Here is a 40987-nt window from a genome sequence, read left to right as displayed (position 1 = left end):
AGTGTATTATCCACATCGCTGTCATTTGCAAGGACATTGCCTGTTGCGTTGTTGTCCTCAGCTACTGTGTTGCTATCAGACGCTGTTACTGTTGCATCATCTACAGGCGTTACTGTGATATCGAGTGTATCGCTCGCACCTGTGTTTGTTGTGTAAGTAGCCGTTGGAACAGCTCCATTCCAGTTTGCATCTGGTGTAAATGTATAGCTTCCGTCTGAGTTGATGACAAGGGATCCAACACCTGCAATTGTTGCCGTCGTACCTGCTGTGTAAGTTGTTGTGTCACCGCTTACTGTGAAGCTTGCAACTGAGAGTGTATTATCCACATCGCTGTCATTTGCAAGGACATTGCCTGTTGCGTTGTTGTCCTCAGCTACTGTGTTGCTATCAGACGCTGTTACTGTTGCATCATCTACAGGCGTTACTGTGATATTTACAGTTGCCGTATCTGTACCGCCGTTGCCATCACTAATAGAGTAAATGATTGTATCGCTGCCATTGAAGTCTTGATTTGGTGTGTATGTGATTGTTCCATCATTATTGATCGTCACAGTACCGTTTGCAGCAGTTGCACTTGTCACAATAAGGCTATCACCATCGACATCAGTATCGTTTCCAAGGACACTAATAGTTACGGCAGTATCTTCATCAGTTGTTGCTGTGTCATCTGCCGCTACCGGGTTGTTATTATTTGGATTATCTATCGGGGTCTCAGTATCTTCTTCTGTATTTGTTAATAGAACAGGAGTTCCATCTATATCCACCCCATTATCAGGAGAATTAAACTGTGCATCTCTTAAACTACTTTGCACATCAACAAAACCATTATCACGTGCTAGGAAGCTATCTTCTTGGAGGTGCCCTACTACTGCTTCGCTTCCTGCAGCAGTTTCATCATCGATGCTTCCTTCTTTTTCTTTATCTGTTGCATCATCTTCAGCATATACACCTGTTTTTTCAATTGCTTTGTCTATATTATTTGGAGAGATAAATTCATCTAGATTGTTGTCTTCGATAAGAGAGAGGTCAAAGATCTGTTTTTCAATCCCTGTCAGTTCAAGAGCCTGTTCAAGATTCATCATGCCTATTTTTATATGTGCACTTGGGCTGTTGCCATCTGCACCAAAGACAAGCATATCTTTGCTGATTTTATCTCCAACATGCAATTCTACGATATCACCATGTTCATCTTTGGCATAAAATTTTCCGCTTGTCTCTTTGACTGTTCCGATAATTACCTTCATTTCTCTCTCCTAAAATATAGACAATTTCCTAGTTTGTTAGATTATAGGCAAAAAAAGAAAGTAATGCTATTGTCCCTAGGGACAGTATGGCAAATGTATTAAAAAAAATTATTTTAAAAGGAGTGCGAGACCGAGTCTGTCTTTTACATCAAGCTTATGATAAGTTGCCTGTGCATGGGCTTTGACAGTTCTTGCTGAAATATCAAGTCGCTCTGCTATCTCATTATAGGTAAGTCCCTCTTTTAAAAGGAGTGCGACCTCTTTTTCACGTGGCGTTAATTTTTGTAACATGATTTCATTATTTTTTTCTTCACTCTCCGGAAGTTCTAAAATAAGTTGGGATGTGAGTTCGGGATAAAGCCAAATCATACCCTCACGCAGAGCATCAAGTGCAGAGAGTATAAAGTGCGGTCGCATCAAAGCATTGCCATATCCAAATGCACCAAACTTCAGTACTCTTTTTGCTCTGTTTAGCTCAGGTACTCTATCAAGCACAAGAACACGGTTGTCTCTTTCACGGGATACTTTTAAAAATTTTTCACAATCTCTCTTGCATGATTCATAATCTGTGATGATTATGGAGTTTTCTATATCTTCTAATTGATATAACTCATCAACACTTTTGTATGTCTCATTTTCAAGAGCTTTTTCCCAATGGGCTAAGAGATTAATATCATCACTGTAGAGGATTATTGACATTAATTTATCGCTCCGTGAATGTATACTGTTTTGTTTTTAGTATCGGTTTTAAAATATAGTCAAGCACAGTTTTTTGTCCGGTAATAATATCTACACTTGTTGTCATTCCAGGAATGATTTTGAGTTTTTTCCCATGTCTTCCTATGTAGTTCTTATCTGTTTTGATACGTACTTCATAAAAGACATTCCCCTCTTCATCTTTAATACTGTCAGGAGAGATAAGAACCACTTTTCCTTCAAGTCCACCATAGATAGAGAAATCATAAGCGGTAAATTTTACTATGGCGCGTTGCCCAAGATAGATAAATGCGATATCTTTTGGTTTTATCTTCACTTTTACCAGTAAAGTCTCATCACTTGGAACGATTTCCATGATGTCCTGACCCGGTTTAATTACACCCCCTATTGTATGTACATAAAGTTTTTGTACGATTCCCTTCATCGGAGATTTTACAATGGTACGGGTTACCTGATCTTCCAAAGCCGTTGAAGTCACGCGCAGGCCTCTTAGCTCTGCGACAGCCTCATTGAGTTTTGTTTTTGCTTCACTTTGAAAGTTTAACTTTGTCTCTTTGATATTACTTTTTACCTCTTTGATGGCAGACTTGAGCCTTGGAATAGATTTTTTAGCCGCATCATACTTAGAAGCGATCTCATTGGCCTCACGCTGCAGTTTTAAAAAGTCGATTTTTGAGCGCACCCCTTTTGCCACCATTGGTTTTGTCATACGAACTTCACGTGATATCATTGAGTAAGATGATTCTAAATGGTCACGTTGTGAATATGCTTCTGCCAACTCTTGCTTCTTTTGTGCAAGTTTCTCACGCAGTGCATTGAGTTTTGAATTAAGCTGTTGTTTGTTTGTATTGTAAAGACTTTTTTCATTGTCAATAAATTGTGCCAGTCTCTCTTTGAGGTCAGCAGGAACGATAAAGTCCTGACCGGTAGACTCTGCTTTTAAACGTAGTATCTGTGCCTGCAGAGCATCGGCTTTTATCTCGTTTGAACTATAAGAAGAGATAGATTTTTGATTGTCAATTTTGAGAAGTACCTGTCCTTTTTCAACGGGGTCACCTTCTTGGACAAGAATCTCCTCAACAATCCCACCTTCAAGATTTTGAATCATCTGGTTTTCACCGCTTGGAATGACTTCCCCCTGACCTCTTGCTATCTCATCAATATAGGCAAAATTTGCCCATGTAAGAAACATTATAATTGCTGCAAGCCAAAAATAGAGCACAATACGCAGTCGTGTCGGAGCAACCTCTAAAATGGCAGCACTCAAAGAGTGCATAAACTCATAATCACGTTTTGAGAGGTTCTTTTTTATCTCTTTTTTAGCCATTGGAAGCTCCACTTAGCTGCTTGAGAACCAGCTCTTTTTTATCATCTAGCAGTACTTGGGAATTATGCATGACTATCACTCTATCTACCATATCAAGGAGCGCTAGTTTTTGCGTAATGATCACGAGAGTCTGGTCTCTTAACTCCACTTTTAGTTTGTCCATCAAACACTTCTCTGTGGTTTGATCCATGGCATTTGTTGGTTCGTCCATAATCATAATAGAGCTGTCCTGCATTAGTGCACGTGCCACACCTACACTTTGTCTCTGTCCTCCAGAGAGTCCTGCACCACGCTCACCGATTGGCATATCATAACCCAATGGATGTGTGCGAACAAACTCTTCAACACCACTGACCTGAGCAGCATAGATAATATCTCCCACATCGGGATGCTGCTCTGATGAGACAATATTTTCTTTAATAGTACCTTTAAAAAGATGGATATCCTGCGGTACATAAGAGATAAATTTACGCAGATCTGCCGGGTCAATTTGCGTGATATCGATATCATCGATTAAAATTTTTCCACTTGTTGGCTCATAGAGTTTTAAAATCAATTTTGCAATCGTACTTTTTCCTGAGCCAATACGTCCAATAATGGCCACTTTCTCTCCGGCCTCTATCACGAAACTCACATTGCTAAGAGCTGGTACTTCTGTACCCGGGTAGTTAAAACTAACATCTTTAAACTCTATTTTTCCTTGAAATTTCGGACGTTCTACAAACTCTTTTCCAGCAGGACGTTCCACCTCACGTGAAATGATCTCATTGAGCGTATCATACGCTGTCTTTGCATCAGAATAGTTTGAAATAAGTGCTGCAGCCTGCCCAATCGGTGCTACTGTTCTTGAAGTCAAAATCACAATTGCAATAAGCCCACCCATTGTAAGTTCAAACTCTTTAATAAGATAGACTCCAAAAACAACTACAAAGACAGTATTGAGCTGAATAAAAAGATTTGTCACATTTGGAATAGAAGAGGAAAGCAGACGAGACTTCAGGTTTTTCTCTGCAATCTCACCTGTTGATTCTTCCCACTCCCACTGTTTTTTTCCATTCATACGCATCGTTTTAACCGTCTCGATATTTTGGAGTGTCTCAATCAGTATGCCGTTTTTCTTTGCACTTGCTTCATGCGATGCTTCGATACTCTCTTGTAAAGGTTTTCGAATGATCAATGAGTAGCTTAAAATTAAAAATATTGTAATTATAGGTACTAAAACGAGCAATCCACCAATATAATAGATGACAGCAAGAAAGATAATGGCAAATGGCAGATCTATAACAGCTGTCATCGTTGCTGTTGTAAAAAAAGAACGAACAGCTTCAAAATCTTTGAGGTTATTGGCAAATGAACCAACTGATGGAGGATATTCTGCCATTTTCAGATCAAGAACTTTTTCAAAGATAATAGAGGACATAATGATATCACTCTTTTTACCAGCAAGTTCTAAAAGGTATGCTCGAGTAAACTTTAAAAAGAAGTCTAAGATGTAAACAAGAACAATCCCAATAGTAAAGACCATTAAGGTCTCTTCTGCGTTGTTGGGAATCACCCTGTCATAAACATTCATCGTAAAGAGCGGTGTTGCCAAAACAAACAGATTTATTAAAAAAGATGCGATTAAAACATCACGATAGATTGGAATAGAGAGCTTGAGTGTGCTCCAAAACCAATGTTTTTGTTTGAGTTGCAGTGTACGTGAGCTTTTTTTATCATACTCAAACTCTTTTTTGAGAATATAAGCAAAGCCAAGGTACTCTTTTTCCAAATCATGAACATTTACCCACTGCTCTAGTCCATCACCTTCAGGATAGATAATCTTTGCCTGTGTCTTATCATCATTAAATTTTTCCAATATACAGACATTATCATTACTTAAGAGCAAAATTGCAGGAAGATGCAAAGAGAGCATATCTTCAATAGAGCGTTTGATGAGGGTTGATTTGAGTCCTGCACGGGCTGCCACACGTGAGAAAAGAGATTTTGAACTATCTTTAGAGAAAAGCTTTTGAGAATCATGAATAGGAAGACCTGCTAAGAGAGCCTCTTTACTAAAAGGCTTATGAAAGAGCTTAATAAAAAGGACAAAAGTATCTAAGAGTGTATCTTCATGTACCGTAATCTTATGTTCGTTCATGCTTTTCCTAAACTTTTAGTTGAATAACTTTATCTCAATACGACGATTCGCTTTTCGCCCCTCTTTTGTTCTGTTAGACTCTATCGGATCAAGCTCACCCCGACCTGTTGCTACAATTCTTGACGCATCAATACCCTCCGCAACTAAAGCAGCTTTAACCGCTTGGGCTCTTTTAATGGAGAGTGCCATATTTGTTACTGCTTTACCTATACTATCCGTATGTCCTATAATTTTTACTTTATAGCCTGGATTCTTTTTCAAAAACTCTGCAAATCTTTGCACTTCAGCGTATGAGTTTTTGAGTATTTTATCAGAACCAGTTTTAAAATTTAATTTTAATGTCTGTTTTACTGCACAGCCATGTGGATCTACATTTACGCCGGCAGGTGTGTTTTCACACTTGTCTTTGTAATCAACAACTCCATCATGGTCACTGTCAAGAGGGCAACCATGTGCATCCACACTTACACCTTCTGGTGGTGTATCTGGACATCTATCTTTATAGTCTAAAACCCCGTCATGGTCACTGTCAACCGGACATCCATTTTTATCCACTTTTGAGCCACGAGGAGTTCCTATACATCTGTCATATCTGTCATACACTCCGTCTCTATCACTGTCAATATCTTCAGGTTTGAGTACATAGACACTCAACATTACACGGTCTGAGAGTCTGCCACTCTCTTGTATCTCATCGCTAAAGCCCAGTACTTTACCTCTTTTTGAGTATAAAGAGAGTGTTTTTTCATTTACACCACTCTCTGTAAGTCTGTTTTTCACACTATCAAGATAGAGTTTTGTCTGGTTATCATTACTGCTGTTTATATTACTGTTATATGCTAAATTATTGTCTATTTTACCAACATAATAATCATCTGCACGGTAAATATGCCCAACCAATGTTATTTTTAATTTGTATGATTCATTGAGTTCTTTAATTTTTTCAATAGCAGTTTCTAAGGTTTTTTCAGACTTTTCATCAAGAGTATTCTCTGATGTAAAATGCAGCATTTCAAAACGAATAATCTCTTCAAAGTCATCATCATAGAAATTATCTTCAAGCTCTTGAGAGATAGAAGCATGCAACAGTGTTGTGATAACAAGCATCAAAAAAAGTTGTACTACATTTTTCATCCTGCTATCTCCAATCTTCAAGAGTTAACTCTACTTCAACTCTGCGGTTAATATATCTTCCCTCAGGTGTTTCATTGTCAGCTATAGGTTCTTCCTCACCTCGACCTTCTGTTGTAATTCTATCAGCAGCAATACCAAGCTTGACAAGAGCACGTTTCACTGAGTCAGCTCTTCTTTTTGAAAGTTTTTTATTGAGTACAGTATCACCGCGTGAGCTTGTATGCCCTACGATATGGATTCTATACTGTTTGTTTTTCTTTGCAAACTCTGCAAACTTTTCAATATTTGCATAGGAGTTTTTATCGATAACATCACTATAGTAGGCAAAATTAACACCAAGGTTCAGTGAAATCGCACAACCATCTTCATTGACATTGTATCCAAGCGGTGTATTTGGACATTTATCTTTGTAGTCTTTTACACCATCCATATCAACATCAACTGCACAGCCATCAGACGATACTTTTGCATTTTTAGGTGTATTTGGACACTTGTCTTTTGAGTTGATAATACCGTCACCATCACTGTCACGTGTCATCTTCACACAACCATATGGCATGATATTATTTTCTAAAAGAGAGTTGTCACACAGATCTTCATCATCTGCTATTTTGTCATTATCAACATCATATTTTACAGGCAATGTATCTATGACCTGGTCTGCATCACTGTTGATATAAAGATTTACTCTGGCATCAAACTCTTTTGTATCTCCGATAATGGCTAATGGTAAGAGTCCCATTGCATCAAGTATTCTATACTTAGCAAGTAGATAATCATACTCTGCTTTAATGATTTGCGCACGGGAGTTGATAACATCATTTTGTGCCGTTAAAAGATCAAGCAAAGAGCGACGTCCTAAATCATACTCTTCTTTATAAAGCTCTAAAGTCTTCTCTGCAAAAACTTTATAATCTCGTAAATCTTTGAGTTGCAGAGCTATCATCTCATAAGCATTCCAAGACAAGTCAAGCGCTTCAATGACTTGACGTTTCAAGTCTCGTTTTGTCTCAACTTCTTGGTTTATTTTACTCACATCTTTTTGCACTGTTGCTCTGTCAGCAAAACCTCTAAAAAGATTATAAGAAAGTACAACACGCGCTTTAAATCTGTCATCGGGCTGATCAAAAGCATTTGTCTTTTGCACATCATTAAAGTTTTGTGTCACTTCCAAATCGATTTTTGGATAAAACTCTTTTTGGTGCTGCTTCCAAATTGCCTGTGCACCTTTAATGTTATAACGACTTACCAATAAAGAGGGATTATGATTGATTGCATACTCAGCAGCACGTTCAACAGAGCTTGGCATACTGACATTAAGATCAGGCTTTTGCATCTCTGCGACGTGAGGCATACGACCAAGAACTCTTCTGAAGTTGTACTCTTTGTCTCTTGTGTTATTTTTTTGTACTGTCAGGTTTGAGCGAGCCAAAGAGAGTGCTGATTCGATCTTTTTTACTTCAGAATCCGTTGTAAGACCAGAGTCATAGAGGTCTTTTACCTTCTTGAAAATCTCTTCATTTATCTGCACATTTTCACGAGCAGTTTGCAAAAGCTCATATTCACGCAGTACATTCAAGTAGGCATTAGTCATCTTATAGGCGATATCATTGGCTTTTTCTATGTAGTTATATGCAGCAGCTAATATTCTTGCCTCTTGATACGAGACTTTGTATGTCGTACCAAAACCATCAAAAAGATTTTGCGTTAGCACTAAAGAAGATTCATAATTACCATAACTTTCATCACCTACGGCATGATTCCAACTACTATTAGCACCTTTTAGTAAACCGGCTTTTGTATAACCTAGACTTGCTCTAAAATCTACACTTGGCAGGTACTCTGCATTTGCAATATTTAAATCTTCTCGTGTAGCTCTATAGTTACGTAATCTCTCTTGAACAACAGGGTTAGTATCCATAACTTCAACAACACTCTCTTTAATTGTTAAAGCTGTTAACGTGTGTATGTTTATTAAAGTAAAAAGACCAATAATTATGACTCTTTTAACCACTAAGTTCCCTTTTGCAATTTTAATTTGTATTATATCTTAAATCCTGTGATTTCTTGATTATATTATGTGTTTTATATATAAAAACAAGAGAATCTCATTACATAAACATGGAGTTAACACAAAATTAACACATTTTCGCTATCTTTTATGCAAGTAATGTACCAACTTCTAATCTTCGATCCATGCATCTGTTTTGATAACTCTATTATCGTCAAATATTTTTAATTTATAAGCAGATCTACAACTCCCGGAGCTTATCTCCATAATGGCAATCTGCAGTATCTTTTTACACTTTTTTGGAACATCAAAATGGCCTTTCATTCCCGTTAAAAATTGCGTTAATGGTACTTTTTTATCCATCCCTATAACATTGTCACGACATCCGGTAAGTCCAATATCACTGAGGTATACAGTTCCCTGTACAATCTGAAAATCATCACTGCTGACATGTGTATGTGTCCCAATGATAGCGCTTACCTGTCCTTCAAGAAGCATCATCATTGCCCGTTTTTCGCTTGTGGCCTCTGCATGAAAATCAATAAATATATTTTCTACTCCATCCTCACGCAGACGCTCTACACTCTTCTGTGCACAGCGAAAAACATTATCAGCATATGGCATACTGTAATGTCCCATCAGATTAAGCACAGCAAGCTTCTCACCTGCGACATCATAAACTCTGCAGCCCGTTCCTGCAACTTCCTCAGGATAGTTATGCGGACGCAGTATCTCATGGGTCTCAAAAAGGGGTAAGATATCTTTTTTATCCCAGGAGTGATTGCCGCCTGTCATCACATCAACACCGTAAGCAAAAAGCTCATTACAGTTCTTTGCAGTCAGGCCAAAACCATGTGATGCATTTTCATAGTTTGCTATAACAAAATCTAACTTCTCTTCTTCTCTTAATTTTGCCAAATGCATCTTGAGCATATCTCGCCCAGGACGTCCTACGATATCGCCAATAAAAGCTATTTTCATTATAGTACCTTTGGTTTGTTGTTTCTAAGATAAAAGAGCGTTGCTTTGATGATGTCATCATCATCTTTGCTCTCTGATTTTATCGTCTCTTTTGAGTCATTGAGATAAGTAAAGGTGATATTTTGCCCATAGTTTCCGATGGACTTTATCTTCTTATCAAGTGCTAAGAGTTTAATGACCATTAACTCAAAAAACTGCTTTGTCGGCATATCAAGTTCACCAAAACGGTCAATCACCTCCTCTTCTATCTCATAAATTTCAACTGCCTCTTCACATTGTGAAAGACGACGGTAAATATCTAAACGGAGCCTATCTTCTTGTACCACATCATCAGAGATATATGCCGAAATAGTCAGTTTGATATCTACTTTTATCTTCTGACTCTCTTTTGTATTGCTAAGCTCTTTGATGGCATCCTCAAGCATACGCAGATAGAGCGAATAACCAATATTTTTGATATGTCCGCTCTGTGCATCACCTACCAGGTTCCCACCACCACGAATCTCTAAATCATGATGTGCGAGAACTGAACCTGAACCTAAAAATGAGTTGGACTCCAGTGCCAAAAGGCGTTTTTTCGCTTCATCTGTGAGAGCTTCTTTGTTTTGAACTATAAAATAGGCAAAACCCTCAACATGTCCACGTCCAACACGTCCACGCAACTGATGCAAATCTGCTATACCAAATCTATCCGCACCGTCAACAATGATAGTGTTAACCTTTGGCATGTGAATTCCACTCTCGATGATAGATGTTGCAATCATCATATCATACTCACCCGCTTCAAACTTTAAAAGCTCTTTTTCTGTTTCGACCGCTGAGATTTTAGAGTGTAACATCAAAATTCTCAAATCTGGAAGTAGTGCTTTTAACTCACCCATTTTAATAGGCATATGGTCAATTGAGTTATGTACATAAAAAACCTGTCCGCCACGACGAAGCTCACGCAGGATGACCTCTTTGATGAGTTTTTCATCATACTCTTTTACAAAAGTACGCACTCCTTGACGCTCACTCGGTGGTGTTAAGAGCTGACTCATGGTTTTAATGGAGCTGAGTGCCTGATTGAGACTTCTTGGAATCGGCGTTGCTGACATTGAAAGCAGATGCACATTATGATAGAGCTCTTTTATCTTCTCTTTTTGTTTCACACCAAATTTGTGTTCCTCATCAATGATAACAACACCCAGTTTTTTAAACTCCAGACCAAAAAGAGTATGCGTACCAACTACACAATCTATCTCTCCACTAGCCAAACCTTTGATGATGGCATTTTTTTCTTTCGTGCTTACAAATCTGTCAAGTTTTGCATAACGAATCCCCAGCTCACAAAAACGCTCATCCAGACTCCTAAAATGCTGTGCTGAAAGGAGTGTCGTCGGTACGATAAAGGCTGACTGATATCCTGATTTATAAGCGGCATAAATAGTATTAAGTGCGATTTCTGTCTTTCCAAAACCAACATCACCACTGAGCAGTCTATCCATAATATGCCCGGAGCTCATCTGCGTGAGGATTTCATTGACTGCCTGTGTCTGGTCCTCTGTATATTCAAACCCTGAGAGTGCCTGAAACTCTTGAAGTTCTTTTTTCGCAAGTGTAATTTTTGGAGCTTTTATTAAAGCCCTTACTGCGGCAGTGTTTACAATCTGTCCGGCAATCTCTAAAAGGCGTTTACGTACTTTGGCTTTGAGCTTTCCAAAGCTTCCTTTGCCAAGTCTGTCAAGCACAGGCACACTTCCACCACCTGCAATGTAACGGTCAATATAGTCAAGATTTTCAACCGGCAGTAAAATCTTATCATCACCAATATACTTGATCACGATAAAATCTTTTACCCCGCCTAAGATCTCTGCCTGTTCAATCTTTTCAAAAATTCCAACACCATAATCTTCATGAACGACATAATCGCCTGCCTTTAAATCATCAAGCAGGATTGAACTTTTTCTTCTACGTCGCTTCTTTTGAGGCTTGTTGAGCGATATAACAACCTCATCATCGGTAATAATATTTAAGATATAAGGCGCTTCCACAACTTCGATGTTTGTTGTATCATAAATCCCAGCTTGTTTTATGGTCGCTTTGTTTGCAGCGATAAGTATGATTTTTTTCTCTTGATGGACTTTGATAAGCTGCGTTGCATTAGCAACTACGAGCTCTTTTACCCTCTCATCTTCACTCAATACTGCAAGATTAAATACCTCACGTGAGATTATTGGGTTATTAATGGCATAGGCATCAATAAGAGCATCATCCATCTTGCATGAGAAGATCGCTTTCTTATCTGCTAAAAAGTTCTCTGCCATCTCTTCAAGATGCCAAAAACCAAGTGATGCGATATCACGAGAAAGTGCATCAAATTCACTCTTTTGTATCCGTTCATTGAGCCTTGCATATTCTGTTTCATTCAAAGCAAAAAATGCACTTGTAATCTCTATGGAGTCCAGTTCATCACCCACTGTCCGCTGCGAGTCAAGATCAAACGCTTTTATCTGCTCTATCTCTGTATCAAAAAGAGAGATTCTGACAGGATTTTGACTTGATGGAACAAAGATATCTATGATATCTCCACGGTGTGATATCTCTCCAGCAACCTGAACCATATCTACAAAAGTATAACCCCAAAAGAGCATCTTCTCTTTAAAGCTTTGCAGATCTATCTCACTGCCAAATTCCAAATTCATCGAGTCTAAAAACTCTTTTTTAGGAAGAGGGAAAAGGAATGTTTTCAGTGGTGAAATTATCAATGGCTTTTTTTGGGCTTCATGATAATTTCGCAAAGCAGCTAAAAGCTCATGCAACTCTTCTTTATAAGAGCGTAGATCATCCCCAAGGGATGGACGAAAATCCACAAAGGTGATAATATCTTTGTTAAAAAATTTTGCTACATTTTCTAACTTGTGAACCTCTTTACTATCCTCGCATATAAGGATGTCAAACTCTTCATGAGAGTTTTTAAAATAGTTATAAAGTGCGGCTTGAGACATTCAGTTCCTGTATTATGCTTTTTTTACTGCAGCAGTTTTATCTATAACGGCATGATTGGAGCTGTTCTTGACAATAGAATTCCCTTCAAAAATACCTTTTGACTCTATAACTAGCTCAATTGAAGTAATCTCACCATTGACATGACCAGCTGCTTTTATCTCTACTCTGTCAGCTTCGACACTCCCTTCAACATAGCCCTGAACAACAAGTCTATTTGTTACGATATTACCTTTAACACGCCCGTTTTTTCCCACATTGACCTCTTTGGAAGAGTTGATACTGCCGTCGAGTTCACCATCGATATATAAGTTACAAGAGAGCTCTACTTCCCCAGTGATTTTTGCACCTGCTGTGATGATTGCTGTGTTTGAATCTGTGGGGTTACTTTTAGTCGCGACGTCGCTGTTATTAAAGATTGCCATGGTACTTTTTTCTCCTTTTGGAATATTTCATTATAATTTTGCTGTGTCCATTTTATAAAATAGAACGGATTAAGTGCTCTATGAATAAAACGTACTTCATAATGCAGATGTGGGCCATTACTCAGACCTGAATTTCCACTGTATGCTATGAGGTCACCCTTCTTTACAAATTGACCAGATTTTACCACAACTTTGTTTAAATGCCCGTAGTACGACTTAAAGCCATACATATGCTCCAATATAACAAGTTTTCCAAATCCACTGCGCTTATGGTATCCTGACCACTCCACAATGCCATCGGCTGTAGCATAAACTGGAGTATTGAATTTTGCTTTCATGTCTGAGCCACGGTGAAACTCACGTTTTAGTAATGTTGGATGAACTCTATACCCAAACTTACTTGTAATTCCATGATACTCAATTGGTGAGCCACTTGGGATGAGTTGCAGAAGTGTTGCTCTTTGGGAAGAGCTGAGTTTGGCAATGCTTACCCGCTCACGCAAAGACTCATCCCCGATAGGTTTGAGACCTATGAGTGTCTCAATCTCTGCAAGTGAATCAGAGAGCTCATTCAACTCTTGTTTCTTGACAAGCAGTGAGTAACGTGTTGCTTTCATTGTCTCTTCAAGCAGTTCATTTTGCTCTTTGAGGTTTTCATAAGCATGCTCTATTGCATCTTTTTTATGCTGCATTGTATCGACACTGTAATCGAGGTACAAGATTGTCGCAACTGCAATAAGTCCCAGTGTTAAAAGAAAAAGCCCCGCATACAAAAAAGCTTTTTTGACAAACTTATGCAGATTAAACTGTTTGACACCATTATCATCATGAATAGTAATAGTAAAATGTTTATCCACGATACACCTTCAAAAATGCCTCCACTACACTAAAAGAACCAAATACCAAATAGTGCTCTTTTTTATCTATCTTCTTAAACTGACTATATTCTATACCTAATTTTTCAAGAGTCTCTTGTAAAAAGGTACTTTCAGCAACGCGAGCATTATAAACATCAATCAACTCTACTCTTGAAATTATGGGTTTTAAAATCGATAATATCTCTTTGTAATTTTTATCTTTGTAGCTATTATAGACTAAAATATATTTTTTATCTTTTAAACTCTCTAAAATTGATTTCGCTGCAAGTACGTTATGACCTACATCGACTAAAATATTTTTCTCTAAAACACTCAGTCTTCCAAATAACCTTGCATTATAAAAATTTTCTGCCGAGTAGTTAATTTCCAAATAGTTCAAGGCTGCTATTGCAAGAGAGAGATTTTGCACCAGATATGGCACCAGTCCCTCATGCTTTGTTATGTTCTCAATCTTTCTATGATCTTCATGCCCAAGCAGTTCTTCATACGAATATGTAGTGATATTATTATGCTCTTGTATCATCTGCAAACTTTTATATACTTCTTCATATTTCTGTTTTGCAAGAATTGCACTGCTTTGAATAGCAGAGAGTTTTGTTTGTGCAATATCACTGATATTTTCTCCTAAAAATGCCTCATGATCTCTGTCTATAGGAGTAACAAGTGTAAGTATGTTTTCAAAAACGGCCGTGGCATCATGCTCACCTCCAAGACCGGCTTCTAAAATAATAAAATCACTCCTTTTACTAAAAAAGAGCATTGCAAGGAGTGTTGTATATTCAAAGTAGCTTAATGCCTCCGCTTCATCCTGCGTGAGGATAGATAAAAGTTCTTGATGAACAGTTTCTAAAATGTCCATAGAAACATTGTGACCATTAAACCAGATACGTTCATTAAATTCTACAATATGCGGGGAGGTGTAGTGTCCAGTGTTATATCCCAGTTTATACAGTGCTGTTGCTAGGAATCTCCCTGTAGTTCCTTTACCGTTTGTACCGATGATATGAATAACTTTTGGAAGCTGAAACTTCTCTTTTATACGTGCATATACACGTGGCATACGTGTGTAATCTATCTCATCATAGAAAAGAGGTTTTGCATCAAGAAACGCTGATAACACTACTTTTTATACTCTACTCTGTTACGTCCGTTTTTCTTGGCAATATAGAGATATTCATCTGCAGAATTGATTGTTGCCTGCAGGGAGACGTGTTTTGCTCGCTCACTCACCCCTGCACTTGATGTAATTGAAAGACGTTGTTTTTTATACATAAAACGGGCTTTTTCTACATGTTTTAGAACTTTAGTAGCAAAAGTAACTCCACCTTGCATATCTGTATCACTAAGGAGTGCCAGAAATTCCTCTCCACCAAAACGCCCGACAATATCAACACTGCGTGCCTCTTTTTTGAGTATTTTAGCAAAAGCTGCCAAAACCGCATCTCCCGCTTCATGTCCAAAAGTATCATTTACATCTTTAAAGTGGTCTAGATCAAACATAACAATAGCATAGTTACGGTTATACCGCTGATACTCGGCCTCTTTTAACTCTAAAAACTCATCAAGTGCCCGTTTATTGTAAAGCTTTGTCAAGAAGTCCTCTTTAGACTCTTTTTTTGCCTCTTCAAGCTCAGCTTCGAGTTTTTTTACTCTTTTACTAAGTGCTTCTACATCTTCGTTGTGTCCTTTTAAATTTTTGCTCAGCAATTGTGTATTTTCTTCCAAAGCAACAGCTATAGTAAAGAGCTTTTTATGTGCAATTTTAAAATTACTACTTGATTCTACTGTGTACAATTCCAACTCTTTTTTAATAGCCTGAATCTCCGCATTTGAGTTATCAGAACTTTCAATCATATCTATCAGACGAAGAGAGAGCTTGTCAAGAACACCATCAATGGATTCAACCATCTCTTTAACACTCCCTTTATCTAAAGCAATACGCAGTGATATGGCTGATTTTATCTCTTTTTCTATATTGTCATCATCTAATATTGCAGGATTCTTTGTGATCTTTTCACTTACATTTGCTATTGTATCATTGACACTTGAAGCGATAGAAGGAACAAATGATGCGACTAAGAGCTTGGATATTCTTTGCAGATTTATTGTTTCATTTTCTGAACTCTCTGCTGCCTTAAAAACCTGCAGGTTCTCTATCGTTTTTTGCAAGTCACTGCTGTCAACATCTCCGAAACTCTTTAGTTTTTGTAAAAAAGTATCATCGTAAGTTGTGAGAAAATTGACCCAGCGTTGACGAAAATTATCCAACTGTTCAGGAGTGGGAGCATTCTCAAGCAGATCAATACTATTTTTTGCCAACTCTGCAGCCTCTTTATTATGCAGTACTGTTATAACCTGCAAAGCACGTTTACACAAGATTGTTTGTGCCTCCAAGGTATCAGAGCATTGTGTAGGATTGGTACGATTGAGTTTAGAGATAAGAAAACGGACAAATTCACTCATTGTCTTGATGCGGTAGTTTTTCAAATCTTTTTGAAAATCTTTTGAGAGCATGTTTTTAAATTTTTCTACATGATTACAATCTTCTACACTCATTTTGGCATGCTCGACCTCTTTACAAAAAGCCTCTGCATAAAAGTCGGGAGTTAAAAGTCTCCCCTCTGCTTTGAGTCGTTTTACTGCATTGTTTATAATCGTCTGTATTGTCATTACTCTCTCCTAGGGTTGTCTTGAGCCTTCAGCTGAAACCTGTGCTATAAAAGCTGCAATCGCTTTTTGTGTACTGTATTTAATAGCATCAAATCTCTCTTGATCTGTAATCACTGCATTTGGAGCAATAGCGAAATCATAAGTGCCTACGGCATTATAGTTCTTTTTCACATCTTTTGTCTCTCGCGTGATATGCATTGTAATTGTAGCACGATAAGCGATAACAAAACCATCTGCATTATATTGAATCGGTGTATATCTTGGCTCAGAGATACTAAAACTCAAATCTGTATCAGCATATCTCTTTTCAACCAAAGAGGCACGAAAAACCTCAATAATAGCCTTGTCTACAGCATCTTTGATAAGAACTGTATTTTCGGGGTCTTGCGCAGAGATTACAACATTTGTACTAATTTTTTCTCCGACAACTACTCTAGAATATTTTGAGCTCGGTTTATAACCACATCCGCTAAACTCTAACAATAAAAAAGAAAAAAGAAAAAGCGGAAGCAAAGATTTCATGATTTAACCTTTAATTACCAGGTTGACAAGTTTTTTAGGAACAACAATCTCTTTGACTATCTCTTTATCCTCAAGCCACTTGGAAACTTCAGCTTTTGCGGCTTCTATGATATCCTCTTTTGAAGCATCGTGTGCAACTTCAATCTCTCCACGTTTTTTCCCGTTAACAGAAACACCTAAAGAGATACTCTCTTCTACAAAAACTTCTTCAATAATCTCCTGTTTTGTAAAGTTTTTGAGATTAAAATATTTTTCACTTATCTCTGAGGCTGTATGTGGAATGACAGGCTCCATTATAGAAGTCAAAATCCAATACGCTTCACTCCATACATCAACATTGCTTTGCGCATTGAGTGCATTCATCGCTTCCATAACACCTGCTATCATCGTATTAAATGTATAACGCTCGTTATAAACTTCTTCGGCACGTTTTAAGGCTTCATAAACTTTTTTACGAGCAAATTTTTCCTCTTTTCTTAGACTTGCATGTTCAATTTCAGGTTTTTGCTCACATGCAACTACATTAGCGCTTCTCTCATAAAAACGTTTGATAAATCGAAATGCACCCTCAACAGCACTGTCATTCCACTCTAACTCTTGTGTTGGCGGTGCAGCAAAAAGAATAAAAAGACGGGCAGTATCTGCACCATACTTTTCAATGATAGCATCAGGATCAACGGTATTGCCTTTTGATTTAGACATTTTAGCACCATCTTTTAGCACCATTCCCTGCGTGAGCAGTCTATCAAATGGTTCATCAAAATCAAGGTATCCCAAATCACGGAAGACTTTTGTAAAGAAACGTGCATAAAGTAGATGAAGTACCGCATGCTCAATTCCACCGATGTAGTGATCAACACCCATCCAGTACTTAATCTGTTCAGCAGAAAACGCCTCTTTTTCCCAGTTCTGCGGTGATGCACAAAAACGTAAGAAGTACCAGCTAGATTCAACAAATGTATCCATAGTATCTGTCTCACGAGTCGCATCTTTGCCACACTCAGGACATTTACAGTGTTTCCATGTTGGATGTTTTTCAAGTGGATTACCCTCACCTGTAATCTCAATATCTTCAGGAAGTGCGATAGGGAGGTTCTCTTTTTTCTCCATCACAAGACCACACGAGTCACAGTGAACAAAAGGAATCGGTGCACCCCAGTAACGCTGACGGCTCACACCCCAATCTTTGAGTTTATAGTTTGTTGTCTTCTTCCCTAGATTTTTTGCTTCAAACATCTCGATGATTTTAGCTTGTGCCTCTTTAGAATTCATGCCCTCAAACTCATCAGAGTTTATAAGCTTTCCAACTTCCGTAAATGCTGATTTGCTAAAGTCATGCTCACCCTCATACGGCTCAATTACCGGATTGATTGGAAGGTCATATTTTTTAGCAAAATCATAGTCTCTCTCATCATGAGCAGGTACTGCCATAACAGCCCCGCTACCATAATCCATCAACACAAAATTTGCTATCCACACAGGAACAGTTTTACCCGTAAGCGGATGTACAACATTCAGCCCCAACGCCAAACCTGATTTCTCTTTTTGTCTATCAATTGAAGAGGCATTTTTCATCGTATTGATTGCTGCTACTGTAGTCTCATCAAGTAAGCCATTATCGATCATATACGTAACGATTTCATGCTCAGGGGCTAAAGCTGTATAGCTTACACCATAGATAGTATCCGGACGTGTTGTAAAGACATCAAAGCTCTCAAACTTGCTATCAAGTTTTGCTTTGCTTGCTTCATCAAAGTAGAGGTCAAATGCCAAACCATTTGATTTACCTATCCAGTTCTCCTGCATTGTAAGAACTTGCTTCGGCCAGCCATATTCTAACTTTTTGAGGTCTTCTAAAAGCTCATCAGCATACTTCGTAATTTTAAAGTAGTACTGATTCATATCTTTTTTCACTATCGGAGTATCACAGCGCCAACAGCATCCGTCAATCACCTGTTCATTTGCAAGAACAGTCTGGTCATGCGGACACCAGTTAAGCATCCCTTTTTCACGGTATAAAAGCCCTGCATTGTACATATCTATAATAAAGCCCTGCTCAAATTTCGTATAGAGCTCATCCGAAGTTGCTAGTTCACGTTTGCGTGAAAATGAAAAACCAAGCGAATAGAACTCGTTTTTCATATAGTCTATATTGTCATAAGTCCAAGATTTTGGATGACTTCCGTTTTTGATAGCTGCATTTTCCGCAGGCATACCGAAACTGTCAAATCCGATTGGATGCAGAACATTTTTGCCCTGCTGTCTGTGATATCTTGCAAAAGCATCAGAGATTGAGTAGTTTCTCACATGTCCCATATGTAATCTTCCACTCGGAAATGGAAACATCGAAAGGATATACTTCTTCTCTTGTGTGAAATCTTCACTCGGCTCAAAACTCTCGTTTTTTTTCCAATACTCTTGCCATTTTTTTTCTATATTTTTTGCACTATATTCCAAGGTCATTATTCCTATTTATTTAAATCTTTTAATACTCTTCGTGTGTTTTTGAACTCTCAATGTAGACAAGTCCCATTGAAAACAGATTTGCAATGAGAGCCCCAATCGAGAGCGCAATTGCCCACGAGTCATCATGAACTATCACTAAAAACACAAATGCAGGAATAAGGTGTAAGTCTGCTACAAGTGATGAAGCCAAAAGCTCCGCTGAAAGCAGATTTCTTACCCCGATCTTTAAAATTGTCGAGATTAGATTCACACTTGCTGCCATAAACAACGAAATCGCTGTATTTTCATATAAAAAACCTGCTATTGATGTTAAACTCATCAATGAAAAAAATACGTAAACTACTTTACCCCAATCCATTACATTACTCCTGATTCAAATTGTGCTCTCATTCTCTCTTTTTCAGCTTCACGTTTTGCTTTTTGGGCCAGTTTTGTGTGATATTTTTTCACATCAAAACCAAAAAGCATCAATATTGGAGAAGCAACAAAGATTGATGAATATGTACCAACAATTATACCCACAAGAAGCGTAAATGCAAAAGCATGAATAATCTCACCACCAAACATAAAGAGTGTAAATACCACAAAGAATGTTGTCAATGAAGTCAGTGTCGTACGCGCCAATGTTCTCGTAATGGACTCATTGATAATCTCAGCCAAATTCACATTTTTGGACTTCACTATACCCTCACGGATACGGTCAAATACAATGATGGTATCGTTAAGTGAATACCCAAGCAGTGTGAGTATCGCAGCAAGGACATCAAGGTTCACATCAATTTTAAAGAGTGCCACGGCACCCATTGCAATCGAGACATCATGAATCAGTGCTACGATTGATGCAATCGCAAAACGCCACTCAAATCGAAATGCCACATAGATTAAAATTGCAGCAACAGAGAGAAAAAGTGCCATAAGCCCTTTCTCTTTTAACTCATTTCCAACTTTTGGACCAACAATGTCCACACGACGAATCTCAAAATTTCCTGTCCCTTTAAGAGCTTCACGTGTTACATCACCGATATCCTGTGTTACATTGCCTGTCGTTGTCTTCATACGGATAACAACCTCATCAGGCGAACCAAATTCCGTGATAGATGCATTATCAAAAAGTTTGTTGCCTTTTAACTGCTCACGCATCTCTTTGATTGGTGCTTCTGTATCATACTTTACCTGAACGATTGTTCCACCGGCAAAGTCAATACCGTAATTGAGACCTTTTGTCGCCAGAATTGCATACGAAGCAAGAATCAGGATAATAGAAATTGCCATAGCAATTTTTGATTTACCCATAAAATCTAGTGGGTGTTTATATTTAAAAAACTCCATAATTATCCTTTAATCCCAAACCAAAAACGGTAGTTTTTACTTTTGTTCATTTTAGACTCAAGCATCTGGTAGATTCCATGTGTACCTAAAATAGCTGTGAGCATTGAAGCTAAAATACCAATACTCATCGTAATTGCAAAACCTTTAATAGCACCTGTACCATACACATAAAGGACAATTGACGCAATTAACGTCGTAATATTTGCATCTAAAATAGCACGCATCGCATTTGCATATCCATCTTCGATAGCTTTATGCATCGATTTGCCTTCATAGATAAGCTCACGGATCCTCTCAGTGATAATTACATTGGCATCAACTGCCATACCGACAGTTAATACAATACCAGCCATACCAGGAAGTGTCAGTGTCGCACCAAAAAGACTCATTACCGCTAAAAGAATAAAAAGATTGGCAATAAGCGCAATATTTGCAATAATACCAGCCATACGATAGTAAATAATCATAAAGACAATTACTAAAACAAAACCACCGATTAGTGCTACCATAGAAGCCTTAATACTATCCGCTCCCAAGCTTGGTCCAACGGAGCGTTTCTCCATCAAATAAATCGGTGCAAGAAGTGCTCCTGAGCGAAGTGCAATCGCTAAATCTTTTGCTTCTAAAACTGTATAGTTCCCAGAGATCTGTCCAGCACCACCACCAATACGCTCGTTAATATTTGGAGCTGAAAAAACCTTCCCGTCTAAAACAATCGCAAGACGTTTACCGACATTTGCTCCGGTAAAGTCACCAAATATCTCTGCACCTTCGGCATTGAGTTTAAAGTTAATGACCGGACGGTTATTTTGGTCAAAGCCGACATTTGCATTGGTAAGCATACTGCCGTCTAAGATAGGAATCTCATGAACAAGATATTTGATTTTAGGATTTTTTGCATCCGGTAAAATCACATCACCATACGATGCGGCATCTGCATCACTCATATTATAAACACGAGCATTTCTATCTTCATCAACAGCCATAAGCTCTAATTTTGCAGCACGGCTGATAAGCTCACGTGCACGCTGCTCTTCTTCGGGAGTCTTGATACCTGCAAGTTCTACAAGGATCTTCTCCTCTCCTTGACGTGCAACGATTGGCTCTGAAAGTCCAAATTGGTCAAGTCTGTTTCTGATTGTCTCGATTGCCTGCGTGATTGCCAGTTTTTTGATTTTCTCAATCTCTTGCGGTGTAAATGAAACAGTGATCACACTGTCGTTTGTTGCAACTTTTGCACCCTCGATTTTAGATAAAAACTCATCAAATGATTTTATCTCATCACTGTCAAGCACTTCAACACGTACACTGTTTTCATCAAATGTCAGTCCATCTATCAAGATGTCATTTCTATCTGCAAAGTGCTTGACACTCGCAGCGATGGACTTGATACGGGATTTTAACGCTTCATCGGTTTTTACGCCCAAAAGCATATGCAGACCACCTTGAAGGTCAAGGCCTAAAGTTATTTTTTTTCCACCTTGCGTCTGCAGAAGTGATGGGACAGAAAAAACTACCCCAAATACAATTGCTAATGCAAAGATGACTATTCTGTAATTAAGCTTCATCCTCATACTTCTTTGCAATGGAGTCTTTTAAAATTTTTACGATTGTATCATCGTTCATTTTTACAGTAAAAAAGTTCTCTTCAACCTTATGAACAACAACGATAAAACCACCATTTGTAACTACTTTATCACCTTTTTTCAAAGACTCCACCATCTCTTTTTTGGCTTTAGCCTCTTTTTGCTGTGGACGAATAATTACAAAATACATAATTGCAATTAAAAATATAAACGGTAACAGTTGAGAAATAATTTCCATGACTGGCATATCCTTTAGTTAAAATTGTAGGGATTATACAAAACTTATACTAACATACTTATAAATTGTGTACAATTTCATCATGAATAAATTAATAAAAGAGATTTTACTAGGAATTTTCACAGCATTTTTACTCGGTGCATTTATCTATTTAGAACATTTTGGACTGAGTTATAAAATCATCAATACAGCTCTTGGTTTGGCTGCCTTTGCAATGCTTTTATATCTACCCAAAAAATCTATTCTTGTTTTTGGTTTTTTTACTGGTCTGCTTTGGTTTTACTGGATAGGCTACAGTTTTAAGTATCAGGGTATCAGCTATATGGAACCCATCATTACTGTTGCTTTTGGTTTTATCTATCTGCTTTTTTTTCTACCGCTCTATTTTACAAACAATGCTCTTATCAGAGCTTTTTTACTCTTTGGACTTAGCTTTTTTGAGCCCTTAGACTGGAACTGGATGCAGTTAGAGCTCCCTTTTGTTAACAGCTATATCGGTATCTATAAATACCAGTTTGCTGCAGTGCTTTTAGCACTTTCATTACCCTCGCTTATGCCAAAGAAGTATAAATATCTACCTCTTGTTTTACTCATTGCAGCACTCAATTATGGATACCCTCCACAATATGATGCACCTCTTAAGATAAAACTTATCCAAACAGAGATAAAGCAAGAGGACAAATGGCAAAGAGAAAACCTTTATCCAACAGTTTATGCAATGTTTCAAGAGATACAAAAAGCAATCAAGGAAGGCTATGATGTTATAATCTTACCTGAGTCGGTGTTCCCTCTTTTTATGAACAAAACACCAAAACTCATAGAGAACTTAGAAAAATTTTCTCAAAAAATCACGATTGTTGCAGGTTCACTTTTAAAAGAAAACAGGAAAAATTACAATGTGACCTATATGTTTCAAAACGGCTCTTATAAAATTGCAAAAAAACTGGTTCTAGTCCCTTTCGGCGAATATATTCCCCTGCCAAAGTTTGCACAAAAATTTATTAATGATACTTTTTTCAATGGTGCAAGTGATTTTGTAACAGCAACAAAGCCGACAGATTTTCTCATCAAAGGCGTAAAATTTCGAAATGCTATCTGCTATGAAGCGACCTGTCAAGAGATCTATGAAGGTGATGTGAAATATCTTATAGCAATCAGTAATAATGCATGGTTTGCTCCGTCAATAGAGCCAACGCTGCAAAAACTTCTTTTAGAGTATTGTGCCCGTAAAAATGGTGTTACAATTTATCATTCAGCCAATTATAAAGGTACAGGGGTCATTAAATAATCTTACTATAATCTACATTAGATATAATAAGGAAAAATACAGAGGATTACGATTAATATGTTAAATTTAAAAAATCCAAATCTTTATAATAACCGTGAAATATCTTGGCTACAGTTCAATACAAGAGTTTTAAAACAAGCGCAAGATGACTCACTTCCTCTGCTAGAACGCCTTAAATTCCTTGCAATTTATGGAACAAATCTTGATGAATTCTATATGATCCGTGTTGCAGGGCTTAAAAAGCTTTTTGCCGCAGGTATCATTGTCTCAGGACCAGACAAACTCACGCCACTGCAACAGTTGCATGAGATTCGCTCTTATTTACATCAAGAGCAACAGGTAGTAGAGCATTGCCGTAGTGAGATTCTCAAAAAGCTTGAACCTGAAGGTATCAGTGTAAAGATATATGAAGAACTCAATAATCAAGAAAAGCATAAAGTAAATCAGTACTTCAATGAAAATATTTATCCTGTTATTATCCCTATTGCCGTAGATGCGACACACCCTTTCCCACACCTGAACAATCTTAGTTTTGGGCTTATAGTAAAACTGCGTGACAATGACAATGAAAATATTGAGCGTTTTGGTATTATCCGTGTTCCACGTGTACTGAATCGTTTTGTAGAACTTGAAGGCGGTGTTTATGTTCCTATTGAGAGTGTTGTAGAGAAGCATGTCGATGAACTCTTTCCAGGCTACAGTCTTATTAAGTATGCACCATTTCGCGTAACAAGAAATGCGGACATTGCCATCGAAGAGGAAGAAGCCGACGACTTTATGGAGATACTTGAAGAGGGACTCAAACTTCGCCGTAAAGGAGAGATGGTCCGTCTAGAAGTGGGTTCCAACGCCGATGCGGAGATTATCAATTTTATCAACAAACATACCAATGTCTATAAGGATGATATCTATACTTTCCATACATTCTTAAATCTTGCATCGCTGTGGCAGATAGTCTCCAACCGAGATTTTGCACATCTTCTACTGCCACCATTCAAGCCAAAACTTCTACCACCATTTGATACGAGTGAAGATATCTTTGCAACTTTAGAGAAGCAAGATATCTTAATGTACCACCCGTATGAGAGCTTTGAACCGGTTGTCAAACTCATTCAAACAGCAGCAAAAGACCCCGATGTCGTATCTATCAAGATGACACTCTATCGTTCCGGGACAAACTCTCCAATCGTTAAAGCCCTCATGGATGCAAGTGAGAGTGGTAAACAGGTAACTGTTATGGTTGAACTAAAAGCCCGTTTTGATGAAGAGAACAACCTTATCTGGGCAAAAGCGCTGGAGAAATCAGGTGCACATGTTATTTACGGTATCAAAGGCTTTAAGGTCCATGCAAAAGCAGCTCTGGTCACGCGTAGAAAAAATGGTAAACTCAAACAGTACGCGCACTTAGGCACAGGAAACTATAACCCTAGTACGGCAAAAATATACACAGATATGAGTTATATGACAAGTAAAGATGTTGTCACAAACGACCTAACCCGTTTTTTCCACTTTTTAACAGGCTTTAGTAAAAAAGGAAAGCTCAACGAGCTCTATATGGCACCCTCACAGATAAAACCAAAACTCCTTTCACTCATTCATAATGAAACACGTCAGGGTAGTAATGGGCATATCATTGCAAAAGTGAACTCTTTGGTTGATGAAGATGTTATCCGTGCACTCTATAAGGCAAGTCAGGCAGGTGTAAAAGTAGAACTTATTGTTCGAGGTATCTGTTGTTTGAAACCGGGTATCGAAGGCGTGAGTGAGAACGTCAGAGTTATCTCCATTCTAGGAAAATATCTTGAACATGCCCGTGCATTTTATTTTAAAAATGATGCCGCACAGGTATACATCTCAAGTGCAGATTGGATGCCAAGAAACTTAGTGCGAAGAATAGAACTTTTAACAGCTGTTAAAGATGAGTCAGCACAACGAAAAATCATTCAAATCCTTAAACTTCAATGCTCAGACAATGTACTTGCACATGAGCTCAAAAATGACGGGACATATACAAAACTCAAAGCTGATGGAGACAAAGCAATTAACAACCATAAACTGTTAGAAGATTATGTTAACAAAATCGCAAAAGCAACGAAAAAAGAGACTTCAACCTATGTTCAGCAACTCGTAAATCGTCTCTTTATAGAAAGCTAGGAGGACGTATGCTTCATAAATTTAAAGATATAACTCCACGTGTAAAAGAAGGAACATGGATAGCACCATCTGCTGATGTTATCGGAGAAGTAACCGTAGGTAAAGATTGTTCCATCTGGTTTGGCTGTGTTGTGCGTGGAGATGTTCACTATATAAGCATTGGAGATAGAACAAATATTCAAGACCTCTCAATGATTCATGTCACACACTATAAAAACGGTGACAAATCGACCGGAAATCCTACTATCATAGGTAATGATGTAACTGTTGGTCATCGAGTAATGTTGCATGGATGCACGATAGAAGATGCCTGTTTGATTGGTATGAGCGCAACGATTTTAGATGGTGCAGTTATCGGCAAAGAGAGCATTGTAGGTGCAGGTGCACTTGTAACGAAAAACAAAGTGTTTCCACCACGAAGTTTAATAGTCGGTAGTCCTGCTAAAGTAGTACGAGAGTTAAATGATGAAGAGGTAGCAGAGCTTTATGCTTCTGCTAAAAGATATGTGGAATTTAAAAAGGATTATGAAGCATAGATTATAAAAATCTATGTTCTGTAATCTGCATTGATCTCCACATATTTATAACCTAAATCACATCCATAGGCTTCAAAACTACCATCTGCGATACCTAAATCACAAGAAATCGTAAAAGCATCTTTTTTCATAACTGCAGCTGCCTTTGCTTCCATAGCTGCATCAAAAAAGAGCTCACCTTTTTTATAGACACATACATCATCAAATGAGATGCTTAAACTCTCTTCACAAGCTTCTGCCCCACTAGCTCCTACTGTTGAAGCGATACGCCCCCAGTTAGGGTCTTCGCCGTAAAGAGCTGTCTTTACAAGCAGAGAGTTAGAGAGTGCTTTTGCAACAATCTCTGCTTCTTGATCATCTTTTGCCCCTGTCACATTGTAAGTTACAAGTTTAGTAGCACCCTCACCATCACGCACCATCTCACGTGCTAAGAATTTCATAATATTGTGTAGTGCCTCTTCAAAAGCTTTGGCATGATATGTATCAGACTTACCGTTACTCAGAAGCATTACCGTATCATTTGTAGAGGTATCACCGTCAACACTTGCTGCATTAAATGTAGTCACTGTAACTTTGTCTAAAATTGCCTGCATCTCCGTACTTGAGACCTTTGCATCTGTAGTAATAAAGCAGAGCATAGTAGCCATAGCAGGGTTGATCATCCCCGCACCTTTTGCCATAGCACCTATGTGAAAACTGCTTCCATCTTCAAGTTCCACCCTGTAGGCTTTTTCTTTTGAGAAGCTGTCCGTTGTCATTATTGCCTGTGCCGCTGCGTGAGGCTCACATTTACTGAGATCAAAAAGTTTAGCCCCATTGATGATCTTTTCTTTTGGCAGACGTACACCGATAACTCCCGTTGAACTCATTATAGGATTGTTCACGCAAGATGGCAGTGTTGCAAGGATATCATCAATATCACTCACCCCTGCTTCACCTGTCATCGCATTGGCATTTTTAGAGTTAATCAGTACAAAGTTTGTCTGAAACTCCCCTTTTGCTTTAAAATGTTTAATCGGAGCTGCCGCCATTTTGTTTGTCGTAAAAACTGATGCAATTTCACACAGAGTTTCAGAATAGACAAATGCCATATCTTTTGCACCATTAGGTTTGAGTCCGGCACTTATACCATCAGCAAAAAAACCTTCAGCGGCACAAACACCGCTTTTTAATTCTACTAACTTATACAAATTTCAACTCCTTCGGTTTTACCCTTTTTCTTAAAAGGTCTTTTGTTATTTTTATACCATCTTGCGTACCGATAACAAGGAGTTTTGATTCACTTGTAACTAGGGTATCACCCTTTGGCATACTTAAAAATTTCCCATCTTTTTTTCTTATACCTACAACAGAGGTATTTGCAATCTCACGGATATGTGTCTCTTTGAGTTTTTTCAGCACTGCCCATGAATAACGCGGTACTTCAATCTCCTGCATATCAAGTGGGTTATCACTTTTGTATAAAAACTCTTCAAGCAGATTTTCCATATCTGGTCGTGCTGCCATAGCACTCACACGCTGTGCTGTCAGTTTTGTTGGGCTCACAACTGTGTCAGCTCCTAATTTTTTGAGCTTTTCAACATCACTCATACTCTCTGCGGCAGAGATGACATAATAAGGACGCGGAAGAAAATGCTCTTTTTCAAAAAGCCTTACAGAAGCAATCAGGGCAATATTATCAGCGATTGAATCTGAAAGTGTTATCAGACCTTTTGCAGAAGAGAGATGTGCTTTTAACATTGCAAGCTCTGCGTGAGGTTCTGCTTGCAAATATTGCGGGTATTTGTATTTAGCTGCCCACTCATGTATCTCTTCTCTTGGGTCAATGACCACAAAAGGTATATGATTCTTACGAAGTTGTTTTGTTACCTCAATCGTATAGTCATTATGGTAACAGACAACAAAGTGTTTTTTGAGCCTTGCGATTTTATATAACATTCTTCGCTCCTTAAGTATGGTAACAATATGCCCTTTATTTATCTCTGCAACTAAAATACCTATAGCACTTGAAAAAACTGCAAATCCGGCAATGATTAAATTAATCGTAAAAATTCTACCCTCTTCTGAAATAGGAGCAATCTCTCCAAATCCAACAGTAGTAAAGGTAATAGCAGTTTGGTATATTGCATCAATTATTGGAAAATCATCTATAAGTACATAACCTATAGTTCCAACAAGCATAACAAATACAGTAAGTATCAGGGGTAAGCGGAAAGCTTTAAGATGGGGGTAAACTTCTGGAAGAAGTTTTTTATCTGGTTTGGGAGCAATCTCCCAATTTAGGAATTTACGAATCCTTTCTAAAAGATTCAAAACAAATTCCTAAAGTTTACGAATTTTTCTTAAGTGTGCGTAATTCTCTTGCAGAAATCTTAATTTTTTTCGTTGTACCATCTTCTAATGTGATACGCACTGTTCTTAGGTTTAATAAAAAACGACGCTTTGTTCTGTTTTTTGCATGAGAAACATTGTTCCCACTCATAGGGCCTTTGCCGCTAATAGCACATCTTCTTGCCATTTGAGTATCCTTGAATGATATTTTAAAGTTGCGAATTGTACCAAATCAAAGCAAAACTTCAACTTAAGCCAAAACTATTTTGATGAGAAGCAACTCTTTTAGAATTCTTTTATCTAATTGTAGCTAAAATATACAATATTTCACAAAGAAGAGTAAACCATTTTGATTACCAAAGAAAAAATCGATGCATTTATAGAGAAGATTCCTCCCTCTCCACAGGCTCTGCGCAAAACAATCCTTGCCTTAAATGCAGGAGATTTAACAAAGGCTGCAGAAGCTGCGAAAGAAGATAAAGCACTCAGCCACTATCTTAAAGAGCTCGTTAACAAACCCATCTACGGATTTAGAAATGAAGTCAGTGATGTCTCTCAGATCTTTGGAATACTTGGAGTATCACAATCACAGCAAGCAGTTTACAACTATATGCTCACACTGCTCTCCCCTGCGAAATGGAAGCTTTTTAAACTCAATAGAAACTCTTTTAGTGATCTCCAAGCCGAACTCTCAATCCAATGGCAAAAAATATTAAAACATCTTCATATTGAAGATAAAGAGATTGAGAGTGCCATCGCCTTGCTTCCTGCGAGTATTATTGTCTCTGAAGCACTCTTTTGCGAGAAGATTGATGATGTAGAGCTACTGCGCTCAGTGAACAATATCGACCTCAATACAATTCTAAAAAGACTCTGCGGTATGGATTTGTTCGATATCTGTGAACGCATTGCACAAAAATGGGAAATGGATGAAAAGATTGCAAATATCATTCAAGCTGCAAGTGGGATTAAGCCATCAGATGATGAGAAAATAGATCTACTCGGTAAATGGATGCATCTCCTTCTCTTTTTTACGCTTTCAAAGCCTCAGTTTATTGATGCAGGACTGAATGATTTTATCGATTTTCAAATAGAATATGTTTCAGATATCTATGATGAATTCGCAACACTAATGGAGATAACATGAGAGCAACTGTAAAAGATGGTGTTGGTACTTTTCATCCCCAAGGTTTTTTAGATGGCAACGCAAGTGCTTCACTACTGAGTATAGAAGATATCGAAGCGACACTCAAACTTAATGCTGATATGATTTTAGTCTCACTCAAAAACGTCATCTTCTTTAACCGAAACGGACTTGATGCCTTTGTAAAACTTTTTCAAAAAGTACGTTCTGCAAACCATATAATCGTCGGATTCTGTGATTATGATACAAAGAAATACCAGACTATTATGAAGTTTTACAAAGATGAACTGATGTTTTCACTCTTTAAGACACAAGAGATTGCTACGCTCTTTGCCTCAAGTTTTAAAAATCAAAGTAAAAATGTTTTGCTCTACAGCGATGACAAATCCCAACGTGCTGCCATGGCAATAGAGTTGCATGACAACGGTCACAACCCAATAGTCGCTCAGACAAAAAAAGAGTTTGATGAAAAGGCAAAAGCAGAGAATGCCTATGATGTCATCATAGATGATACCTTTTTAGGACAGATGGGACAAAAAGTCGCTACCCGGGTTACCGGCAATGCAATCATCTATACCGTATCTTCTTTTTTAGATGCGGAAATAGGCAATACTTTTAATATTGCCTATCATAATAATTCGCTCAATGTCGGTTTTCGCCTTTTTATCTTCGATGCCTATAAAGTTGTCAGTATGAATGTCCATGCACTCAATTTTTTCTCCAAACTCGCTTCTGCGGCAGCTGAGTATAATGCAACCATCTGTTTTGTAGGTATGACTTTTGAGAAAACTCCCCTCTCTTTTAAAGAGACTCTCGAAGATTCGGGAATTATGTTTTTTGAACAGATGGATGATATTTTGGGCGATAAAGAGCTGCTAGAAGAGTTAGGCGCAAGCTCTGCTACTGCCATTAAAAGCAAACGGGCCTTAAATAAAGAAATAGTAACAGAGATTCCAAACTTTATCGATGCTACTGTTGCAACCATTGAGATGATGACAAACTCTAAAGCACTCAAAGAGGCTGTCAAAATCGATAAGCTTGAGATTACCGACAGAGAGAACAAAATTGCAAGCTCCATTGGTTTTTATGGAGATATTGACGGTATGGTCATTCTTGTGTTTCCAGATGGTATCGCGAAAAAAGCATGTGAGTTGCTCATCGGTGAGGATACAGATGATAAAGAGCTCATTTTAGACACTTTAGCTGAGCTTGTAAACATTGTTGGAGGAAAAGTAAAAACACTTCTTAACGATGAAAGTATCAGTGTAGATATTACCCTTCCTCGTACCTACCCTAATGTTGAGAGTCTTTTAGAGATTGCACAGGATAAAAAAGGTGTCCAGGTTGATCTCAATTTTAACAATGATAACTTTTTATTCTTCTTAACTAGATAAAAGTAAGTTCAGTATATAATTCCTTAATAATTTTGAAGGATAAAAATGATTCAAGTAGCTCCTAGTATTTTATCTGCTGATTTTGGGAATCTTGCACGTGATGTCAAAGAGATTTGTGAGGGAGGCTGTGACCTGGTTCATGTCGATGTCATGGATGGACATTTTGTACCAAACCTGACAATCGGTCCTGTCGTAGTCTCTGCTGTTGCAAAAGCTGCCACAAAACCTCTTGACATTCACCTGATGGTTGAGAACAATACATTTTTTGTTGAACTTTTTGCTCCACTTAAACCTGAATATATCTCTTTTCATATAGAAGAAGAGAAACATCCGCACAGACTTATCCAAAAAATCCGCTCTTACGGAATCAAGCCTGCTATCGTTTTAAATCCAAACTCAATTCCTGAAGAGTTGGAGTATATCTTAGCTGACTTGGATATGGTTCTGCTGATGAGTGTAAACCCGGGTTTTGGCGGACAAAGCTTTATCGATTCTGTCATACCAAAGGCAAAGAAACTTGATGCTATGCGAAAAAGACTCAATCCAAACTGTCTTATAGAAGTCGATGGTGGGGTAAGTGATAAAAACATTCAATCTTTAAAAGATGCCGGTGTCGATGTTGTTGTAGCGGGAAGCTATGTATTTAAACATCAAGACCGTGCCCAAGCTATAAAGAGTCTGCAAATCTAATGCGTACAAAAATCTGTGGTATTACAAATTATGAAGATGCAATGACAGCCATAGAGGCTGGTGCAGATGCACTTGGTTTTGTTTTTTATGAAAAATCCCCCCGTTATATCTCCCCAGAAAATGCAGCAGAGATCATCAAGCAACTACCTCCTTTTGTAGAGAAAGTAGCACTCTTCGTCAATCTTGATGCACCAACGATTGATACTATCTGCAAAACTGCAGGTGCTACACTCGCACAGATTCATTTTGAAGCAGATAATAATCTCTATGCATCTTTGCAAACACCGCATATAAAAGTTGTCCGTGCAAAATCAAAAGAAGATATTTTGCTCTATAGTGATGAATACAGACTAGTTGATGCTTACTGTGAAGCTTATGGCGGTGCAGGAAAACGTATCAATACAGAATGGTTTGAAGGTATAGACTGCTCAAAGATCATTCTTGCAGGTGGACTCTCACCTGATAATGTGGCATCGGTGAAAAAATTTGGCTTTTACGGTGTTGATGTCAGTAGTGGTGTAGAACTGTCTCACGGGAAAAAAAATGCACAAAAAGTAAAGGATTTTATCGTTCATGCTAAGTCATAACATCACTCTTGATGCAAAAAGTATCTCCCGGCTCTCCTCACGTGGACTCTCTCTTAAAATACTCAAAGACCAACTAGAACATGAACTAGAACTCTCACTTGAGCTTTGGCGTGCTCAAGGTCTTAATGTTGTTAAGCATCAAGGATATTATTACTTTGATACGGCATTCATTCCTATTGAAGAGGCAGAGTTTTGCATCGTCGATATTGAAACAAATGGCTCAAAAATAGAAAAACACCAGATTATAGAACTTGCCGCTGTCAAAGTAAGAGATGGTAAGATAATTGACAGATTTGAATCTCTCGTATATACGAAAGAGATAAACCCTCACATAACAGAGATAACAGGAATAAAAGCCGAAGATACAAAAGATGCTCCCCAGTTAAAAGAGGTACTTAAAGCATTTAGACTCTTTTTGGGCAATGCTATCTTTGTCGCGCATGATGTAAAATTTGATTATATGTTCATCTCAAAAAGTATGGAAAAAATCGGACTCGAACCACTACTAAACAGAAGTCTTTGCTCGCTTGCATTTGCCGAGAGAACAATAGTCTCCTACAGATATGCGCTCTCTTATTTAAATGATGCACTCAAACTCAATCCAAACGCACAGCACCATCGTGCTATGAGCGATGTTTTAACAACATACGGACTCTTTTTACTGTCACTGCAAAATTTAGATGAAAATGTAAAAACAGTAGAAGATTTAATTCGATTTTCAAAAGAGGCCAAAAGACTGAAGCGTCCTAAGTTTGATCCTCTTTTAGAGGAAAAAGAAGCCTAAACTACGTTTCTGGAAGTGTTTCTAGTTCAGCAAAAGCACCTGGTGCTGTAAGTTTGGCATAACGTGCTGCCATTCTCTCTTCTTCGCTCATAGCTTTTAATTTTCCTACTTCTTCTAGGAAATAATCAGCGATGGCAGAAGCGGCCGCTTCTTTCTCACGATGTGCACCGATTAACGGCTCATTGATAATATCATCGATAAGATTCAAATCTTTCAAGTCTTGTGATGTAATTTTGAGTGCATTTGTAGCAGTTTCGACTTTTTTCGGGTCATTCCATAAGATTGCCGCACAACCCTCAGGTGAAATAACAGAAAATACTGAATAACGCATCATTGCAAATCTGTCAGCAACACCGATAGCAAGTGCACCACCAGAACCACCTTCACCGATTACTATTGAGATAGTAGGAGTTTTGAGCTCAGCTAACTCTAAAAGGTTTCTTGCAATTGCTTCTGATTGGTTTCTCTCTTCTGCACCGATTCCTGGATATGCACCCGGAGTGTCAATCAGCATCAAAAGTGGAAGATTAAACTTCTCGGCAAGTTTTGCTGCACGAAGTGCTTTACGGTATCCTTCAGGGTGCGGCATACCAAAGTTACGTTTTAACTTATTTTTTGTTCCACGCCCTTTTTGCTCACCGATTACCACGACTTTTTCATCACCGATGTAACCCATATAGCAGATAATCGCAGCATCATCACGGAAGTGTCTGTCTCCATGGATCTCATACTTATCTCTCATTATAAGATTAATATAATCAAGTGCATAAGGACGGTCAAGGTGACGTGCAAGCTGTAGTTTTTGAAAGTCAGAAAGATTTTTGTAAATCTTTTCAACCTCTTTATCTAGTTTCTTTTTTAACTCTTCAACAGCCGCATAATCATGACGTACCTGTGCAGAGATGATATCTTCTTGAATAAATTTAATCTTATATTCAAAGTCTAAGTATGTAGCCAAATCAAATCCTTCTTAGATTTTTTTGAAAATAAGAACGCCGTTAGTTCCACCAAAACCAAATGAGTTAGACATAACTACATTTAAGTCAGCTTTTCTTGCACCTTCTGTAACATAGTCAAGATCACAGTTTTCATCAGGAGTCTCATAGTTGATCGTTGGAGGGATGAGACCGTCTCTCATAGCCATCAGACATGTAACAGCCTCAATACCACCTGCAGCACCAAGACAGTGACCAATCTGTCCTTTGATAGAACTCATTGGAGGGCAGTTCTCTTTGCCACCAAGTAGCTCTTTTACTGCCAATGTTTCGTTCTTATCATTGATAGGTGTTGAAGTACCGTGTGCATTTACATAGTCAATCTTTGGTTCACCAGCCATTTTGTATGCTGCTTTCATAGCACGTGCAGGACCATCAAGACTTGGAGTAGTAATGTGATTTGCATCACCACTTTCACCAAAACCGATAATCTCACCATAGATCTTAGCACCACGTGCCACTGCATCATCATATGCTTCAAGAACAAGTGCTGCTGCACCCTCACCCATAACAAAACCGTCACGACCTGCATCAAATGGACGAGATGCATGTTTTGGGTCATCATTTCTAGTAGAGAGTGCTTTCATAGCAGCAAATCCACCAACACCAACACCAGTAACTGCAGACTCAGCAGAAACAACAAGCATCTTGTCAGCACCACCACACATAATTGTTTTACATGCTTCACTTACAGCATGCGTTCCTGCAGCACAAGCAGTAACAGACGATAAGTTCGGTCCTTTTGTTCCATGCTCAATAGAAACAAATCCTCCAAGCATATTCACAAGTGCACCAGGGATAAAGAACGGAGAAATTCTTCTTGGTCCGCGAGAATCTAAAATGATAGAGTTTTTCTCGATTGATGGAAGCCCACCAATACCACTCCCTGCAGAGATACCAAATCTCTCCATATCTGTATCTTCTGGAAGTGCTGCATCTTCCATAGCTTCTTGAGCAGCTTTAAGACCTAAGTGAATAAATCTGTCCGCTTTTTTCACCTCTTTTGCCGGCATTACAGTTGCTGGGTCAAAATCTTTCACCTCACCTGCAATCTTCACACTAAATGCTTCCGGGTCAAAAAGAGTAATAGTGTCAATTCCACACTCGCCTTCACATATCGCTTTAAATGCACTCTCTTTGTCATTTCCTACAGAATTTATCATACCAAGGCCAGTTACTACTACTCTTCTCATTTAAATATTCTCCATAAATAAAATACTTTTAAAAATTAATTAACCAAATTAACTACTAAAAATATTTACTTCCAAGAAGCAGAACTCCTTGGGTAAGTAAACTACGACTATTTGCTTTCTATATAGTTAACAACGTCTTGAACTGTTTGAATCTTTTCAGCTTCATCATCAGGAATTTCGATATCGAATTTTTCTTCAAGAGCCATTACTAATTCTACAACATCAAGGCTATCTGCACCTAAATCTTCTACAAATTTTGAATCTTCTTTTACCTCATCTGGGCTCACGCTTAGTTGTTCAACTACTACTTCTTTAATATCGTCTAAAAGTGCCATTATAGCTCCTGTCTTTAAGTTTAAAATCCCGTAATTATAGCATAAATATCTTAATCAATTTGGAAACAAGCCAAAATAAATCAAGAAAATTACGCCATATTCATCCCACCATTTACTTTTAAAGTCTCTCCTGTGATGTAAGAAGCACTGTCTGAAAGTAGAAATGCCGTTGCTTCAGCAACCTCTGCTGGGTTACCAAAACGATTCATTGGAATCTTGTCCGTAAAACTTTTCTTTACCTCATCACTAAGCACTTCTGTCATCTCTGTTGCAATAAATCCGGGAGTAACTGTGTTGTATCTGATACCACTTGTTGCTGCTTCAATCGCGAATGATTTACTCATCGCAATCACTCCACCTTTACTTGCCGCATAGTTTGTCTGACCACCATTTCCTGTTTCACCAACAATCGAAGCGATATTAACTACTGAGCCAAATTTCTTTTTACGTGCAGCCTTAAAAAATTCACGACAACCGATAAATACTGATGTCAGATTTGCGTTAATTACAGACATGAAATCTTCTGTCTTCATACGAAGCGCAAGCTTATCGTTTGTGATGCCGGCATTGTTTACAAGATAGCTAAGCTCACCGTCAGAATCAATGATAGTTTTAATCGCATCGATAAATGCTGCCTCATCACTCACATCAAAACCGATAACTGCTGCCTCACCGCCTGCAGCTTCAATAGCCTCTTTTACAGCATCTGCTTCTGCTGCACCACTACGATAGTTAATCCAAACTTTCAGACCATAACCTGCTAAAACCTTTGCAATCTCTGCACCGATACCACGACTTGAACCTGTTACTAAAACATTTTTACCTGAGAATTTCATATTCTGTATTTTCCTTTTTATTAAAATTAGACTAAAGAGTGATCCATCTCTGCTGGAATCTCTAAATTCATAAGTTTTAAGACTGTCGGTGCAATGTTATTAAGCCCACCGTTATCAACTTTCTCTACACCATCTGCATCAACGAAACACCATACTTTTCCAACTGTATGGTTTGTAAGAACATTGCCTGCATCATCTTTCATCTCTTCACAGTTTCCATGATCACTTGTAAGAACAAAAGAATACTCATTCTCTTTTGCTTTGCTCCAGATTTTTCCCAACTGCTCATCAACTGCCTCAACAGCTTTTTTCGCTGCTTCAAAATCTCCTGTATGACCTACCATGTCGCCATTTGCAAAGTTCACTACGATAAAGTCATACCCTTCATCCATAGCCTTCAGCACTGCTTCACCTACCTCGTGCGCACTCATTTCCGGTTTCATATCGTAAGTTTTTACATCCGGTGAAGGAATAAGCACACGCGTCTCATTGGCGTACGGTTCATCAATACCACCATTTAAAAAGAATGTCACATGCGCATACTTTTCCGTCTCCGCAGTATGAAGCTGTCTAAGTCCTGCATTAGAGATCACCTCTGCAAGAGTATTTTTTGGTGGCTCTTTTTTAAATAAAACAGGATAATTAAAGCTCTTATCATACTCTGTTATCGTTGCAAGATGCACTTTGATAGGTTTACGTTCAAACTCTGCAAAATTCTCACCTGCCAAAGCTGTCACCATCTCACGCATACGATCACTTCTAAAGTTGATCGTAAGTACCGCATCTCCATCTTGCATGCCTTCATAATCTTCAAATGCAGTTGGTTCTACAAACTCATCTGTCTCGCCCTGTGCATAAGAGTGACCGATGTAAGCTTCAGGACTCATTGAAGTCTTTGGCTCAGCATTTACGATTGCATCATATCCGCGTTTGATTCTCTCCCAGCGGTTATCTCTGTCCATTGCATAAAAACGTCCTGCTATTGTTGCGATAGTCACATTTTCATTCAAGTGCTCTTGTACTTTTTCTATATACTTTTGTGCAGATGTAGGAGAGACATCACGACCGTCAGTGATAAGATGTAAAAAAACTTTTTTGTCGTTTTTTGCCGCGATATCCGCTAAACCCATAAAATGGTCTATGTGCGAATGTACACCACCGTCACTTAAAAGTCCGATAAGATGAATTCTATCTGATCTACCAAAAAGATCTTGGAGTACTTCATTGGACTCTAACGTTCCCTCTTGGAGTGCCAAAGATATCTTTACCAAATCCTGATACAAAACACGTCCGCTTCCTATACTCATATGTCCTACTTCAGAGTTCCCCATCTGTCCTTCTGGAAGTCCAACGCTCAAACCAAAAGTATCGATTAGAGAGTGAGGTACCTGACTAAAGAGTTTATCATATGTAGGTTTGTTTGCATTATAAAAGGCATTATGCTCTGTGTTAGCACAAAAACCTATCCCGTCTGTGATGACCAATATCGCTTTTTTACTCAATACAACTATCCTGTTCATTAATAATTCGTTTGCGGATTATACTATAATGTCACTTTGATTTTACAAATGAATAGGAAATATATTGCTATATTGGTTACATGATTTTTTAGATATTAACATTTTGGGATACATCACTATCCGAGCCGGTGTTGCATTTTTTATCGCACTCTGTCTTACACTTTTTTTACTCCCTCGTTTTATAAAATGGGCACAAAGAACTTCCAGTGTACAACCTATCAATGACTGGGCACCCGAACGTCATCAAGAGAAGCACTCGACCCCTACAATGGGTGGTATCGTTTTCATAGGTGCGACTATATTTGCGTCTCTCTTATCGATACGCTGGGACAATGCTTATGCACAAGCAGGAATCCTTACTCTGTTTCTGTTTTCACTGATTGGTTTTTATGATGACTTTGCAAAGATAAAAAAAAGTGAAAACCTGGCAGGATTTAAAGCAAGAACAAAACTTTTTTTACAAATTCTCTCAGCCTTTGCAGTAGCAGCTTTTTTATGTCTCTTTGCAGACTTTAATACAGATCTCTACATTCCATTTCTAAAAAACCCTGTTATGGATATGGGTGTTTTTGCCATCTTACTATGGGTTTTGGTCATCATTGCAACATCAAATGCGGTTAACCTGACAGACGGACTTGATGGTCTTGCAACGGTACCTTCCATTGTTGCACTGACAACATTTAGCATTATCATTTACATCACGGGAAATATAAAAATCTCTTCTTACCTTTTAATGCCACACTTTCAAGTGAGTGAAGTTGCCATTATTGCCAGTGCACTCATCGGTGCACTTACAGGATTTCTCTGGTATAACTGCCATCCGGCAGAGGTCTTTATGGGTGATAGTGGCTCTTTGACAATCGGAGCATTTTTAGGCTATCTTGCCATCATCTCAAAAAGTGAGATTCTACTTTTTCTTATTGGTTCTATCTTTGTTATTGAAACGCTCTCCGTTATTTTACAGGTTGGAAGTTTTAAGCTCAGACAAAAAAGAGTCTTTTTAATGGCACCGATTCACCATCACTTTGAGATGAAAAACTGGGCAGAGAACAAAATCATTGTCCGTTTTTGGATTATTGCCATCCTATCAAATATCTTGGCACTTATAACACTCAAAATAAGATAATGAATCTCGCAGTTTTCGCCTCTCACAACGGTAGCGCCTTAGATGTTATCTACACTGCCATTGAAAAAGGAGAATTGCAGTTCAATCTAAAGCTTGTCATCTCAAATAACTCAGATGCAAAAGTACTTAAAAAAGCAAAAAACTACAATATAAAGCACACCGTTATCAATGCAAAACTTTTTGAAAGTCCGGACCTCGTAATCTTTGAACTTTTAAAACGTGAAAATATAGCGTGTGTCTTTCTTGCCGGTTATATGAAGAAACTCTCACTTCTCATTACAAGGAACTTCAAGGTTATCAACTCCCACCCTGCACTGCTACCAAAGTTTGGTGGAAACGGAATGTATGGACGCTTCGTTCATGAAGCAGTGATAAAAAATAAAGAAAAAGTAAGTGGCGTTACTATTCATGAGGTAAATGAGAACTATGATGAAGGCAAAATTATTTTACAGAAGTCTCTAGAGATTCACCCAAATGAGACTGTAGAGAAACTTGAAGAACGCATCAAAGAGCTTGAAAAAAGCACAATTCTTGAAGGTCTGCAGCAATGTTTGAACTAGCAGAATACATCGGTATCATCGCTTTTGCCATGAGTGGTTTTTTTGTGGCTGTACGCAATCATCTTGACCTGCTTGGTGTACTCATTGCTACTTTTTTAACGGCACTTGGCGGTGGAATACTGCGAGACATTACTGTGGACAAAATCCCTTTCACCTTTTCACACAACTACCCTGCCGTTATCGTTATCTCTGTTATGCTGCTTTTGATTGTTTTTAAGTTTCATAAACGTAACTCACTGGAGAACAAACCTCTTTTTATTTTAAGTGACTCCATAGGACTGGTCTCTTTTAGTATCTCCGGTGCACTAATCGCCATAGAAGCAAATTTTAATTTGACCGGTGTAATTGCCATGGGGTTTATCACTGCTGTTGGAGGAGGAATTGCCAGAGATGTCATCATCAATGAAGTACCTTTTGTTTTAAAAACCGGTTTTTATGGGACTGTTTCTATTTTTATCTCCATAAGTCTCTATTTTTTACATCTGCAAAATGCAATCTCTTTCATTGCTATCAGCACTATTTTCGTTCTTGCACTCACACTCAGACTCCTTGCCTATTATAAAAAGTGGTCTATTCCTCTACAATAATATAAGCTTACTTTCAGTACCAACGGGGTATAATTTCGCTCTTTTAAAGATGGCCTGTTAGCTCAGTCGGTAGAGCAAGTGACTGAAAATCACTGTGTCCTTGGTTCGATTCCGAGACAGGCCACCACTTCATTTTACCTATATCAAATCTTAAAACGCCCATTCAACCAATAAATGCAATTTCCACCTCTTAATTATGCAGCCATTACTTTTGAAACTGTAGCATAAAAAACTTGAGCAGGAGTTTTAAAGCCAAGAGATTTTCGTGGTCTGT

The 40987-nt window shown here is 38.2% G+C and carries 37 protein-coding genes and 1 tRNA gene; 12 read left to right on the top strand and 26 right to left on the bottom strand.

Annotated features, from left to right (window positions below; all coding sequences use genetic code 11):
- The 18 genes from MNY27_RS07530 to yajC form a co-directional block, all read right to left on the bottom strand.
- Positions 1-1244: cadherin-like domain-containing protein (locus MNY27_RS07530; protein ID WP_346392061.1), on the bottom strand; the 1244-nt coding region annotated here is incomplete at its 3' end.
- 108 nt (positions 1245-1352) lie between these two features.
- The gene (locus tag MNY27_RS07525; RefSeq protein ID WP_346392060.1) at positions 1353-1943 is read right to left on the bottom strand and encodes a response regulator transcription factor; all 591 of its coding nucleotides are present in this window, start codon (positions 1941-1943) and stop codon (positions 1353-1355) included.
- Between the two features lie 4 nt (positions 1944-1947).
- On the bottom strand, positions 1948-3288 hold the full coding sequence (locus MNY27_RS07520) for an HlyD family type I secretion periplasmic adaptor subunit (RefSeq protein WP_152184135.1): 1341 nt from the start codon (positions 3286-3288) through the stop codon (positions 1948-1950).
- Positions 3281-5428, bottom strand: coding sequence for a type I secretion system permease/ATPase (locus MNY27_RS07515; protein ID WP_152184136.1), 2148 nt, complete (start codon positions 5426-5428; stop codon positions 3281-3283). Before MNY27_RS07515 ends, MNY27_RS07520 begins: the two co-directional genes overlap by 8 nt.
- 15 nt (positions 5429-5443) lie before the next feature.
- Positions 5444-6562 (bottom strand): OmpA family protein, encoded by a 1119-nt coding sequence (locus MNY27_RS07510; protein ID WP_152184137.1) that lies wholly within the window; start codon positions 6560-6562, stop codon positions 5444-5446.
- A gap of 4 nt (positions 6563-6566) precedes the next feature.
- Entirely contained in the window at positions 6567-8576 is a 2010-nt protein-coding gene (locus tag MNY27_RS07505) for a TolC family outer membrane protein (protein ID WP_346392059.1), read from the bottom strand.
- Positions 8577-8744: 168 nt separating this feature from the next.
- The gene (locus MNY27_RS07500) at positions 8745-9554 is read right to left on the bottom strand and encodes a TIGR00282 family metallophosphoesterase (protein WP_152184139.1); all 810 of its coding nucleotides are present in this window, start codon (positions 9552-9554) and stop codon (positions 8745-8747) included.
- The gene (locus tag MNY27_RS07495; protein ID WP_346392058.1) at positions 9554-12541 is read right to left on the bottom strand and encodes a DEAD/DEAH box helicase; all 2988 of its coding nucleotides are present in this window, start codon (positions 12539-12541) and stop codon (positions 9554-9556) included. Before MNY27_RS07495 ends, MNY27_RS07500 begins: the two co-directional genes overlap by 1 nt.
- Positions 12542-12553: 12 nt before the next feature.
- A complete protein-coding gene (locus tag MNY27_RS07490) occupies positions 12554-12964 on the bottom strand; it encodes a polymer-forming cytoskeletal protein (protein WP_152184141.1) in 411 nt (136 codons plus the stop codon).
- Complete coding sequence (locus tag MNY27_RS07485; protein ID WP_152184142.1) at positions 12865-13821, bottom strand: M23 family metallopeptidase; 957 nt, start codon at positions 13819-13821, stop codon at positions 12865-12867. The genes MNY27_RS07490 and MNY27_RS07485 overlap by 100 nt, the downstream gene beginning before the upstream one ends.
- Positions 13814-14962 (bottom strand): bifunctional folylpolyglutamate synthase/dihydrofolate synthase, encoded by a 1149-nt coding sequence (locus MNY27_RS07480; protein ID WP_246153835.1) that lies wholly within the window; start codon positions 14960-14962, stop codon positions 13814-13816. Before MNY27_RS07480 ends, MNY27_RS07485 begins: the two co-directional genes overlap by 8 nt.
- Positions 14962-16512: a GGDEF domain-containing protein gene (locus tag MNY27_RS07475; RefSeq protein ID WP_152184143.1), complete on the bottom strand. Its 1551-nt coding sequence runs from the start codon at positions 16510-16512 to the stop codon at positions 14962-14964. Before MNY27_RS07475 ends, MNY27_RS07480 begins: the two co-directional genes overlap by 1 nt.
- 9 nt (positions 16513-16521) lie before the next feature.
- Positions 16522-17034 (bottom strand): LPS assembly lipoprotein LptE, encoded by a 513-nt coding sequence (gene lptE, locus MNY27_RS07470; RefSeq protein ID WP_152184144.1) that lies wholly within the window; start codon positions 17032-17034, stop codon positions 16522-16524.
- Positions 17035-17037: 3 nt separating this feature from the next.
- Positions 17038-19491 carry a leucine--tRNA ligase gene (leuS, locus tag MNY27_RS07465; protein WP_152184145.1) on the bottom strand — a complete coding sequence of 818 codons (2454 nt, stop codon included), beginning with the start codon at positions 19489-19491 and terminating at the stop codon, positions 17038-17040.
- Between the two features lie 28 nt (positions 19492-19519).
- Positions 19520-19858 (bottom strand): DUF6394 family protein, encoded by a 339-nt coding sequence (locus MNY27_RS07460; RefSeq protein WP_152184146.1) that lies wholly within the window; start codon positions 19856-19858, stop codon positions 19520-19522.
- Positions 19858-20829: a protein translocase subunit SecF gene (gene secF / locus MNY27_RS07455; RefSeq protein ID WP_152184147.1), complete on the bottom strand. Its 972-nt coding sequence runs from the start codon at positions 20827-20829 to the stop codon at positions 19858-19860. The genes MNY27_RS07460 and secF overlap by 1 nt, the downstream gene beginning before the upstream one ends.
- A gap of 2 nt (positions 20830-20831) precedes the next feature.
- Positions 20832-22397: a protein translocase subunit SecD gene (secD, locus tag MNY27_RS07450; RefSeq protein WP_152184148.1), complete on the bottom strand. Its 1566-nt coding sequence runs from the start codon at positions 22395-22397 to the stop codon at positions 20832-20834.
- Positions 22387-22653 (bottom strand): preprotein translocase subunit YajC, encoded by a 267-nt coding sequence (gene yajC, locus MNY27_RS07445; protein ID WP_152184149.1) that lies wholly within the window; start codon positions 22651-22653, stop codon positions 22387-22389. The genes secD and yajC overlap by 11 nt, the downstream gene beginning before the upstream one ends.
- 82 nt (positions 22654-22735) lie before the next feature.
- Here yajC and MNY27_RS07440 point away from each other — a divergent pair, with 82 nt between their 5' ends.
- The 3 genes from MNY27_RS07440 to MNY27_RS07430 are packed head-to-tail and all read left to right on the top strand — an operon-like array spanning position 22736 to position 26631.
- Complete coding sequence (locus MNY27_RS07440; RefSeq protein WP_152184150.1) at positions 22736-23941, top strand: apolipoprotein N-acyltransferase; 1206 nt, start codon at positions 22736-22738, stop codon at positions 23939-23941.
- 57 nt (positions 23942-23998) lie between these two features.
- Complete coding sequence (locus tag MNY27_RS07435; protein WP_346392057.1) at positions 23999-26095, top strand: RNA degradosome polyphosphate kinase; 2097 nt, start codon at positions 23999-24001, stop codon at positions 26093-26095.
- Positions 26096-26103: 8 nt separating this feature from the next.
- Positions 26104-26631, top strand: a complete 528-nt coding sequence (locus MNY27_RS07430) for a gamma carbonic anhydrase family protein (protein WP_346392056.1) — start codon at positions 26104-26106, stop codon at positions 26629-26631.
- Positions 26632-26642: 11 nt separating this feature from the next.
- On the opposite strand, the gene argJ is transcribed toward MNY27_RS07430, so the two are convergent.
- From argJ to rpmB, 3 genes are read right to left on the bottom strand one after another with little or no spacing between them, the layout of a single operon-like run.
- Positions 26643-27821, bottom strand: a complete 1179-nt coding sequence (gene argJ / locus MNY27_RS07425) for a bifunctional glutamate N-acetyltransferase/amino-acid acetyltransferase ArgJ (protein WP_152184153.1) — start codon at positions 27819-27821, stop codon at positions 26643-26645.
- Complete coding sequence (locus tag MNY27_RS07420; protein WP_188109473.1) at positions 27814-28944, bottom strand: NAD-binding protein; 1131 nt, start codon at positions 28942-28944, stop codon at positions 27814-27816. Before MNY27_RS07420 ends, argJ begins: the two co-directional genes overlap by 8 nt.
- A gap of 16 nt (positions 28945-28960) precedes the next feature.
- Positions 28961-29149 carry a 50S ribosomal protein L28 gene (gene rpmB, locus MNY27_RS07415; RefSeq protein ID WP_013326380.1) on the bottom strand — a complete coding sequence of 63 codons (189 nt, stop codon included), beginning with the start codon at positions 29147-29149 and terminating at the stop codon, positions 28961-28963.
- 162 nt (positions 29150-29311) lie between these two features.
- On the opposite strand from rpmB, the gene MNY27_RS07410 reads away from it, so the two are divergent.
- From MNY27_RS07410 to MNY27_RS07390, 5 genes are read left to right on the top strand one after another with little or no spacing between them, the layout of a single operon-like run.
- On the top strand, positions 29312-30109 hold the full coding sequence (locus MNY27_RS07410) for an HDOD domain-containing protein (protein WP_152184154.1): 798 nt from the start codon (positions 29312-29314) through the stop codon (positions 30107-30109).
- Positions 30106-31500, top strand: coding sequence for a chemotaxis protein CheX (locus MNY27_RS07405; RefSeq protein ID WP_152184155.1), 1395 nt, complete (start codon positions 30106-30108; stop codon positions 31498-31500). Before MNY27_RS07410 ends, MNY27_RS07405 begins: the two co-directional genes overlap by 4 nt.
- Positions 31501-31548: 48 nt before the next feature.
- Complete coding sequence (rpe, locus tag MNY27_RS07400; protein ID WP_152184167.1) at positions 31549-32190, top strand: ribulose-phosphate 3-epimerase; 642 nt, start codon at positions 31549-31551, stop codon at positions 32188-32190.
- Positions 32190-32777: a phosphoribosylanthranilate isomerase gene (locus MNY27_RS07395; RefSeq protein WP_152184156.1), complete on the top strand. Its 588-nt coding sequence runs from the start codon at positions 32190-32192 to the stop codon at positions 32775-32777. Before rpe ends, MNY27_RS07395 begins: the two co-directional genes overlap by 1 nt.
- Positions 32764-33561, top strand: a complete 798-nt coding sequence (locus MNY27_RS07390; protein ID WP_152184157.1) for a 3'-5' exonuclease — start codon at positions 32764-32766, stop codon at positions 33559-33561. Before MNY27_RS07395 ends, MNY27_RS07390 begins: the two co-directional genes overlap by 14 nt.
- Before the next feature lies 1 nt (position 33562).
- On the opposite strand, the gene accA is transcribed toward MNY27_RS07390, so the two are convergent.
- The 5 genes from accA to gpmI all read right to left on the bottom strand — a co-directional run bounded on the left by accA (position 33563) and on the right by gpmI (position 38422).
- Positions 33563-34519, bottom strand: a complete 957-nt coding sequence (gene accA / locus MNY27_RS07385) for an acetyl-CoA carboxylase carboxyl transferase subunit alpha (RefSeq protein WP_152184158.1) — start codon at positions 34517-34519, stop codon at positions 33563-33565.
- A gap of 12 nt (positions 34520-34531) precedes the next feature.
- Positions 34532-35749 (bottom strand): beta-ketoacyl-ACP synthase II, encoded by a 1218-nt coding sequence (locus MNY27_RS07380; RefSeq protein ID WP_152184159.1) that lies wholly within the window; start codon positions 35747-35749, stop codon positions 34532-34534.
- Positions 35750-35856: 107 nt separating this feature from the next.
- Positions 35857-36084 (bottom strand): acyl carrier protein, encoded by a 228-nt coding sequence (acpP, locus tag MNY27_RS07375; protein WP_152184160.1) that lies wholly within the window; start codon positions 36082-36084, stop codon positions 35857-35859.
- Positions 36085-36173: 89 nt separating this feature from the next.
- Complete coding sequence (gene fabG, locus MNY27_RS07370; protein ID WP_152184161.1) at positions 36174-36920, bottom strand: 3-oxoacyl-ACP reductase FabG; 747 nt, start codon at positions 36918-36920, stop codon at positions 36174-36176.
- 26 nt (positions 36921-36946) lie between these two features.
- Positions 36947-38422 carry a 2,3-bisphosphoglycerate-independent phosphoglycerate mutase gene (gene gpmI / locus MNY27_RS07365; protein ID WP_346392055.1) on the bottom strand — a complete coding sequence of 492 codons (1476 nt, stop codon included), beginning with the start codon at positions 38420-38422 and terminating at the stop codon, positions 36947-36949.
- Positions 38423-38504: 82 nt separating this feature from the next.
- Between gpmI and mraY the strand changes: the two genes are divergently transcribed.
- The 4 genes from mraY to MNY27_RS07345 all read left to right on the top strand — a co-directional run bounded on the left by mraY (position 38505) and on the right by MNY27_RS07345 (position 40840).
- Entirely contained in the window at positions 38505-39566 is a 1062-nt protein-coding gene (gene mraY / locus MNY27_RS07360) for a phospho-N-acetylmuramoyl-pentapeptide-transferase (protein ID WP_346392054.1), read from the top strand.
- Positions 39566-40126 (top strand): phosphoribosylglycinamide formyltransferase, encoded by a 561-nt coding sequence (locus MNY27_RS07355; RefSeq protein WP_343029873.1) that lies wholly within the window; start codon positions 39566-39568, stop codon positions 40124-40126. The genes mraY and MNY27_RS07355 overlap by 1 nt, the downstream gene beginning before the upstream one ends.
- A complete protein-coding gene (locus tag MNY27_RS07350; protein ID WP_152184164.1) occupies positions 40114-40713 on the top strand; it encodes a TRIC cation channel family protein in 600 nt (199 codons plus the stop codon). The genes MNY27_RS07355 and MNY27_RS07350 overlap by 13 nt, the downstream gene beginning before the upstream one ends.
- A 51-nt stretch (positions 40714-40764) precedes the next feature.
- Positions 40765-40840: transfer RNA gene (locus MNY27_RS07345), tRNA-Phe, on the top strand.
- The last annotated feature ends 147 nt before the right edge of the window (positions 40841-40987 follow it).

Source organism: Sulfurimonas sp. NWX79 (assembly GCF_039667035.1).
Lineage (GTDB): Bacteria > Campylobacterota > Campylobacteria > Campylobacterales > Sulfurimonadaceae > Sulfurimonas > Sulfurimonas indica.
This window is presented reverse-complemented; position numbering and strand designations above follow the sequence as displayed.

What these genes read in the sequence shown, in the direction of transcription:
- MNY27_RS07355 (WP_343029873.1), top strand. Translation starts at nt 39,566, where the DNA reads ATGAATCTCGCAGTTTTCGCCTCTCACAACGGTAGCGCCTTAGATGTT.
- MNY27_RS07515 (WP_152184136.1), bottom strand. Translation starts at nt 5,428, where the DNA reads ATGAACGAACATAAGATTACGGTACATGAAGATACACTCTTAGATACT.
- lptE (WP_152184144.1), bottom strand. Translation starts at nt 17,034, where the DNA reads ATGAAATCTTTGCTTCCGCTTTTTCTTTTTTCTTTTTTATTGTTAGAG.
- MNY27_RS07405 (WP_152184155.1), top strand. Translation starts at nt 30,106, where the DNA reads ATGAGAGCAACTGTAAAAGATGGTGTTGGTACTTTTCATCCCCAAGGT.
- MNY27_RS07435 (WP_346392057.1), top strand. Translation starts at nt 23,999, where the DNA reads ATGTTAAATTTAAAAAATCCAAATCTTTATAATAACCGTGAAATATCT.
- MNY27_RS07460 (WP_152184146.1), bottom strand. Translation starts at nt 19,858, where the DNA reads ATGGATTGGGGTAAAGTAGTTTACGTATTTTTTTCATTGATGAGTTTA.
- acpP (WP_152184160.1), bottom strand. Translation starts at nt 36,084, where the DNA reads ATGGCACTTTTAGACGATATTAAAGAAGTAGTAGTTGAACAACTAAGC.
- MNY27_RS07395 (WP_152184156.1), top strand. Translation starts at nt 32,190, where the DNA reads ATGCGTACAAAAATCTGTGGTATTACAAATTATGAAGATGCAATGACA.
- MNY27_RS07440 (WP_152184150.1), top strand. Translation starts at nt 22,736, where the DNA reads ATGAATAAATTAATAAAAGAGATTTTACTAGGAATTTTCACAGCATTT.
- MNY27_RS07525 (WP_346392060.1), bottom strand. Translation starts at nt 1,943, where the DNA reads ATGTCAATAATCCTCTACAGTGATGATATTAATCTCTTAGCCCATTGG.
- yajC (WP_152184149.1), bottom strand. Translation starts at nt 22,653, where the DNA reads ATGGAAATTATTTCTCAACTGTTACCGTTTATATTTTTAATTGCAATT.
- secD (WP_152184148.1), bottom strand. Translation starts at nt 22,397, where the DNA reads ATGAAGCTTAATTACAGAATAGTCATCTTTGCATTAGCAATTGTATTT.
- MNY27_RS07510 (WP_152184137.1), bottom strand. Translation starts at nt 6,562, where the DNA reads ATGAAAAATGTAGTACAACTTTTTTTGATGCTTGTTATCACAACACTG.
- MNY27_RS07490 (WP_152184141.1), bottom strand. Translation starts at nt 12,964, where the DNA reads ATGGCAATCTTTAATAACAGCGACGTCGCGACTAAAAGTAACCCCACA.
- MNY27_RS07500 (WP_152184139.1), bottom strand. Translation starts at nt 9,554, where the DNA reads ATGAAAATAGCTTTTATTGGCGATATCGTAGGACGTCCTGGGCGAGAT.
- MNY27_RS07475 (WP_152184143.1), bottom strand. Translation starts at nt 16,512, where the DNA reads ATGACAATACAGACGATTATAAACAATGCAGTAAAACGACTCAAAGCA.
- fabG (WP_152184161.1), bottom strand. Translation starts at nt 36,920, where the DNA reads ATGAAATTCTCAGGTAAAAATGTTTTAGTAACAGGTTCAAGTCGTGGT.
- MNY27_RS07390 (WP_152184157.1), top strand. Translation starts at nt 32,764, where the DNA reads ATGCTAAGTCATAACATCACTCTTGATGCAAAAAGTATCTCCCGGCTC.
- secF (WP_152184147.1), bottom strand. Translation starts at nt 20,829, where the DNA reads ATGGAGTTTTTTAAATATAAACACCCACTAGATTTTATGGGTAAATCA.
- MNY27_RS07495 (WP_346392058.1), bottom strand. Translation starts at nt 12,541, where the DNA reads ATGTCTCAAGCCGCACTTTATAACTATTTTAAAAACTCTCATGAAGAG.
- MNY27_RS07380 (WP_152184159.1), bottom strand. Translation starts at nt 35,749, where the DNA reads ATGAGAAGAGTAGTAGTAACTGGCCTTGGTATGATAAATTCTGTAGGA.
- MNY27_RS07350 (WP_152184164.1), top strand. Translation starts at nt 40,114, where the DNA reads ATGTTTGAACTAGCAGAATACATCGGTATCATCGCTTTTGCCATGAGT.
- MNY27_RS07430 (WP_346392056.1), top strand. Translation starts at nt 26,104, where the DNA reads ATGCTTCATAAATTTAAAGATATAACTCCACGTGTAAAAGAAGGAACA.
- MNY27_RS07520 (WP_152184135.1), bottom strand. Translation starts at nt 3,288, where the DNA reads ATGGCTAAAAAAGAGATAAAAAAGAACCTCTCAAAACGTGATTATGAG.
- rpmB (WP_013326380.1), bottom strand. Translation starts at nt 29,149, where the DNA reads ATGGCAAGAAGATGTGCTATTAGCGGCAAAGGCCCTATGAGTGGGAAC.